Here is a 56,502-nt window from a genome sequence, read left to right as displayed (position 1 = left end):
GCGACGCCGACGATCTGGTACGCCGGGTCAACCAGATCCTGGTGGACTACCGCAAGGACACCACCGACGGCTGGCAGGCGTCGTACGACAGGTGGCTGTCGGCCACACTGGACGAGAGCTCGGCGAAGTCGGAGCCGCCCCCACCGAAGTACCTGCGCAAGAACTGACGGACCGCCGAAGACAGCCAACCACCCAGCAACCTTCAGCAGCGAGAGGTGATCGATGGGCGTCACGGGACCCCCCGAGCCGGTGATGGACCGGGACGAGGTGGACCGTGCGCTGGCGCGGCTCGGCGCGGAGCACGAGGCGATCGAGACCTCGCTCCTCGCTCTGCAGGACCACGCGGGCCGCAGGCTCCTCGAAGGCGCCGAGCTCACCGGGCTCACCAAGGAGCGCTGGGAGGCCGCCGACGCGTCGATCACCCTGCTGTGGGCGTACTTCGACGCGTACGCGGACGCGCTGCGCTCGGCCCGCGAGATCCGCTCCCGCCGCCGCTGGTCCAGCCGCGAGGACCTGGTGGAGCTGACCGAGCTGCTGCGCGGCGAGTCGGTCACGGTCGCGGGATCGGCCACCGCCACGGCCAACGCACCTACCCTGCACGGGAATTCGGGCAAGCTCAGCGAGCGGTTCTCGCTGGTGACGCTCGTGGAGCGGATGAACGAGCTGTACGCGACGAGCCTGGACATGGTCGTCGCCGCCGACTCCGTGTGGTCGGCACTGCCCGCGCGGATAGACCTCCTGTCCGCCGAGCTCCAGCGCACCCGCCGGCTCGCGCACTCCGTCGGCGTACGCCCCGGGGAGCACCCGGCCGGTGACGACCTGGAGCGCATCACCCGCACCCTCACCTCGCTGCGCGAGCAGGTGATCTCCGACCCGCTCGCCTTCTGGCAGCGCGCGCAGGGCAGTTCGGCACCCGGCGGCGGCAAGCCGGACACCACGGCGTACGACCGTGAGGCGCGCGCCCTGGAGGACGTGCGCCGGGAGATCGACGCCGTGCTCACCGTCCGGCAGGACGCGGAGGCCCGGCTGGTCAGGCTGCGGGACGTGCTCTCCCGCGCGGACCGCACGCTCGCCGAGGCGCGTCTCGCGCGCGGTGAGGTCCTCGCGAAGATCGCCGCCACGGAGGTGCCGGTCGTCAGCGGACCGCCGACCGCACTGCAGGAGCAGCTGGCGACGGCCGCCGAGTACCGCCGACACGCCCAGTGGCACCGGCTGTCCCCGCTCCTGGAGTCCCTGGAGGAGAAGGCGGAGGACGAACTGCTGCGCGCCCGCGAGTCCTTGACCGCGGTCACCGCGCCGCTGGCGGTCCGCGCGGAGCTGCGCGGCCGGCTCGACGCGTACAAGGCGAAGGTCGCCCAGCACGGCCTGGCCGAGGACCCGTTCCTGATCGAACGGTACGACGCGGCCCGGCGGATGCTGTGGAGCGCGCCCTGCGACCTGCGGGTCGCCGAACAGGCCGTGCTGCGCTACCAGCACGCGGCCGCCGAACTGCTGGGCGCCCCGCGGGTGCCGCAGGACCGTAGGGGGGAGTCGACGTCATGAGCCAGGAACAGCAGCCCTGCCAGCGGCCCGGCTGCGACGGCAGGTACGAGGACATGGGCGGCGGCGAGCTGTACTGCGACACCTGCGGCCTCGCGCCGGTCGTCCCGGCCGGGGCGGGCCGGGCCGGCTCGGTGCCCACCGGCGGGACGGGCGGCGGCAGCCACTCGCAGGGCAGCGCCGGTTCGCGCGCCACCGGCCGCGGTTCCTCACGTACGTCCACGCGTACGTCCTCGCACTCGTCGAAGTCACGGCGCTCGGTGTCCGGACGTCTCTCGCGCGCGGTCTCCGGGAAGTCCACGGGCCGTTCGGTGTCGGTGCGCGGCTCCGGCTCGACCGCCGGCTCGACCGGGCGCGGCCGGCTCGGCGCGGGGCTCGTCGAGGTGCCCGGGATCCCGCGGCCCGACCCGCGCGAGATGGTGCTGGAGAACCCGGAGGTGCCCGAGCGCAAGCGGTTCTGTTCGCGCTCCGACTGCGGTGCCCCGGTGGGGCGTTCGCGCGGGGAGCGGGCCGGGCGCACGGAGGGCTTCTGCACCAAGTGCGGCCACCCGTACTCGTTCGTGCCGAAGCTGAAGTCCGGTGACGTCGTGCACGGCCAGTACGAGGTCGCGGGCTGTCTGGCGCACGGCGGTCTGGGCTGGGTGTATCTCGCCGTGGACCGCGCAGTGTCCGACCGCTGGGTGGTCCTCAAGGGCCTGCTGGACACCGGCGACCAGGACGCGATGGCCGCCGCGATCTCCGAGCGGCGCTTCCTCGCGGAGATCGAGCACTCCAACATCGTGCGGATCTACAACTTCGTGGAGCACCTCGACCAGCGCACCGGCTCGCTCGACGGCTACATCGTCATGGAGTACGTCGGCGGCAAGTCGCTGAAGGAGATCGCCAACGGCCGCCGCTCGGCCGACGGCAAGCGGGACCCGCTCCCGGTGGAGCAGGCGTGCGCCTACGGCATCGAGGCCCTGGAGGCGCTCGGTCACCTCCACAGCCGCAACCTCCTGTACTGCGACTTCAAGGTCGACAACGCCATCCAGACCGAGGACCAGCTCAAGCTGATCGACATGGGCGCGGTGCGCAGGATGGACGACGAGGAGTCGGCCATCTACGGCACGGTGGGCTACCAGGCCCCCGAGGTCGCGGACGTGGGCCCGTCGGTCGCCTCCGACCTGTACACCGTCGGCCGCACCCTGGCGGTGCTGGCCTTCGACTTCCAGGGCTACACCAACGTCTTCGTCGACTCGCTCCCCGACCCCGACAACATCGAGGTCTTCCGCCGGTACGAGTCCTTCTACCGGCTGCTGGTCCGCGCGACCGACCCGGACCCGGCCCGCCGGTTCGCCTCCGCACAGGAGATGTCGGAACAGCTGACGGGCGTCCTGCGCGAGGTCGTCTCCCTGCAGACGGGCCGCGCCAGGCCCTCCCTGTCGACCCTCTTCGGCCCCGAAGTCCGCGTCACCGACGCGGAGTTGTTCCCGAAGCTGGACGGGGAGGTGTCGCGCCTGGGGGGACGGGTGATGCCTTCCCGCAAGACCTCCGCCGGTGCCGGCGGTGTGGGCGGTGCGATCGGTGCCGGCGGGGCGATCGTCAAGCCGGTCAACGCCCCCGTCGCCTCCCTCGCCCTTCCCGTCCCCCTCGTCGACCCCTCCGACCCCAACGCCGGTTTCCTCGCCGGGCTCATGACCACCGCGCCCGCCGAACTGCTCGGCGCCCTCGCGGCCGCGCCGGCCCCGTCGGCGGAGTCACGGCTCCGGCAGATCCGCGCCTGGCTGGAGAACGGCGACGCGCACACCGCGGACGAGGCGCTGCGGCGCCTCGAGGACGAACGGTCCGACGACTGGCGGGTGGTCTGGTACCGGGGCGTGGCCGCCCTGGTGACCGGCGACCACGAGGCCGCCGCGCTCGCCTTCGACGCGATCTACGACGCCTTCCCCGGCGAACCCGCCCCCAAGCTCGCCCTCGGCCTGTGCGCGGAGGTGCTCGGCCAGCTCGACAACGCCGCCGAGTACTACGGCCTGGTCTGGTCGACCGACCCCAGCTATGTGAGCGCCGCGTTCGGCCTCGCGCGCGTGCAGCTCGCGGCCGGGGACCGCCGCAGCGCGGTGAAGTCGCTGGAGTCGGTGCCGGAGTCCTCCATCCACTACACCGCCGCCCGGGTGGCCGCCGTCCGCGCGCGGCTGCGTGGACGCACCGCGACCGCGGGCGACGTACCCTTCCTGGACGACCTGACCGCCGCCGCCGGGCAGGTCGAGGCGCTGGACGCGTACGGTCTCGATCCGGCGCGCCGTGAGCAGTTGTCGGCCGAGGTGCTGGGCGCGGCCCTGGACTGGATACTCTCCGGTGGCCAGGACTCCGTCGCCCCCGCCGCCGGAGGACGGGCGCTGCTCGGCAGTGGACTGGACGAGCGAGGACTGCGCTTCGGCCTGGAGCGTTCGTACCGCGCGCTGGCCCGGCTCGCGCAGGGCGGCGAGGAGAGGATCTACCTGGTGGAACGAGCCAACCGTTACCGCCCCCGGACGTGGGTGTAGTTGATGTCGCAGATGCCCCAGCAGACCGCCCTTTCGAGGTGCCCGAGCTGCGAGGAACCCCTCGAGTCGGGCGACCGTTTCTGCGGTGCGTGCGGATACGACCTGTCCGCCGTCCCGGCACGGCCGGACGACAGCCCGACCATCGCCATGAACGGCGCGCCCCCCGGCGGCCCCTGGCCACCCGCCCCGCACCCCCCTGCGGAACTGCATCTGCCGATCGACCTGCGCGCCGCGGCGTCGGGCGAGCACGAACTGCCCCAGGTGCCGCCCCAGTCCGGGCCGGTACTCGGATCACCGGTCTCCCCCGCCTCCGGTGTCCGCTTCGACCGGCCCCCGGAGCCCGAGGAGTACCTTTTGCAGGCGCCCGACCCACGCGTGGCCGCCGGGCCGCCCACCCCCGCCGAAGGCACCACAGTGTGCGTGGCCTGCCGCGCGGGCCGGGTCGACGGCGACGGCTACTGCGAGAACTGCGGGCACGCCCAGCCGCGTGAGCGCGACCACATGGAGCAGGAGGCGGGCCCGATCGCCGCCGTCAGCGACCGCGGCCTGCGCCACCACCGCAACGAGGACGCCTTCACCCTCGGCACCAGCGTGCTGCCCGACGGCTCGCCGGCCACCTTCGCGGTCGTCTGCGACGGCGTGTCCTCCGCGACCCGCCCCGACGACGCCTCCCTGGCCGCCTCCCGGGCCGCGGCCGACGCGCTGCTGGCCGCGCTGCCGCAGGGCACGCACCCCCAGCAGGCCATGCACGAGGCGATCGTCGCCGCCTCCCGCGCGGTCAACTCGCTCGCCGGGGAACCCGCCACGGCCCGCGAGCACCAGCCCCACCAGAACGCCCCCGCGTGCACGATCGTCGGCTCGGTCGTCACCCCGAGCCTGCTGGTCGTCGGCTGGGTCGGCGACAGCCGCGTCTACTGGGTGCCCACCGACCGCAGTTCACCCCCGGCCCGGCTCACCGAGGACGACTCCTGGGCCGCCCAGATGGTCGCCGCGGGCCTGATGAACGAGGCAGAGGCGTACGCCGACGAGCGCGCCCACGCGATCACCGGCTGGCTCGGCGCGGACGCCTACGAACTCGACCCGCACACCGCTTCCTTCAAGCCGGACCGGCCTGGTGTGGTGGTGGTGTGCACCGACGGCCTGTGGAACTACGCGGAGTCGGCCGACGAGCTGGCGGAGGCCGTGCCGGCCGACGCCGCCGCGCGCCCGCTGCACACCGCCCGGGTGCTGGTCGGTCACGCCCTGGACGGCGGGGGCCACGACAACGTAACAGTGGCCGTCGTGCCGTTCCCGACCCCTTCGCAGGGGGCAGGATCGGCCTGAGGCCGTACGCGGGGAATGCGCCGCAGCAGGAGCGCCGGACCGGAGGGGACCGGTCCGCGATCAGTCATCGCCCCACGACTGTGGGGGTCCGCGAGGGGGATGTGAGCAGGCATGGCCAATTTCTCGAAGTCGCACGCGCCGCAGTTCGCGATGGACGTCTACCAGAACGAGTACCTGCCCGAGGGCGGCCGTGAGGTCAACGCGATCGTCACGGTGACCGCGACCGGCGGCGGCACGATCGGCAGCGCGGTCGCGGCCGCGCACCTGTGGTCGGCGGAACAGGGCCCCTCGGCGGCGGTCGCGGTCATGGTCGACTGCTCGGGCTCCATGGACTACCCGCCGACCAAGATGCGCAACGCCCGCGACGCCACGGCCGCCGCGATCGACACCCTGCGCGACGGGGTGCACTTCGCGGTGATCGGCGGCACCCACGTGGCCAAGGAGGTCTATCCGGGCAACGGCCGTCTCGCGGTCGCCGACGCCACCACCCGCGCCCAGGCCAAGCAGGCCCTGCGCAAGCTCAGCGCGGGCGGCGGTACGGCCATCGGGACCTGGCTGCGCCTCGCCGACCGCCTGCTGTCCTCGGCGGACGTCGCCATACGGCACGGCATCCTGCTCACCGACGGACGCAACGAACACGAGTCGCCGGAGGACCTCAAGGCCTCCCTCGACGCCTGCGCGGGGCGTTTCACCTGCGACGCCCGCGGGGTGGGCACCGACTGGGAAGTGAAAGAAGTCACAGGGATCGCCTCCGCCCTGCTCGGCACCGCCGACATCGTCGCCGACCCGGCCGCCCTCGCCGACGACTTCAGGCAGATGATGGAGACGGCCATGGGCAAGGAGGTCGCCGACGTCGCTCTGAGGGTGTGGACCCCGGTGGGCACCGTCATCAAGTTCGTCAAGCAGGTCGCGCCCACCGTCGAGGAGCTCACCGACCGCCGCAGCGAGGCCGGTCCGCGCGCCGGGGACTACCCCACCGGCTCCTGGGGAGACGAGTCCCGTGACTACCACGTCTGCGTCGAGGTCCCGGCCGCGAACATCGGCCAGGAGATGCTCGCCGCCCGGGTCTCCCTGGTCGTCCCGCAGCCCGACGGCACCACACAGAACCTGGGCGCCCAGGGTCTCGTCAGGGCCGTGTGGACGGACGACATGGTCGCCTCGACGTCGATCAACCCCCAAGTCGCCCACTACACCGGCCAGGCCGAACTGGCCCAGGCCATCCAACAAGGGCTCGATCTCCGCAAAGCGGGCGATATCGACGGAGCAACGGCCAAACTGGGCCGGGCTGTTCAACTCGCGAGCGACTCGGGGAACGCCGATACTGCGAAACTGCTTTCGAAGGTGGTCGACGTGGTCGACGCCGCGACAGGTACTGTGCGACTGAAGGCGAAGGTCGAGGAGGCCGACGAGATGACTCTCGAGACACGGTCGACAAAGACAGTTCGTGTAAAGAAGTAGACAGTTACCGACGTAGAAGTTCCCTGATCCGAGAGGGGGAAGCGCCGACATGCCGACCTGCCCGAACGGACACCAGTCGGGTTCCGACGACTGGTGCGAGGTCTGCGGTCACCGCATGGCCGGTGCCGTGCCTCCGCCCCCTCCGCCGCCGCCCGGTCCGGGTGGAGGCGGCTACGGCTTCCCGCCGCCCGGTGGCCCCGGCGGTCCCGGCGGTCCCGGGGGCCAGCCCGGTGGACGTCCGCATCTGTCCGCCGTACCGGACCCCGAGCCGGAGCTCTGCCCGCAGTGCCGTACGCCCCGTGAGGGCGGTGCGCCCTTCTGCGAGGAGTGCCGGTGGAACTTCCTGACGAACACGGCGACCTCGTACACCCCGGCCGCCCCGCGCCCGCCGGCCGGTTCCGGCGGTCCGCCCTCGCACTTCCAGCAGCAGCCGCCCGGGCCCGGTCCGTCCTTCGGTGGCGGCGGTGACTCGTACGAGTACCAGGGCTCGCGCCCGTCCCAGGTGAACCGCCCCGCGGAACCGATCCCCTTCGGCTCGGAGCCTTCGGGCCGCTCGGGTCCGGGTGGGCCGGGCCCCGGTGGTCGTGGCGGTCCTGGTGGTCCTGGTGGTCCGCAGGGCTTCCCCGGTGACCCGGCTCGGCCTGGTGGTCCCGGCGGACCCGGCGGTCCTGGCTCCTCCGGTCCTTCCGGTTTCCCGGGCGGACCCGGTGCACCCGGCGGTCCCGGCCCCTCCGGTTTCCCCGGCGACCCGTCCCGATCCGGTGGCCCGGGCCAGTCCGGTCCTGGTGGTCGGCAGGGTTTCCCGGGCGACCCCGGACGCGCCGGTGCACCCGGCCCCTCCGGTTACCCGAGCGGACCCGGCGGACCTGCCGCACCGGGCTCCTCCGGTTACCCGGGTGACCCCTCCCGTCCCGGAGGCCAAGGTGGTCCCGGTGGTCCCGGAAACAACCCCGGCCCCGGCGGCGGCTACGGCTACCCGCAGCCCGGCGCCACCCAGGCTCCGCCCGGATCCTCCGGTCCTGGTGGCCCCGGCGGCGGCTACGGCTACCCGCAGCCCGGCGGTCCGCAGGGCTTCGGCGGCACTCCCACTCAGCCCGGCCCCGGCGGTCCCGGTGGCCCGCAGGGCTTCCCCGGCGACCCGTCCCGCCTCGGCCCGGGTGGCCCCTCCGGTCCCGGCGGTGGCCCCGGTGGTCCGCCGAACTTCGGTGCGGACCCCTCCCGCCCGGTCCCGCCGCCCCCCGGCCCCGGTAACACGAGCGGTGCCCCGCAGGGCTTCCCGGCGCAGAACGCATCGGCCCCGCCCGCCTTCCCGCAGGAGACCAACCGGCCCCAGCCGGGCGGTCCGCCCTTCGGTGGCGGCGGCGCCGACGACTGGGTCATCTCCCCACCCTCCTCCACCGCCCCCGGAGGCCCGGGCGGCGGCCCCGGCGGTCCTGGTGGTCCTGGTGGCCCCGGCGGCGGCTACGGCTATCCGCAGCCCGGCGCCACCCAGGCCCCGCCCGGGCCCCCCGGGCCGTCCTTCCCGCAGCAGCCTGCGACCTGGACGGCGACGATCGGCCCGGACCGGGACTACTTCCTGGCGATGATGCAGCGCTCCGGCCCCGAGGCCGCGGGCCTCAACCTGCCCGCATACTCCCCCGAGCAGCAGCGCACGCTCACCGGCAACCAGGTCACCATCGGCCGCCGCCGGCACTCCACCGGTGACACCCCCGACGTCGACCTGTCGGTGCCGCCGGAGGACCCGGGCGTCTCGCACCAGCACGCGGTGCTGGTGCAGCAGCCGGACGGCTCCTGGGCGGTCGTCGACCAGAACTCGACGAACGGCACCACGGTCAACGGGGCCGAGGAGCCCATCACGCCGTTCGTGCCGGTGCCGCTCCAGGACGGCGACCGGGTGCACGTGGGCGCCTGGACGACGATCACGATCCGCCGCGGTTAGCCGGCGGCCACGTCACCGGAGGAGCTTCACCGGAGGGGCCACGTATGCGGTCCCTCCGGGTCGTCCAGCCACGCCCACTCCCGGTCTCCGCTGACCGTGATGCCGTACCGCTCACGGCTGGGCTGCCTCTCGCGCTCCCACAGCGCGTACGCCTCCCGCGGTGCGAGGCTGCCGCGGCTCAGAGCCAGCAGGAAGCGGAACAGCTCGCTCTCCCGGGCCCGGCGCGGTACCCCGCCCCACTCGACGGACCCCTCTTCCTGCCGGTCCGCGCCACGCAACGGCACGAAGTAGACGGGGGTGTGCAGGAAGCGCCCTTCGGCGTGTCCGGCGTCCCGGACCGCCAAGGCGATCAGGCCGGTGGCGAGCGGGCTCAGGATGCGGGCGCCGGGGCGGCACTGGCCGAGCCAGGCGGTCGGGACCGACGTCAGAGTGCAGGTGGCGATGATCCGGTCGAAGGGGGCGCGTTCGGGCACCCCGCGCGCGCCGTCGCCGGTGACGACGAAGGGGTGGTACCCGGCGGCGGCCAGATGTCTGCGCGCCGCCTCGGTTATCTCCGGTTCCAGGTCGACGGTGGTGACCGCGTCATCGCCGAGCCGGTGGGCGAGCAGGGCCGCGTTGTAGCCGGTGCCGGCGCCGATCTCCAGGACCCGGTCGCCGTCCCGGATCCGCAGCTCGGTCAGCATCATCGCCATCAGCGAGGGCTGGCTGCTGGAGGAGACCAGTTCGCCGTCGCGCAGCCGGGTCGCCAGCGGGGCGTCGGCGTAGGCTCCGCGAAGCCACTCCTGTCGGGTGCGCGGGTCCGGGCTCTCGCCCCAGCGCCGCTCGTAGCCCCCTACGACGCCGACGTAGTAGTAGGGCACGAACAGATGCCGGGGCACCGCCTCGAAGGCCTGCCGCCACACCGGGTCGGCGGCCCAGGCCCCGCTCGCGTCGATCTCCCGCACCAGCGCGGCCCGTACGGAGGCGGCGAGTTCGGCCAGGTCCCTGTCGAGAGCGTGCGCGCCCATGTCTCCACTCTGCACCCTGAGCACGGGAGGTCCTAAGCCTTGAGTCCTCGTCCGCCCCGTCTGAGACCATGGTTGACGTGAAAGAGATCCGGCGCGGCACGCTGCAGACGCAGACCTTCTACGAGCAGGTCGGCGGGGAGGAGACCTTCCGCCGCCTCGTCCACCGTTTCTACGAGGGGGTCGCCGAGGACCCGGTCCTGCGGCCCATGTATCCCGAGGAGGATCTCGGCCCGGCCGAGGAGCGCCTCACGCTGTTCCTGATCCAGTACTGGGGCGGCCCCACGACGTACAGCGACAACCGGGGCCACCCGCGGCTGCGCATGCGCCACGCGCCCTTCACCGTCAATCGTGAGGCGCACGACGCCTGGCTGCGGCACATGCGGGACGCCGTCGACGAACTCGGCCTGTCCGAGGAGCACGAGACCCAGCTGTGGAACTACCTGACGTACGCGGCCGCTTCGATGGTGAACACCGCCGACTGATCACTCTTTACTGAGCGTCGATTTCCGGTCACACTCCGGTCAAGCCCGCTTCCTCGGCCGGCCGTAGCGGCGGACAGCCGGCTGCTGGGGAGGTGGCGGTGGGCACGGCGGCACCCGCGTGGCCGGACGACAGCGACCGGGGAGGATGACCGCTCAGCGCACTCAGCGCACGCTGACGCCGAGCGCCCCCAGGCCCCCCTGCCGTACGGCGATCGAGCCGTAGGGCGTCCGCAGCCGCAGCCACGCCCCCGACGAGAAGAGCCCCACGTCCCCGCCGGGCCGCAGGAATCCGAGCGACTGCGCCGCATGCACGGCCCGCACGGGCAGTCGGGTGTCTGCCACGGTCCGGGACCAGATCTCCCGTCCGATCCTGTCGAGTTCGGCCCGCGTACGTGCCTCGGGGGCCAACTCCTCCGTACGGGCCCGGAATTCGGCGACCCCGGCGTGGACGAGCGCCCGCAGCGCCTCCGGTCCCGGCAGCCCGGTCACCGCTCGCCACCCACCGCGCGGCGGCAGCACTCCGGCCCACGGCGGCCCGGTCACCGGCCCCGGCACGACAGCCGTACTCGCGCTCTCGTCGACGGACTCCAGGAGTTCCCCGGCGGACACGGTCACATCGAGGGTGACGTCGAGCCCGTTCTCGTACGGCTTGGCGAGCCGCACCGCACGGATCGCCAGCACGTCGAAGGAGGGCGGGCGCCCGAAGACGGCGAGCGCGGTGCCGGTCCCCTGGAGGCGTACCGCGGCCGAGCGGTCGTAGCGCAGCAGCCGGGAGAGGAAGGCGGCGAGGTCCGCGGCCTCCCCCTCGTCGGCGAGGTGGAGGACCGTCATGCGGCGACGGCCTCCTCCTCGTCGTCGTCCCGGTACTCCTCGAGGAACTCCCGTTCCTCCGCGGTGATCCGGCGCGGCCGCTGTGCCTCGAAGTCGAACGGCACGATCACCGTGGAGGCCCGGACGTAGACGTCGTCGCCGTCCTTCACCTCGTAGGCGATGGTGAAGGACGCGGCCCGGATCTCGGTGACCCACAGCTCGATGTCCACCGGCGCGTGCCGGTGGACGAGCTGCCGCTTGTAGTCGATCTCATGGCGTGCCACCACGGACCCCTGCTTGAAGTCCTTCTCCGGGCGGAACAGGAAGTCGATACGGGCTTCCTCCAGGTAGCGGAGGAAGACCACGTTGTTGACGTGGCCGTACGCGTCCATGTCCGCCCAGCGCAGCGGGCAGCGGTAGATGTGCCGCAAGATCAGCCTCGGGTCAGCTTCTTGTAGGTGGCGCGGTGCGGGCGCGCGGCGTCCGGGCCGAGCCGCTCGACCTTGTTCTTCTCGTACGACTCGAAGTTGCCCTCGAACCAGTACCACTTGGAGTCACCCTCGTAGGCGAGGATGTGGGTCGCGACCCGGTCCAGGAACCAGCGGTCGTGGGAGATGACCACAGCCGCGCCCGGGAACTCGAGCAGGGCGTTCTCGAGCGAGGACAGGGTCTCGACGTCGAGGTCGTTGGTGGGCTCGTCGAGGAGCAGCAGGTTGCCGCCCTCCTTGAGCGTGAGCGCCAGGTTCAGGCGGTTGCGCTCACCACCGGACAGGACGCCGGCGGGCTTCTGCTGGTCAGGACCCTTGAAGCCGAAGGCGGAGACGTAGGCCCGCGACGGCATCTCGACCTGGCCCACGTTGATGTAGTCCAGCTCGTCCGACACCACGGCCCAGAGGGTCTTCTTGGGGTCGATGTTGGCGCGGCTCTGGTCGACGTAGCTGATCTTGACCGTGTCGCCGATCTTGACCGTGCCCGAGTCCGCGGGCTCGAGACCCTGGATCATCTTGAACAGCGTGGTCTTGCCCGCGCCGTTCGGGCCGATGATGCCCACGATGCCGTTGCGCGGCAGCGTGAACGAGAGGTCGTCGACCAGGACCTTGTCACCGAACGCCTTCGAGAGGTTGTTGACCTCGACGACGATGGAGCCCAGACGCGGGCCCGGCGGGATCTGGATCTCCTCGAAGTCCAGCTTCCGCATCTTGTCGGCCTCGGCCGCCATCTCCTCGTAACGAGCCAGGCGGGCCTTGGACTTGGTCTGGCGGCCCTTGGCGTTGGAGCGGACCCACTCCAGCTCTTCCTTGAGGCGCTTGGCGCGCTTCTCGTCCTTGCGGCCCTCGACCTTGAGGCGGGCGGCCTTCTTCTCCAGGTACGTGGAGTAGTTGCCCTCGTAGGGGATCGCGCGACCGCGGTCGAGCTCGAGGATCCACTGGGCGACGTTGTTCAGGAAGTACCGGTCGTGAGTGACGGCGACGACAGCGCCCGCGTACTTCGAGAGGTGCTGCTCCAGCCAGTTCACCGACTCGGCGTCCAGGTGGTTGGTGGGCTCGTCGAGGAGGAGCAGGTCCGGGGCCTCGATCAGCAGCTTGCAGAGCGCGACGCGGCGCTTCTCGCCACCGGAGAGGGTGGTGACGGGCCAGTCGCCGGGCGGGCAGCCCAGCGCCTCCATGGCCTGCTCCAGCTGCGCGTCCAGGTCCCAGGCGTTGGCGTGGTCCAGGTCCTCCTGGAGCTTGCCCATCTCGTCCAGCAGCGCGTCCGAGTAGTCCGTCGCCATGAGCTCGGCGACCTCGTTGAAGCGGTTGAGCTTGCCCATGATCTCGGCGGCGCCGTCCTGGACGTTCTCCAGGACCGTCTTGGACTCGTCGAGCTTCGGCTCCTGCATGAGGATGCCGACGCTGAAGCCGGGCGACAGGAACGCGTCGCCGTTCGACGGCTGCTCAAGGCCCGCCATGATCTTGAGAACGGTGGACTTACCGGCACCGTTAGGGCCGACCACACCGATCTTCGCGCCCGGCAGGAAGCTCAGCGTCACGTCGTCAAGGATGACCTTGTCTCCGTGCGCCTTACGCGTCTTGCGCATGGTGTAGATGTACTCAGCCAAGAGAAACCGTCCGGCAACTTGAGATCTGGGCAGTGGGCAGATACACCCCATCTTGCCTGAGGTCCACCCTCGGGTGGTAACCCGTTTGGTCGGGGGGCTGTGACCTGGGGGTTCGTGGTCGGCCACTGTCGGTCGTCGTTGGTCGGCCTCGGGCGCCCTCGCACGGCCCAGAGACGGCCCAGGACCGGGACTGCTCACTCAAGCGGCTGGGGCGCCACTCGCAGCTGCTCGCTGTAGAGCCAGGTGAAGGTGCGGTCGGGTTCGAGGTGGGCGTCTCCCCAGTGGATGACGTGGATGCCGTTCTCCGGGTCGGCTGTGAAGAACAGGCACACGAGCTTCGTGGAGGCACCCAGGGCCTCGAAGGTCTCGTGCAGTTCCTCGTACTCCTCTGTCGTGAGGTCGTCGTCAATGGGAAAGAGGCCGGCCTGCGGCTCCGGTCCGTGACTCAGGAGCATCCGGCGGCGCGTGGGGGAAGCGTTGGCTGCCAGCCGCGCGCGTTCGAGGGGCTTCGGGCGATCGGCGTACTTGAAGGGGAAGAGAGCGTGGTCGTTGATGACTGCGTACTCGTACCCGCGCACGTCACGCACGGCCTCGTCCAGCTCACGAGCCGTATCCGCGAGGTTCTCGCGCACGGCCTCGGCCAGGGTGACGCCGTAAGGGCTGCGCTTCTTCAGCCTCGCGGTGAGGTGAACGGCATGAGCCCGCGTGTGAGCCCTGGCCAGCTGTTCCGGAATGGCCTCGACCAGCCTGCCGGCATGCCGCCCGAACCGCTTCATGGCCCAGTCCGACGGCTCACCGCGATTGCCACCCAGCACGGACATACAGAGTCCCCCTCCCCCAGTCACCCCGCCTACCAACTGTGTGACACGTACATGAAGCGCCAACAAGGCCGCGGATCCAGCCACGCGGCGTGAAGGGACCTCCTGGGGCGCGTCGGGGGGCTTGGAGCGGGGGGCCTGGAAGGCGTTTGAGCGGACGACCGGGTGAGCGGGTCCGACCTGGCCCTTTCGGGCAAGCCGTCGAACACCGCCCGCCGAAGTCCAAGAAGCCCGCGCTGCGGACTGCGGCGACGAGTCACCTCGTGCAGCGGGGCCACACCCCAGCCCAGCCTCGGTCCACCGGCCAGGCGCCGCCCGCATGTCATCCCCGAACCGAAGCCGAGTTCCTGCGGGCAGATGCCCCAGCCGATCCCGGTATGCCGGCACGTACAGTGCGCCCGGGAAGACCGGCAGGACCCGATGCCGCTCGGGTCCCGCATGCCGAGCCCGTCGGCGAGAATGCTGTACCCGCAAACCCCTTGATCGACATGCAGCTGCCTCCCAACTGTGCTCCCCTGGACATAGGTACTGCCAGTACCGCAGGCGAACCCGCCATATGCCTGGCGGACCTCTCGCCCCGGCAGGCGACAGCTACCGCTCGAAGCGGTCAAGCACAGCACCAGCAGAGGCACCGAGCACCAATTCGGATCGCCCCGACTTACCGCCCTGCCGTGACGCCCGCACACGATGTATTTCCGCCCGCTTTGGAATGTGGTCACCATGACATCCGAAGGGCTTTGGCTGCGAGTAGCCCAGTGATGATGGTCGCAGCAGTCGGACTGAGTGCCGCCCCCGCAGAGCAGCCGTCCGTAGTCACAGCGGCCAGCTAATTCCCCGAGGCTGATGCATACGCAACCCAGGGCAAGAGCAATGTCATCTCGGACGACGAAGAGGTACAAGTCTCCTGGATAGCCAGCCAAGTTTCCCCCGGGGGGAAGGCATACCGATACGCTGGCAGGTGAACGTCATCTATAACAACACAAGGCGAGAGTATTGGGTACGTGAAGGCCGAGCACGACCTATGCAGCGATCACCCGGAGTGGAACGCCAACCCGAGGACCGGCGATCGCGTCTCACTGCAGTGGGAGGACTACGGGACCTCCCAGGCCCTTGACCCCTTTGGTCACTGAGCCTGCGCAACAGCAAGTGGAGACGACAATGACCGACAACCCCGATGAACATAGGGGAACGAGAGTGGAGCAGGAGGCTCGCGGCGAGCCCCGGCAATGGGACCAGCGACCCCAACACCCTCCGACGACCCCGCCGCCGTTCGCACCACAACCAACGCCGCCGACAGCATCGGCGGCATTGACACCGCTCACCGAATGCCCGGCCTGCGGGAAACCCGCCGGCGAGGAACTGTCCTGCCAATTCTGCAGTCAAGTGCTGTTCCTGCCGCAAGGAATACGGCTCTCCACTGCTGGACTTCGCTTCGGCGGGTACGTACTGGAGTTCGTACTCATGATCTGCACTTTGGTGATCGGCTGGGTCATCTGGGCGCTCATAGCGTTCCAATATGGCCAGACGCCCGCCAAACAGCTGCTTCACATGAGAGTCATCTGCATTCCGCAGGCTCGAACCGCCGGATGGCTCAGAATGTTCTTCCGGGAAGTCATCGCGAAGACGCTCATCGGATTCCTTGCCAGCTTCACCCTTCTGATTCCCTATTTCTGGCTCCTGTGGGACAAGAATCGCCAGGAGCTGTGGGACAAGATGGCCACTACGCTGGTCGTCAGCGACCCCCGAGATCTGCTTCAGCCACAGCCGCAGCCACAGCTTTCGGACAGTCGTGCCGGGACACCGCAGAGGTAAGTGGCAGTTCGCCGCCGCAAGGGTTGGTCAGTCGCCTGCCCCACGCACGGCCAGCACCACAGCCGCACCCACGACCACCGCGCCCGCTGCCCCCGCTGCCCCCGCCGCCCCCACGGACCGCATCCGCCCCCCGGACGTCCGCCACGACAGCACCGACCACTTCGACCGTGCCGACAGCAGTGACCCCGTGCTCAGCCACGAGCCCGCCGAGATCAGGGACAGGGCCGAACCGATCGAGCCGACGGACAGGGCGCTGCCGATCGAGCCGACCGAGAGGGCCGAGCCCACGGAACCGATGGACAGCACCGAACCCACCGAGCCGATCGACAGCACCGAGTCCTGCGACCACAGGGACAGCACCGAGTCCGAGGAGGTACGACGCGCCGGCGACGCGGATGGCTTGGTCATGACGCCATTCTGCCCGTCACCGACGCGGTACTGCCCTTCACCGACGCCATCCCGTCCGTCACCGACGCGCCGCGGTCAGTCCTGTGCCCGGTTCTGCTTCCTGCCGGTGAGGACCAGGGCCGCGCCCCCGATCACGACCAGCGCGATGGCGGTACCGGCGATCAGCGGGGTGGTGGCGGAGCCGCCGGTCTCGGCGAGGTTGACGTCGGTGGTGGGGAGGGCAACCGTGGCGGGGCTGGGATCGCTGAGGGTCTGGGTCGTGGCGCCCCGCTCACTGCTGCGGGTGCGGCAGTCGAGGACACCGGTGAAGCGCTCGGCGAGACCGTCGGGGCCGGTGATCGTGAAGTCGTACGCCTGGTCCTCCTGGAGCGGGACCGTCACCGTGCGGGACTCGCCCGCCGCGATGGCGTACTTGGTGCCCATCAGCTCGAATCCGAACTCCTCGTCGCCCTGGTTGACCGCCGTGATGTCCAGACCGCCCTTGGTGCAGTTCCGCGCCGCGGACAGAGCCGGCACGGCACCCTCCTTCGCCCAGGTCGCGCTCGCCGTGGCCGAGACCGTCGACTCGCTGGAGCCGGCGAGGATCTGGGTCTGGCTCCGGCTCTCGGAGGCGAAGGCACGGCCGACCGGCACGGTGGTCGAGGCCTGCACGGTGAGGTCGGCCGAGCCCGCCGCCGCGTCCTCGGGGACGTCGAAGTAGAGCTCGCCGCCGTCGCTCACCGAGGTCACCGGTCTGCCGTCCTTGCCGACGATCCGCACGCCGCTGGTGGCCGCGTCCGCCGGCGGGGTGACCGTGGCACCGGCCGCGTTGGTGTGCACCGTGACCGGGCCGAGCAGCTCGCCGGGGTGGCCGGAGACCGCGGGCGGGTCGAGCGTCAGGGACGCGGCCGGCTCCGCGATGTCACGGGCGCTCTTGTGCAGGTAGTCCGCGAGCTTCTCGGCCTGCGGGTCGACGGCGTCCACGTCCGCGTCGTCCGAGTAGCGCCAGATCGCCACCTGGGTGCCGGCCGCCGCGTCCTGCTCGGTCAGGCCCGAGGCGATACCGGCCTTGGCGGCGAGCGCCGCGAGATCGTTGACCTGGGGGTAGGAGTTCTCCAGGATCCAACGGATCCTGCCCGCACCCTTGTTGGCGCCCAGCGAGGTGCCGCTCCAGTCGGTCTCGTGGTACTTGGCGTCCTTCTGCGTGGGGTTGTAGAGATCGACGCAGTAGGTCTGGAGGGTTCCGCCGCCCTCAACGGACATCTCGAACAGCCCGGCCGACACCGGGAGATCGCCGTCGGTGTCGTGTATCACCGCGTCACCGTAGGTCTTCAGGCCCCCTATGGTGGCGGTCGCCCCTCTCTGGTTCTGCGCCGCCTCGTCCGCCGACGCCGGGCCGGCGACGGCCACCATCGCACCGGCGGCGAGCAGGCCGGAGACGAAGGTGACGGCCGCGAGGCGAGCCGCCCCCCGTCCGCGCACGGACAGCGCAGAGAACGCAGAAAACACGGAATTCCCCTTCGAGCAGGACCCGTTGTCGAGCGGGGTGGCGGTCCCACCAGCAGAATCAGTAGCCCCGGGAGCTGTGTTCGGCATCCTAGGGACGCGGCCGGCCCCCTCTTCCCGAGGATGCCGTCGGAAGATCGATCCGACTCGGAATCGTTATCGCCACGGCCTTTCACCCGCATGACTTATCGATATATCGACCAGAGACACCTAGAACGCATTCGCCGATAAGCCGCAGTTCGGTCGCAGTCGCCGCGCCCCCAGCTGATGTCACGTCACCGCGACGGCTTCCTGTCGTTCGGCTGCCTCGCCCTGCGGTGTCTCCCAGACGGGCTCGGGCTGCTGCCCGGACGAACCCGCCGTGGTGTTCTCCGGCCGCTGGGTGCGCCGGAAGGCCGAGGTGCCGCGCGCCAGGTCGTGGCCGATCGCCACCGCGTCGATGTCGGCCGAGGTCCAGGCCGGCTGCCCCTCGCGCACCTCCGAACGCACCTTCAACCGGCCCTGTACGACCACCGGATCACCCACGTTGATCGACCCCGCCACGTTCGTGGCGAGCTGACGGTTGGCCCACACCGTGAAGAAGTTGGTGTGCCCGTCCGTCCACTCGTTCTTCTCCCGGTCGAGATAGCGTGCGGTCGCCGCCAGCCGGAACCGCACCGACGCTCCCGTCGCCAACTCCCGGTACACCGGCTGTGTCGCCACGTTGCCCACTGCGCAGATCATGGTCTCGTTCATCGCTGGAACCCCTCCCGACATGCGTACGGGCCCGTCCCGTACGGCTGCTGCTGTCTGCGTGCCGACCGCATCAGCGCGATCGCCGCGAAGCCAGACTGCCTCCGCCGGGCCGAGCCCGCTGCGCCCTGTGGACCGTCCCCGGGTTGTGGAAAACTCCGCCACCCGAACGAGGGACCCCGTCCACAGAACCGCCGGTCACGGGACCGCCCGTCACCGCATCTCCGTCAGCCCCTCACCCCACCCCGACGACCCTGCCGTACTGCTCCCGGACCTCCCGGTAGCGCAGCAGCTCCGCCGCCACCGGATCCAGCACCCGTGCCCGCCCGCACCCGGACGCCGCCTCCCGCAGCCGCCGTTCCGCCTCCACGCCGTACCGTCGCGCCGGCCCCCGCGCCGCCATCCGGCAGCTCCACTCGACGAGCGGGCCGCCGACGATTCCGGCCACCATCAGCAGCACCGGGACTCCCAGGTTCGGCGCCATGACCCCGACGATCTGGCCCACCAGCCAGAGCCCGCCGACGACTTGGAGGAGCGTCATGGACGCCTGCGCCAGCACGGCCACCGGCCACCAGCCCGGGCGCGGCGGACGGCCCGGTGGGAGCCCGGCCCGGGCGGTCAGCTCGTCCAGCGCCTCGGGCAGCCCCTGGGAGCCGCGTACGGCCGCCTCGCGCACCGCCTGCGCCCACGCCGTGGGCAGCCCCCTCGAGGCCCGGTCGGCGAGCGTGCGTACGGCCTGCTCGACCTGCTGCCGCGCGGTAGCCTCCTCGTCCGGGTGGGCGCGCAGCGGCAGCCGGCCCGTGGGAGGTTCGCGCCGGTCCTCGAACCAGCGCCACAGCCGCAGCCAGGGCGTCCCGCACGCGCGGTTGGCGTTGCGCAGCCAGGCGCGTTCGGCCGCCTCGCCCGCCGCGGTGGCGCCGACCGCGTCCGCGAGCCGGGCGGCGAAGTCGTCGCGCGCCGCCTCGCTCAGCCCGGTGCGCCGGCCCGTCGCGTAGACGGGCCGCAGCCGCCACGCCGCCGCGTCCACGTCGGCCGCGATCCGCCGCGCGGGAGCCCCGCGCTCGGTCACGAACTGACCGAGCGCCTCGCGCAGTTCGCCGACGCCGTCCCCGGTGAGCGCCGACACCGCGAGCACGGTCGCGCCCGGTTCGCCGTACTCCCCGAGGGCTACCCCGTCCTCGTCCAGGAGCCGTCGCAGATCGTCGAGGACCTGCTCGGCGGCCTCCCCGGGCAGCCGGTCGATCTGGTTGAGGACGACGAACATGACCTCCGCGTGGCCCGCCATGGGCCGCAGATAGCGCTCGTGCAGCATCGCGTCGGCGTACTTCTCGGGGTCGACGACCCAGATGACGGCGTCGACGAGCGCCAGAACCCGGTCCACGTGCTCGCGGTGCTGCACGGCGGCCGAGTCGTGGTCGGGCAGGTCGACCAGGACGAGGCCGCGCAACTGTGCCTCCGAGTCGGCACTCTGCAACGGGCGCCGCCGCAACCGGGGCGGGATCCCGAGCCGTTCGATGAGACTGGCCGAACCGTCGCTCCAACTGCACGCGATCGGCGCTGCCGTGGTGGGCCGGCGTACGCCGGTCTCCGAGATGGCCACTCCGGCGAGCGAGTTGAACAGCTGCGACTTGCCGCTGCCCGTCGCGCCGGCGATGGCGACGACCGTGTGCTGCCCGGACAGCCTGCGCCGGGCGGCCGCCTCGTCCAGCACCTGGCCGGCCTCGGCGAGCGTCCGGCTGTCGAGCCGCGTCCGCGAGAGCCCGACCAGTTCCCGCAGCGCCTCCAGGCGGGAGCGCAGCGGGCCGTCGTACGTGAGGGGGGCCGGGGGCGGGGCGTTGGGCCCACGGACCTCCACGACGGCGGCCTGCTCGGTCTCGGCGGTGACCCGCCGCGCGATGAGCCCGTCGTCCCAGGAGCCGCCGGAGTCGGCGTCTGCCGTCCCCGCGGAGGTTTCCACGGCCTCCACGCGCACGCGTTCGGCCTCCTCGCGCGCGTGTCCCTGGCCCGCGTCCGCCCGCGTGGGACCGGAGCCCGCGCCTCTGCGCGCCCCCCCGGCGTCCGCACGCAAGTCCCGACCCTCAGCACCCTCCACGCGCGCCTGCCCGTCCTTCCCGCCCGAGTCCGCTTCGGCGCCCGCGGATTCCCCGACCGGCCCCTCCCCGTTCTCCGATGCGGTGTCCCCGGCCCGCCCCGCGTGGTCCTGCTCCGTGTGGTCCTGATCCGTGACGGCGGTCATCGGTCACCTCTCCTTCTGCAGTACGGACAGCGCGGCGATGAGTTCGGCCTGTGGTTCGGGGTGTACGTCGAGGGCGTCGAGCGGGGCGAGCCGGCGCTCGCGTTCGGTGTTCACGACCCGGTCGAGGTGCTCGGCGAGCAGCCGTCCGCCCCGGTCGCGCAGCCGCAGGGCCCCGTGGGCGCCGATCCGCTCGGCGAGTCCTTCGCCCGCGACCCGGGCCCGGCGTCCACCGAGCAGCGCGGTGGCGACGAGGGCGGCGACCGTCTCCGGGTCGGGCGGGGCCCCGCGGTCGAGGTCGCGGATCTCCTCCTCGGCGTACTCCTCCAGCTCCCGCCGCCAGCGTCGTACGGCCATCCCGATCCGGTGCTCGGCGCTCTCCAGGGTCGGATCCCGGTCCGTCAGTTCCGGCGCCGCCGCGGCCGGTTCGCGTCGCCAGGCCTCGTCGACACGCTCGTCGGCGGCGGTGACCGCGCACAGCAGGAGGGCGCCCAGGCTCTCCACCAGGGCGTCCAGGAGCTCCGCGGCGGTGCAGTCCAGGGGGAAGGCCCGCCAGCGCTTGAGGGCGTCACCGGCGAGCACGGCACCGGCCTGCAGCCGCCCCCGCACGCGCGCGTACTCGCTGTCGTACGCCCCCTCGACGGCGGCGGTGAGCCGCAGCGCGGCCGCGTACTGGGCGGCGGCGGCGCCGGCCAGCTCGGGCATGCGGGACTTGAGGGAGTTCAGGACGCCGTGGGCCGTACGGGCGACGGCGTACTGCCGGGCCGCGGGGTCCTGCACCTGGTGGACGAGCCAGGTCCGCAGCGAGGCCACGGCGGTGGCCGGCAGCAGCCCGCCGCCCCAGGCCGACTCGGGCAGCTCGGGCACCGTGAACCGGGGTACATGGCCGAGGCCCGCCTTGGTGAGCAGGGCGCCGTACTGCCGCGAGACCTCGGAGACGACCTGGTGCGGCACCCGGTCGAGGACGGTCACGAGCGTGGCGTCGTACTCCTTGGCGGTGCGCAGGAGATGCCAGGGGACCGCGTCGGCGTAGCGGGCGGCCGTGGTGACCATGATCCAGATGTCGGCGGCGCAGATCAGCTCGGCGGCGAGGACGCGGTTGTCGGCGACCAGGGAGTCGATGTCGGGTGCGTCGAGGAGCGCGATGCCCCGCGGGAGGGTCTCGGCGGTCTCGACGCGCAGCACGCGCGCGGGGTTCTCGCCGGGCAGCAGGAGTTCGTCCCCCGGCTCGTGGTGGGGCACCCACACGCGGGTGAGGTCCGGCAGTACGCGCATTCCGCTGAACCAGTGGTGGTCCTCCGGATGGCAGACCAGCACCGGTGTCCGCGTGGTCGGCCGCAGCACGCCCGCCTCGCTCACCCGGCGTCCCACAAGGGAGTTGACGAGGGTCGACTTGCCGGCCCCGGTGGACCCGCCCACCACGGCCAGCAGCGGCGCTTCGGGGTCTCTCAGCCGGGGCACCAGATAGTCGTCGAGCTGGGCGAGCAGTTCGTCGCGGTTGGCACGCGCGCGTGGGGCCCCCGCCAGGGGCAGCGGGAAGCGTGCGGCGGCGACACGGTCGCGCAGGGCGGAGAGTGCGTCGAGCAGCTGAGGCCGTACGTCCAAGGTCACCACATGTGAAGAATGCCCAATTTTGGGGGAATTCTGAAGCATATGGCCATGTCTGCGCGCCGACCGGACACAAGGGATGGAAGGGATGACTGGGACGCAGGCACAGTCCAGGCATAACGAGTGCACAACACCCGGTGCGCCAGGCCCCAAAAGCGATGCACTATTCGTACCTGCCTGCGATTATCAGGACCGCTTCACCGAACCTCCACATCGAGCCACGGAGGCGAAGCAACAGGGACAAGGTCGCAGGAGCCCTATCCTTGTCCCCGGCAACGTCACGGAACGGCCCACACCCGGGCACCCAAGACAGAGGCCACCACACCCGGCCCCCGTAGCTCAGTGGATAGAGCAGGCGCCTTCTAAGCGCTTGGCCGCAGGTTCGAGTCCTGCCGGGGGCGCACACACCCTCTCCCTGCGGAAACGCGTGAGGGGTTCTCTGATGTCCGGATGCACATCGCTGTGAGACCAAGCGCCTTGGCTGCCCACGATCGTGGATACATACCCCGACATCGGTGTGGCAGTTCGCGCCAAGGGACGCCTGGTTACCCCTCCTCATCCAGCACCTGGGCGGCCGCGCGTGCGTCCATGAGGTTGGACCACGCCTGTTCGGCCGGGAGCAGGTCCCGCTCGGGCAGGGCGTATTCCGGATACCAGCCCTCAGCCTCGCAGCCGGGGACGTTGCGCAGGATCAGCACGGTCAGGTTCGGCGGTACGGAGCCGGTGATCCGGACGGCGAGGTAGGTCTCGTGGCCGTCGTCCGCCCGCACCTGGAGACCAAGAGTGAAAGTGTCGAACTCGCGTGTGTGCTCACGGCCGTCGCGCAGCGTGGCGCGCGCCAGGTCCAGCAGAGTCGCCCGCAGACGGCGCACGAAGCGGACACCGGCCTCGGCGCGGTACCGGACGTGGTCCTCGCGCGCGGGCAGAAGGTGAGCGGTGTGCGTCGCGGTCTTCAGGCCGTCGGAATGGTCCGCGTTGTAGCGCGCCCGGGCGGCGCGGCCGTCGGCCTCAAGGGCTGCATAGAAGTCCTCGCCCGAGCCGTCCTCGCGCCGGCCCGCCGCGACCAGCCACGGCAGGTCGGCGTCCAGCCATACCGCGCCGCGCCACCGCTGCACCTTGACCTTGAACAGCACCTGGTCGTCCACGGACCGGATGCGTTCGTGCTTGCCGTCCTCGTCCGCGAACTGCTCGGACGCCTTGGCCAGCACCGGGTGGTCGATCTCGTCCAGCGGCGCCGTGACCGGCGGCACCGCGAGGCACAAATCCTCGCGCAAGCAGCGCAGCGTCGGGCGGGCGGGCGCAGCGGGCCGGGTCCGCTCATTCCTCGATTCCCCCGACCGCGTCGATCTCCTCCGCGGTCAGCCCGGTCAGCAGCATCACATCCGACTTCAGCGAGCCATCCAGCACGCGGAGCGCCTCCACCATGCCGGACCGCAGATCCTCACGGCGCTGCTCCAGATACGCCCGGACCGCCTCGGCCACCAGGTCCTTCTTCGTCAGTCCCAGGAAATGAGCGCCCTGGCTGATCAACTTGTCCGTCGCCGGGTCCACCTTCAGCGGGGACTGGCGCACCGGCTTCGCCGCCGTCGTCATCGTCAACACCTCCGTCGTCATAGTACCTAAATACCTCACGGTGTTGTTCCGGCGTCACCGCTCTCGAACGCCCTGACCCAGCAGGCGCCCGGAATCGACAGCAAGCGCTTTGACGATTTCCGTTCCCGGACGACCTGCGAACACGCAGGTGAGCACATCGCTCAGGTCCGCGCACCTTCTAAGCGCTTGGCCGCAGGTTCGAGTCCTGCCGGGGGCGCACATTCCTTCTGACCACGTGATGTGGGCAGAGGGTTTTTTCATGTCCGCCCGGCGCGGGGCGATGGACAGCCGAGGCGAGGAGACAGCCGTCCACGGCCGGACGCGGGCCGCTTCGGGCCGCAGGCGCTCGTCGGGCTGGACGGCGTCTCCCGCTGCCGGGGTCCGCGCACCGCGGTCCACGGCACCCCGGTCCTCGACGTCAAGTCCTGCACGGCCGAGTCACGCCCGACAGGGACCGACCCACCAGCCCGCCCAGGCGACCGGGATCATGCGCGACCGCCACTGACAGTGCCACGGCGTAGAGTCGATCACCTTGGCGGGATGAAGCAGGGGGAAAGGACCGACATGCGTCTGCGCTGTGCCGTGCTCGACGACTTCCAGCGGGTGGTGACCGAGTTCGCCGACTGGTCGCCGCTCGCGGACCGGGTCGACGTCGTCTCCCACGACACCCACTTCGCCGACGAGGACGCCCTGGCGGCCGCGCTCGCCGACGCCGACATCGTGGTCACCCTGCGCGAGCGCGTCCCCTTCCCTGCCTCCCTCATCGCCCGGCTGCCCCGGCTGAAGCTGCTCATCGCCTCCGGCATGCGCAACTCCGTCATCGACTACGCGGCCGCCGAGGCACACGGAGTCACCGTCTGCGGTACGGCGAGCTCCTCGACCCCGCCGGTCGAGCTGACCTGGGCGCTGCTGCTCGGTCTGGCCCGCGGGATCGTCGAGGAGAGCAACGCCCTGCGCGCGGGCGGCCCTTGGCAGAGCACCGTCGGCGCCGACCTGCACGGCCGCCGGCTCGGACTGCTCGGCCTCGGGAAGATCGGCGGCCGGGTGGCACAGGTCGGGCTCGCCTTCGGCATGGAGGTCAGCGCCTGGAGCCAGAACCTCACCGAGGAGCGCGCCGACGAGGTGGGCGTCGCACTCGCCCCCTCCCTGCCCGACCTCCTCCGCACCAGCGACTTCGTCTCCGTCCACCTCGCCCTCGGCGACCGCACCCGAGGTCTGCTCGGCCCCGCCGAACTCGCCCTCCTCAAGCCCGGCGCCTATCTGATCAACACCTCCCGCGCGGCGATCGTCGACCAGGACGCGCTCCTCACCGCCCTGCACGAGGGCCGGATCGCCGGAGCGGGCGTCGACGTCTTCGACACCGAGCCCCTCCCCGCCGACCACCCGATGCGCACGGCACCGCGCCTGCTCGCCACCCCGCACCTCGGCTATGTCTCGCGGGCCAACTACACGACGTACTACGGCCAGGCGGTCGAGAACATCCAGGCGTACCTGGCGGGTTCCCCCGTACGACGGCTGACCGGTCCGAGCTGATTTCCCTCGCACGCCAGAGCGGTACCCGGTCCCCCGCCGCAGAAAGGGTGATCCCGACATCAACGCCGTTACCAGGAGTGAGCCTCCGCGTTGAAGGGGGAGTGCGACGGCGCGTCCTGCCGCCGCACTCACCGAGTCAAAAGGAGAACGTGATGTCTCGCATCGCGAAGGCAGCAGGAGTCGCCCTCGGCGCCGGTGCCGTGGTCATCGGCGGCGCCGGCCTGGCCCTGGCGGACGCCAACGCCGACGCCGCCGCCATCGGCTCGCCCGGCGTCCTGTCCGGCAACGTCGTCCAGGTTCCGATCCACATCCCGGTCAACGTGTGCGGCAACACCATCAACGCGGTCGGTCTGCTGAACCCGGCCTTCGGCAACACCTGCGCCAACATCAGTGGCGGCGACAGCCACAAGGGCAACCCCGGCCCGGGTGGGCACGGCGGCTACGGCGGCTGATCGTCCGTACGCAACACAAGAGCCCCGGCACCTCGAGCGCCGGGGCTCTCCCCATGTCCGGGACCATGTCCGGGACCATGTCCGGAACAATGTGCGGGACCATGTGCGGGACCGCCTCCGCGGGCCCGCCCCGGGTCTCAGGCGTACCGGTAGATCCCGCTGACGTCCTCCAGCTGATCCGGCGTCACGTCCCACGGCGGCAGCTTCTCGTGCCGGGCCACGACCCGCTCGTACTGGTCGCTCGTCGGACCGGGCGGCCTCGCGGGCTGATAGCGGGCACCGCTGTGCCGCCGCTGCCAGCGGTACCAGCACAGGTCGATGAAGGCGTGGTGCAGCCAGAACACGGGATCGTTGACGGACGCGCCGCCGACCATGGCCCCGCCGACCCAGCGGTGCACCCGGTTGTGGTTGCGCCAGGCGGCACTGCCCCGCCCGCTCCCCCACCCCTCCAGCTTGTTGCGGAAGCCCTTGGTCACCGTCGAGTTCCACGGTGAGACGTCGTAGACGGGGTCGGCGAGCGCCCCCTCCAGCTCTGTTCTGGTCGGCAGCGCGAGGGGAGCGGCGGCGTGCCCGAGGTCGCGGGTGAGGAACTCCGCGTCGGTGACGCCCTCCGTGAGGGTCCAGTTGCCGCCCGCGTAGGCGAACGGACCCGTCATCACCTGGCGGTCCGAGCGCCGCCCGTTGCCGCCGAGGAGGTCCTTGGTCCAGGGCACGGACGTCGTCCCGCGGTCCCGGGTCCAGTCCCAGTACGGCACCGTCACCGACGGGTCCACCCGGCGCAGCGCCCGTTCCAGGTCCAGCAGGAAGCGGCGGTGCCAGGGCAGGAAGGAGGGCGCCATGTGGGCCGTCCGCAGACCGTCCTCGCCGTCGGAGACGTAGTACTGGATGTGGGTGCGCACGAACTGGTCGTACTCGCCACGCCGTTTCAGCTCCAGCAGCGCCTTCACGAACCGCCGCTTCTCCGTGGCGGTCAGTGTGCTGACGTCCTTACGCGTGTACGCCATGGTGTCCCCCCATGTGTGCGTCGCCCGCCATGGTCCCCAGGTCGCGCAGCCGCTGACCCGGCCCCAGCTCGTCGACGGCCGCGCGGGCCGCCTCCAGCGGGGTCGGGTACGAGCGGTAGTGGTCGACCATGCTCAGCCAGCTGCCGTCGGCGCGGCGCATGAGGTGCAGCGGTCGGCCGTCCACGGTGACCTGCCACGGGACGGCGTCGGCGGGATGCCCGGCGGCGATCACCCGCAGGCCGCGGATGCGCCGGCCACGATGGATCTCGTCGAAATAGAAGGCCGGGTCCGCGGGCGGCGCTGCCCGGCGCTCGGGCCGGGAGGCCGCGACAACGGGCGCCAGCGCGACGGCCACGGCCGCGGCGAGCAGCCCGCGCAACGCGTCCCGCCGCGCGGTACGCACCGGCCGGGGTCTCACCGCCCCCTTTTCGGCCCTCGCCACTCCCCCACCGACGCTGACGACCATCGTGTACTCCTCGCCCGGTTCCGATGTACACAGCCGTAACCGCCCGAGGGCCCCCGTGGTCACTCCTCCGGCCCGGGCAGGGTTGTCCCGGAAGGCCGACGGACCGGGTCGCCACGCCCGGGCCCCAGCCGCCGCACCGACTCGCCGCGCCGAGCCGCCGCGTCGGCGCGGTCCTACAATCCCGGTCCCATGCCCAGGTCCGCGCCGGGCGCCGTCTGCAGGACCGGGGCGAGGATGCCCGCCTGCGGGAGCTTCGTGTCCGGCAGGCCCATGTGGTCGGGGTTCGGCCGGGTCAGCGGGGCGTCCACGCTCAGTCCGGGCGCCAGAGTGCGCAGGTCGGAGGCGGGGACACCGACACCGGCGTGGTCGAAGTCGTCTCCGAGGACATGCGGCACGGGCGCGCGCAGGCCGGCGCCGGGCAGGCCGCCGTTCAGCGGCACCTGCGGAATGGTCCGCGCCGGGAGGAGCCGGCCCTCGACGAACTGCGGACCGTCAGGCTTTCCCGGCCGCAGCAGCGGGATCTCCCCGCTGAGGCTCGGCAGTTCCATGTGGAGGTTCTTCTCGGCGGCTTCCAGCGGCACCGGGACGGGGACCGTGCCGACCGCGGCGGCGGGCGCGGCGGCGGCACCCATGGCGGCCGCGACGCCGGCGACGACGGCGGCAAGGGTTCGGGTGGTCGACTTCATGGCAGGTGCGGTCCCTTTCAGGGTTCGGGGGCTCAACGTCCGTACCGCGTAACGATCCTGGGGCGGTCACCAGCGCAAGAATCCCCCGGGTGCCGCAGTAGTACGACGAACCGACAGCGGCCGGTCAGCTCGTCCAGAAGTCCCACCAGCGGGTCAGGACCAGCATCCCGACGATCCCGGTGTGCAGCACCGGCGGCACCCAGGCGAACTCGTCGAGGAACGTCCTGAGCGGGCCGGGCGCGGACAGGAACCGGTGGCGTACGGCGTGCGCGACGACGTACCAGAACAGCAGGATCGTGGCGACCCACGCCAGACAGCACCACAGGCACAGCGCGTTGATCCGGTACAGCGACTCGAACTGCAGCCACGACACGAACCCGACGCCGAACAGGCAGCTGGCCGCCAGGAGGAGCCAGTACCAGCGGGGGAAGCGGGCGCCCGCCAGCAGACTCACGCCGACGCAGATGACGACGCCGTAGGCGACCAGGCCCAGCATCGGGTTGGGGAACCCGAAGGCAGAGGCCTGGTCGCTCCGCATGACGCTGCCGCAGGACACCACCGGGTTGAGGCTGCACCCGGGGGTGAAGTCCGGGTCCTCGAGCAGCTTGAACTTGTCGAGCGTGATGACCCAGGAGGCCAGCAGCCCGGCCGTCCCCGTGATCACCAGCAGCAGGGCGAAGGCGCGGCCCGCGCCCGCCGGCTCCCGCGTGTGCTGCTCCGGGGCGGCCACGGCGTCAGGCGCGCAGGCTGCGGGCCGGCAGCACGATGTGCGCGGCGGCGTCCAGGGTCTCGTCGGCGTTGACGAAGTCGGCGAGCGTCGCCGGGTCGACGGACTTGCCCGGCTCGACCTCCGGCCAGGCGCGGGTGGTGAAGATCAGGTAGGCGAAGCCGCGTGCGTCGACCGCCGCCAGCCACGCCGGCGGCACGGTGCACTGGACGTTGAGCCGCGGCATGGTGAGGACGGCCTGGCCCGCGACGACAAGCAGACCGACCGGGAGACTGGGCCTGGCGATGCCGTCGACCAGCTCCCGGCCGACCGGCAGGCCGTTGTCCGTGAGCAGCCGCTCGACCGCCGCCGACGTCGTCTCCGGACCGCCCTCGGCGTTCCCGAGGGAGCAGACCAGGAGGTGGGGGATGTCGATGCCGTCGGCGTTCTCCCCGCTCCAGGGCAGTACGACGACGGTGCCGAGGTCGGCGGAGCGGAAGGGCCGGGTCTCGCTTGGGGTTGAGGTCACCGGGCGACCTTAACGACGCTCCGGACGGCCGCCGGACGCGTTCTCACCCGAGTGGGCGATGGGCCGCCGTCCGTCCACACGAACGAGGGACGGGCTCGAACAGCGCGAAGGGCCGATCCCGTGGCCCGGACGGCCACCACGGAATCGGCCCCTTTCCCGGATTTCCCGGATGCCTCCGGTGCGGGGAAAAGCGGAATCAGCCGCCCACGGGAAGAACGCCGACAATCCCGCCGTCGTTGTTCAGGTCCTTGGTCGCGCCCTTCACGGCGTTGAGCACGGAGTCCTTGTTCTCGGTGTCGAGCGCGTCCGACTGGTGCTGCAGCGGCATCACGTCGATGGGACCCCTGGTGAGCGCGTTCACGGCGCCGTTGAGGCTGGTGGGCGTGAGGTCGGCGCTGTTGTAGGCGAACGCGGGCGCTGCGGCACCGGCGAGGACCAGGGAACCGGCAACGACAGCAGCGGCCTTCAGGGACTTCATCGTGTTCCTTTCTTCGGCAACTCATGTCGCCAGAGAGAATTCTGACGCCGTGCCCAACGAGTTGCGTCCGGAGCGGAAACCCTTCCGGTGAGTCCTCATATGAGATCCCCGAGCTCCATGGAAGGCCGCGCGAAAGGGCCGCGGGGCTAGCTCGGCAGGCCGTTCGCCGGAAGGCCCGGCGGGCCCGGCAGGCTCGGTCTGGGCAGCTTGCCGCCCAGCAGCGTCGCGGCGACGGTGTTGACGAGACTCGTCACCGAGTCGGTGACCGCCGGGGGCACCTGAGCGGCGTCTCCTGAGGTCACCGCCTTGATCAGCTCGTCGATCGCCTTCTGCAGCGCGGCCAGCGCGTCGCCGATGACGTCGGCGGGGGCCACGCCGGCGGTGGCACCGCTCCTCGTGGGGGCGGGGAGCGTGCCGGCCGGAAGTGCGGGCGTCGTCGTGGTGGCCTTGGCGATGGCGTCCTTCACGGCGGTGCCGAGCTTGGTCGCCTCGACGGCGGAGAGCTGCCCGTTGTCGGCCTTGAGCACGGAGTTCAGCAGGTCGGTGACCGGGGTGAGTACGCCGCCGAGGTCACCGAGGCTCTTCACCTGCGCGAGGAGCGCGTCCGCGTCGGGCACGGGCGCACCGGACGCCGTACGGGCGCGCTCCCGGGCCGGGTCGGCGGCGACAGCGGCCGGACCGGCCGTGCCGACCAGCAGGGCGGCGCACAGTGCGGTGGACGCGATACGCCGTGCGGGCAGACCACGCATGGGTGTTCCTTTCGATGAGCATCGGATCTGTGCCCACCGTGAATTCACCCACCGAGCCCCGCAACCGGTGTCCCCCGTTCGGGGAAACGCAGACCGGCCGCTCTTCCGCGCGCGAAACACGGGAGGGCGGCCGGCCGACGAAGCGACGTGTGAACGTCAGTCGTTCACGCACTGGTTGCCGAACGCCGGGTTCAGCAGGCCGACGATGTCGACGGTGTTGCCGCAGAGGTTGATCGGAACGTGCACAGGAACCTGGACGACGTTGCCCGACAGCACACCCGGGGAGTGAGCGGCGACGGCCTGCGCGCCACTGTCGGCGACAGCGATGCCCGCACCACCGGCGACGGCCGCGGCGGCAACGGAGGTCAGGGCCAGGCCCTTCGCGATACGCGACATGGAGAGTTGCTCCTTGGGGGTTGACGCAAACACCTGGGCGGGGATGCCCGGCGCTGTGTCAACGCGCGGCGCCCTCGCGGGTTGTGCGGCCAAAGGGGTGATCCGCCGGGACCCCGGGTGTGCGATTCCGACACGCTTGACCGATTTGCCAGTAATCGTCCGGATCGCGGCTAGAGTTGCGGATCTCCCGACGCCCCCACAGACGGCACTTCGCACGCACGGGGCGCCGTATTTTCCGGAAAGGGCAACGCCGGTCATGCGTAATTCCCCGGGTCCACTGCTGCGCCGTGCGATGGCGGGCGTGCTCTGTCTGGCGGCCCTCGCCGCGCCGGTCTGCGCCGAAGCGGCGGTCCACGCCCCGTCGACCGCCCCGCCGGCCGCGGAGGCGCGGCGGCTCCCCTTCACCGAGCGCTACCGCGCGACTCAGCACGGCGGCATCGTCCGCGCGGCCAACATCTCCCTCACCTGCCGTGCCACCGGTACCCGGGCCGCGGCCTCCTGCCCGGCCGTACGCGCGGGCGGGAAAGGGATCAACGGCGACTTCGACATGTTCTACGTCGACGTGGACCGCGACCCCAACACCTACAACTCCTCCAGCGCCGCGGTCCGGCTGCCCGAGGGCTCACAGGTGACGTACGCGCGGCTGTACTGGGGCGGCAATCTGCGGGTGGGCGAGCAGAAGCCGCCGAAGGACAACGGGCGGGTGCTGGTCGCCGAGCCCGGCGGCACGTACAAGGCCCTCCTCGCGGACACCCTGGTGGGCCACCGGGTGACGCACGGCGCGGACGCCTACCAGGCCTCGGCGGACGTCACGAAGCTGGTCCGGGAGAGTGGTTCGGGCCTGTACACGGTGGCTCAGATCAACGCGGCGATGGGCAGGTCGACAGCCGGGGCGTGGGGCGGCTGGACGCTGGTGGTGGCGTACGAGAACCCGGACCGCCCCCTGCGGCACCTCTCCCTCTGGGACGGCTTCGACGCCCTGAACTCCCGTCCCCCCCAGGAGATCCGCCTGGGCGGGCTGCGCCTGCCGAGGAACGGCACCGGCCGGGCCGGGCTCGTCGCGTACGACGGCGACCGCGGCCGCACGGGTGATTCGTTCACCGTGTCGACCGGCCGCGATTCGAACACCGTGCTCGCCGGTCCCGCCGGCCCCCGGGACGACGTACTCAACTCGACGATCTCCGAGGCGGGGGCGCCCACGCCGGAGCGTGTGCCCTCGTACGCGAACACGCTCGGTTACGACTCGGACGTGTTCGAACTCGGAAACGCCCTGCGCGACGGCGGTGACCACCTGGCCTTCCGGCTCGTTTCCCAGCGGGACGCGGCATGGGCCGGCGCGCTCTTCGTCGACGTCGACGCCCGGCAGTAGGCCCGTTCCGGCCCGTCCCGAGCCCGTCCCTGAGCGAGGAAACCGCGCAATGCACCAGTCAGCAACCGACCCCAGGCCGCGGGTCCTGCACCTCACGCAACCCGTGGACGGCGGGGTCGCCCGGGTGGTGACGGACCTGGCGCGGGCCCAGGTGGCCGCCGGTCTGCACGTCACGGTCGCCTGCCCGGACGGCCCCCTCACCGCGGACCTGCGGGTCCTGGGCGCGGACGTACGGCGGTGGGAGGCGACGCGCTCGCCGGGTCCGGCACTCGTGGGAGAGGTACGGCGGCTCGCCCGGGTGATCGAGGAGGTGCGGCCGGATCTGGTGCACGCGCACAGCGCGAAGGCCGGACTGGCCGCGCGGCTCGCCGTGCGGGGGCGGATCCCGACCGTGTTCCAGCCGCACGCCTGGTCGTTCGAGGCCGTCGGCGGCGTCACCGCCGCCCTCGCGCTCGGCTGGGAGCGGGCCGGATCGCGCTGGTCCGCGCGGACCGTGTGCGTCAGCGAGGCGGAGCGCCGGACGGGCCTGCGGGCCGGGATCGCGGGGCGGTGGAGCGTGATCCCCAACGGGATCGACACCGAACGCTTCCGTCCCGCCGCCGCGGACACCGTACGGGCGCGACTGCTGCCCGAGGTCGATCCCGGGGCGCCGCTCGTGGTGTGCGTGGGGCGGCTGTGCCGGCAGAAGGGGCAGGACGTCCTGCTGCGGGCGTGGGACACGGTGCTGCGCCATGTGCCGGACGCCCGGCTGGTACTGGTCGGGGACGGGCCGGAGCGGGACCGGCTGCGCGAACGGGCCCCGCGGTCCGTGCTCTTCACCGGGGCCGTCGCCGATGCCGTGCCCTGGTACCGGGCCGCCGATCTGGTGGTGCTGCCCTCGCGCTGGGAGGGCATGGCGCTCGCCCCGCTGGAGGCGATGGCCTGCGGGCGGCCCGTGGTGGTGACGGACGTGGACGGCGCCCGGGAGAGCCTGCCGCCCGCCCTCGCACCGCACTGCCTGGCGCCCCCGGAGAACCCGGCGGCACTGGCCGGCACCGTCGCCGCGCTGTTGCCCGACCCGTCGCTGCGCGAGTCGCTCGGCCACCAGGGCCGCCGTCACGTCCTGTCCACCCACGACGTGCGGCGCACGTCCGAGGCGGTGGCGGGCCTGTACCGCGACCTGCTCGACGCCGAGTTCGCCGCGCGCGTCGCGCCCACCGAGCACAGGGAGCCCATCCACTCGTGACCGCGGAAAGCACCGTCCCCTCCCCCGGCGGACAGGCCCGGGACCTCGGATTCTCAGCCGTCTCGATCATGCCGCCGCGCGACCAGGGAGCCGGATTCCGGTTCCCCGCCCGCCGGCCCACGGCCCGCCCCGCCTCTCCGGTCCCGCTGCTCACCGCGGACCTTCTCGCCGGCCTGGTCGGGGCGTTCGCGCTCAGCGGTGACCGCTTCCGGCCGCTGCTCGTGGCCGTGTTGGTGGCCGCGTCGATACTGCTGCGCCCGCACCCACCCCGTCAGGTGGCCGGCGTGCTCGACGAACTGCCCGCCGTGTGCGCCAGGATCGCGGTCGCCTGGCTGGTCCTCGCCGCCGCGGTGGCCTCGTACGACACGGACCGGGCGCTCTCCCCGGCGACGCTGGCCGTCGGTTTCCTGCTCCAGTCGGTGGCGGCCTGCGTGGGTCGCGGCACCGTGCGCCGGTGGCAGCGCGTGGCCCGGCTCACCCGGCCGCGCGCCGCCCTCGTCATCGGCCCCGCGGCGACCGCGCAGCGCGTGGCCGCCGCCGTACTGCGCCATCCGGGCTGTGGGGTGCGGCCGGTGGGGATCGTGAGCGAACAGCCCGACGGCGGCGAGGGGCTGCCCGTGCTGACGACCGGCGAGGAGGTCGAGCGGGCGCTCATCCAGAACGGCGTACGGGACGTCCTGACCGTGCATCCCTCCGTACGGTCACGGCAGGGGCCGTTGCTGCGGGCGCTCGCCGAGTCGGGGTGCGCGGTGTGGGAGATCGACGCGGAGTCGCCGTCGTACGAGATGAGGGAGCAGCTCGCCGGGTTCGCCTGCCGGCGTCTGGTGATGGGGTCGCGGCGGCGGGGCAGCGCGGGGAAGCGGGCGCTGGACGTGGTCGTGTCCGGGACGCTTTTGCTGCTGGTCAGTCCGCTGCTGCTGGTGTGCGCGGTGGCGCTGCGGCTGAGCGGCGGGCCGGGGGTGGTGTTCCGGCAGGAGCGGATCGGCCTGGACGGGAAACCGTTCACGCTGCTGAAGTTCCGCACCCACCGGCCGGTCGACGCGCACGAGGCGGCGACGCGCTGGAGCGTGGCGAACGAGCACCACATGCCGTGGCTGTGCCGCTTCCTGCGGCGTACCTCGCTGGACGAGCTGCTCCAGCTGTGGAACGTCCTGCGGGGCGACATGAGCCTGGTCGGCCCCCGGCCCGAACGCCCGTACTTCGTCACGAAGTTCAGCCAGACCTACCCCGGTTACGCGGCCCGGCACCGGATGCGGACCGGCATCACCGGGCTCGCCCAGATCCACGGGCTGCGCGGTGACACCTCGATCGAGGACCGCTGCCGGTTCGACAACGCGTACATCGACAACTGGTCGCTGTGGCAGGACATCTGCATCCTGCTGCGCACCGCGGCCGCGCTCGTGCGTCCGACAGGGAGCTGAGCGCGCATGAGTCTCGCACTGAGCCTGCCACGGGTACGGGAGCTCTCTCCCGTCCTGCCGGTGGTGGCCGTGGTCGCCCTGCTGGCGCTGCCGGTGTCGCCGACCGCCGAGAGCGGTGCGGGACCGGCCGACGCGGTCTCCGGCCTGGTGGTGCTGTACTGCGTGATCCGGCTGCTGCGGGAGCGGCGGCGCCCCCTGTCGCGAACGGCCGCCGTCGTCCTCGGTCTGCCGGTGGCCGGACTGGCCGTCGCCGCGGTGGGCGCGTCCTCGCCGGTGGCCGGGCTCACCGGGATGGGCCGCTATCTCCAGGTCTTCGTGCTGGTCCCGGTGGCCGTGCTGCTGCTGGTCCGGGACCGGCGCGACTTCCGGCTGCTGGCCTGGTCGCTGGTGGCGCTCGCCGGGTGGCAGGGCGCGATCGGAGTGCACCAGTACGCGACCGGGACCGGCGCCTCCTACCAGGGGGCGGACATCCGGGCCGTCGGCACCTTCGGGCCGGCGGACGTCATGGGGATGGCGACCGTCGTCTCCTTCGGGCTGGTCTGCGCGCTCGGGCTGGCGCTCGGGCGGACGTCCCTGCGGCAACGGGTGGTCGCCGCCGGGTGCGCGCTCGCACTGCTCATGCCGCTCGCGCTGTCCTTCAGCCGGGGTGCGTGGATCGCCACGGCCGTGACGTGCTCGGTGCAGCTGGTGCTGGCCGGGGTGCGGCGGGCGCTGGTGGTGGGGGCCGTGGCGGTTGCCGTCGGTGTGGTCCTGGTGGGCGGGTTCGGGCTGGGTTCGGCGCAGTTGCAGGAGCGGATCGACAGCATCACGCAGGTCACGGACGCTCCCGACCAGTCCGTGACCGACCGGTACACCATGTGGGCGGCGGCCGTCGGCATGTGGCGCGAACAGCCGCTGACCGGCGTGGGGTTGAAGGGCTTTCCCGAGCAGCGGGACGGGCACGCCTCGCTGGCCCTGTCCGCCGGCAGTGACACGGAGGGCGCGGGCGCGGCCTTCCGCCGGCAACCGCTGCTGTCCCCGCACAACATGTACCTCCTCGTCCTCGCCGAACAGGGCCTGATCGGCCTGCTCGCCCTCGGGGGCAGCTGGCTGGCCCTGCTGGTGTGCGGCCTGCGGGGGCTGGTGCGGGCGCGCGGCTCGGGGCGCGGGCTGGACTGCGCGCTCGTCGGCTGCGGGCTGCTGGTGTGGCAGCTGACGGACTTCGCGTACGCGGACATCGGCGGGCCCTCGACGGTACTGACGGCGGTGTGCTTCGGGGTGGTGGCGTGGTGGGGACTGGTCGGGAGCGGGGCGGTGGCGGCGGACGGGAACGGTCCCGTGACGGCACGGGACGGGGCCGGCGAGACCGAGGAGGCCGGAACGCGATGACGGTGACACCTCCGGATGCGTCCGGGTCGGCCGGGTCTGCCTCCGACACCGACCCCGAGTCCGGCTCCAGCTCTGCCTCCGACACCGACCCCGAGTCCGGCTCCGGTTCTCCCCCCGCCCCCCGCCTCGCCGACTCCCCCCTTCCCGTCCCCCCGGCCCGTGGCACCGCCGACCCGCCGCCCGCTGGAGTGCCCGAACTCCCCCCCGTCTCCCGGCGGTTCCTCGCCAAGGCCACTGCCGTCACCGCCGCCCTGTCCGTCGCCGGGGCGTTGCTCGGGCTGGTGCGGGACCAGTCGCTGGCCCGGTTGTTCGGGGCCGGGAGCGCGACGGACGCCTTCCTGGTGGCGTGGACCGTGCCGGAGTTCGCGTCGACGCTGCTCATCGAGGACGGGCTGGCCTTCGTCCTGATCCCGGCGTTCAGCCTGGCGCTGGCCCGGCGGGCCCAGGGTGCCCCCGGTGACCCGGTCCGCGCCCTGGTCGCCGCCACCCTGCCCCGCCTGACCCTGGTCTTCGTCGCCGCGTCCGCGCTGATCGTCGCCACCGCCCCCTACCTGGTCGAGGCCCTGGCGCCGGGCCTGCCCGATCCCGCCCTGGCCGTGGACTGCACCCGGCTCACCGCGACCTGTGTGCTGAGCTTCGGACTCGCCGGGTACTGCAGCGCGGTGCTGCGGGCGCACCGGCGGTTCCTGATGCCGGGCGCGATCTACGTGGCGTACAACGCCGGAATCATCGCGGCGATGTTCGTGCTGGGCGGTGACTGGGGAGTGCGTTCGGCCGCCGTGGGTGTCGCGGCCGGCGGCGCCCTGATGGTCGCGGTCCAACTCCCCGCCATGTGGCGGCAGTTGCGTCGCTCCCCGGTGCGTCGGGAGGAGCCCGCCGAGACCCCGGACCGGGCGGTGACCCTGGCGCTCGTCGCCCCCGTCCTGCTCTTCGCGCTGTGCCGGCAGTCCCAGGTCCTCGTCGAGCGCTTCCTCGCCTCCGCCCTGCCCGCCGGGGCCATCTCGCACCTGAACTACGCGCAGAAGGTGGCCCAGATCCCGATGACCCTGTCGCTGATGCTGTGCACGGTCACCTTCCCGGTGGTCGCGCGGGCCCTGGCCGACGGGGACACCGAGCGGGCCCGCAGCCGCGTGGAGCGCGACCTGGCGCTGGCCGCCTGCATGGTGCTGCTCGGCGCGGCCACGGTGATCGCGTGCGCGCCGCAGATCGTCGAAGTCCTCTTCCAGCGGGGCGCGTTCACCGCCCGGGACACGGCCGCCACGGCGGGCGTGATGCGCGTGTACGCCCTCGGTCTGCTCGGTCAGACCCTGGTCGGCGCACTGGTCCGCTCGTACTTCTCGGCGGGCCGTCCCACCTGGTACCCGGTCTGCGCGATGGCCGGGGGCATCCTCGTCACCGCGTGGTCCGGCTCCTGGGCGGTGGGCCCCTGGGGCGTGTCCGGGATCGCCGCCGCCAACGCCGCCGGGATCACCGTGACGGCGGTGCTGTTGCTCGCCGGCATGGGGACGACGTACCGGGGCGTCGGACGCGGCATCCCCGTCCGCACCCGGCAGGTGCTCGCGGAGCTGGGCCGGCCGGTCTGCGCGGCCGCGGTCGCGACACCGGCGGGCGCGCTCGTCGCGAGCCGCGCCGGGGGACCACTGCCGGGACTCCTGGCGGGGACGGTGACCGTGGCCGCCGTGTTCGTCCTGCTCGGCCTGGCCCTGGGCGCCCAGGGCTTCGCACCCGCCCTCCGCTCCGTACGGGCCGCCGCCCGCACCCTCACCCGAAGGCTCACACATGGCCGTTGACTCCTCCGCCGGCACCCGCACGGCGCCCCGCCGCGGTCCCGCCCCCTGGGTGGCGATGTACCACTCGGTGTCGGACTGCCCGGACGACCCGTACCGCATCACCGTCACTCCCGACCGGCTGGAACAGCAGCTGAGATGGCTCGCCCTGCGGGGGGTGCGGGGCGTGTCCATGGCCGAGCTGCTGGCCGCACGCGCGCGCGGCGAGGGCCGGCGCCTGGCGGGACTCACCTTCGACGACGGCTACGCCGACTTCGTCGACCACGCCCTGCCCGTGCTGCGCCGGCTGGACTTCGGCGCCACCCTCTTCGTGCTGCCCGGCCGGCTCGGCGGCGACAACGCCTGGGATCCGCTGGGCCCGCGCAAGCCGCTGCTGACGGCGGACGGCATCCGGCAGGCGGCACGGGCGGGGATCGAGATCGGCTCGCACGGGCTGACCCACATCGACCTGACCACGGCGGACGACCTCCGGCTGAAGGCCGAGGTCGTCGAGAGCCGGGCCGCGCTGGAGGAACTGCTCGACGCACCGGTGAACGGCTTCTGCTACCCCTACGGCACGCTCGACCAGCGGGCCGTCGAGGCCGTACGGAGCGCCGGATACCGCTACGCCTGCGGCATCGACCCCGGCCCGCTCACCGGCCCGCTGGCCCTCCCCCGGCTCCACGTCGGACAGAACGACGACGCCGTACGCCTGTTCCTGAAGTTCCGGCTGCACCGGCTGCGGCGCCGCCCTGTGGAGGGTCTGTGACATGAGGGCCCTGCACATCATCACCGGCCTCGGCGTCGGCGGCGCCGAGCAGCAACTGCGGCTGCTGCTGCGGCACCTGCCCGTCGACTGCGAGGTCGTGACGCTCACCAACCCGGGTGCGGTCGCCGACGGGCTCACCGCGGACGGGGTGCGGGTCACGCACCTCGGCATGGCCGGCAACCGCGACCTGGCCGCGCTGCCCCGTCTGGTCCGGCTCATCCGCCGGGGCCGCTACGACCTCGTGCACACCCACCTCTACCGTGCCTGCGTCTACGGCCGGCTCGCCGCGCGCCTCGCGGGCGTCCGGGCGGTCGTCGCCACCGAACACTCCCTCGGCGACTCGCAGATGGAGGGGCGCAGGCTCACCTCGGGCGTACGGGCGCTGTATCTCGCCAGCGAGCGGCTCGGCCGTTCCACGGTCGCCGTCTCCCCCACGGTCGCCGACCGGCTCAGGCGCTGGGGGGTGCCCGCGCCGCGGATCGAGGTCATCCCGAACGGCATCGACCTGGCCCGCTTCCGCTTCGACCCGGCGCGGCGGCTGCACACCCGCCAACGGCTCGGACTGCCGGAGACCGCGTACGTCGTCGGCGGCATCGGCCGGCTCACGGCGGCCAAGCGGTTCGACGTACTCATCCACGCGCTCGCCCAGCTCCCCGACAACTGCTGGCTGTTGCTGGTCGGCGGTGGGCCCGAGGAGCACGTCCTGCGGCGCACCGCGCGGGCGGCCGGGGTGGCGGACCGCGTCCTGTTCACCGGCGAACGCCCCTGCGTGCCCGACGGCTCACCCGGCCCCGACCTCCCCTCGCTCACCTCCGCGATGGATCTGCTCGCCTCGCCGTGCCCCGAGGAGGCGTTCGGCCTGGCCGTCGTGGAGGGCCTCGCCGCGGGGCTGCCCGTGCGCTACGCCGCCTGCCCCGCGGTGGAGGACCTGCCCCCGCACTCCGCGCCGGCCGCGCACCGCGTGACCTGCGACCCCGACGCGTTCGCCCGGGCTCTGGCGGCGGCCCGCGTCGAAGGCCCCCTCCCACGCACCGCGCCCGACGCCGCCCACCACTACAGCATCGCCCGCAGCGCCGCGCGCCTCATGGACGTCTACGCGGCGGCCCACTCCTCCTCGCCCTCGTCACCTCACGGAGTCAGTTCCTCATGACCGAGAATCCCACCGGCCCCCACCGCCCGTCCCTCGCCCTCACCCGCGCGAGGTCGCTGCCGGCCTGGTCCCTGCTCGCGGCCGGTGTCCTCGCCGGCGGTCTGCTCGGCGGCACGTACGGCCTGGTCAGGACGCCGACGTACACGGCCACCAGCTATGTCGTCGCGGTGCCGACCGAGAAGTCCGACTCCGCGACCGCACTGGGCTTCGCGCAGGCCTACGGCCGGGTCGCCACCCAGCTCGCCGTGCTCGGGGACGCGCAGGTGTGGGCGGGCGTGCCGGTCAAGACGCTGCAGTCGAGCGTGCAGACGGCGACCTCGCCGGACGCTCCGATGGTCTCGATCACGGCGACCTCCTCGAGCCCCGAGCTCGCCGCCGACATGGCCAACGCCGTCTCGCGCGCGCTGACCCGGCACGCGGACGACGCCCAGGCCGACACCCGTGTCGAACTCCGGCAGTTCGCCCGCGCCACCCGCCCCGGCGGGCCGTCCTCGGCGTCGCCGGCGGTGACGGGTCTGGTGGGGGCGAGCGCGGGCGGTCTGCTCGGCGGGCTCGTCCTGCTGGTCCGGCCCCGGCGGGCCACGGGCGAACCCGCGCGGCCGCCGTCCGTGCCCAGCCCGGCCACCGCCGCCGATGTCCACGGGCAGCTGTGACGTACAGCGTGGAACTCGTCACCGACGACACCACCTTCGCCGAACTCGCCTCGGACTGGCGCGAGTTGTACGGGAGGTGCGCGGCGGCGACCCCGTTCCAGAGCCACGCCTGGCTGCACTCGTGGTGGCTCTCCTACGGCAGACCGGGCCGGCTGCGCCTCCTGCTGGTCCGCGACGGCCGCGAACTCGTCGCCGCCGCCCCGCTGATGCGGGTACGGCGTCCGGTGCCGACGCTCGTGCCGCTCGGCGGGGCGATCTCCGACTACGGGGACGTACTGCTGGACGACGAGCGCGGCGAGGAGGCGGTGACCGCCCTCACCGAGGGACTCGCCTCCGCGGCCCGCACCGCACTGATCGACTTCCGCGAGGTACGGCCCGGGGGCGCGGCCGAGCGGATCTACGACCACTGGCGCGGCCCGCGTCGCCGGGTGAGCGACTCGCTGTGCCTGGAGCTGCCCGCCGTACCGATGGACGAGCTGGTCGCCCGGCTGCCCTCGGCGAAGGCCCAGCGGGTGCGGGCCAAGCTGCGCAAGCTGACCGCGCTCGGCGTCGAGCGTCAGGTGGTGCGCCCTGAGGAGGTCGACACGGCGCTGCGACGACTGCTGGAGCTGCACCGGCTCCAGTGGCAGGGGCGGAAGGTGACGTCCGAGCATCTGCGGCCGCGGTTCTGTGACCACCTGGTGCGGTCGGTGGAGCCGATGGTGCGCTCGGGGGACGCCGTGGTCACCGAGTTCCGCCTCGGCGAGGACGTGGTGGCCGTGGACCTGACGCTGCTGTCGCGACGGCTGGCGGGCGGGTATCTCTACGGCGCCCATCCGCGGTTGCGGGAGAGCAAGGCGGACGTGGCGGTGATGCTGCTCGACGCGTGCGCCGAGCACACCCGTAGCGGCGGGCGCGGCACGCTGAGCCTGCTGCGCGGCAACGAGCCGTACAAGCATCACTGGCGTCCCGAACCGGTCGTCAACCAGCGGCTGTTGCTGGCCCGGCGGCGCACCGCCCCGCTGCTGTCGGCGACGCTGTGCGACGTGGCCGCCCGGCGGCGGGGCAAGGAACTGGTGCGACGGTGGAGGGAGCGCGGTGGCGACGGGCCGTGACCGACCCGCCGCCTGGGGTTCACCGGCTGCGCGACCACCAGTCGAGGCGCAGACACAGCTTCCCGCCGAGCCAGTACTCGACCCAGTCGCCCAGCTGCACCGGGGAACAGTTGGCCGGAGGCACGGCAGTGGCCGGTGCGGTCGGAGTGACGGGTACCGAGGGAGTGGCGGGAGTCGTCGGTGTAGTGCTTCCGCCGGGCTCGGTCGGCTGCGGGGCCGGGCCGTCCGTGCGGCCGAAGAGCACGGACCGGTAGACCTGCGAGGACCTGGGGTTGTCTGCGCACTGCCAGACACCGTGCGGACAGTAGTCCGTCAGCGTGTTGTAGAGCGGCTGGTGCGCGTCCATCCACGCGAGCATGCTCCGCATGTACGCGGAGTTGTCACCGTTGCGGAAGAGTCCCCACTCCGGGTAGGAGATGGGCTTTCCGTGCGCCTTCGCGAAGTCCACCTGGGCCTGGAGGCCGTACGGCTCCTTCACCTGCTCCTCGAACGACAGCCCGGTCGGCTGGTCGTACGAATCCATTCCGATGATGTCGACCGTGTCGTCCCCGGGGTAGCACTCCGTCCAGGGAACGGCGTCCCGGCCGCGGTTCGGGGCGAAGTCGAAACGGAACTTCTGGCCCGGCACCGCGCGCATCGTGGTGACGATCCGCTTCCAGTACGTCTTCCACGCCTGCGGGTCGGGTCCGCAGCGGTGGGTGTACGTGGTGCCGTTCATCTCCCAGCCGAGGACGACGACCGTGTCCGGCGCCTTCAGCTCGACCAGCCGCTCGGCGAGCGCGCGGAAGTGGCGGTCGAACGCCCCGTCGGCGGCCCGGCGCAGCAGCAGCCGTACCTCGGCGTCGGAGACGTTCTCCTCGTTGCGCTCCATCATCGGCACGTTGAGGACGAGCATCCGGTCGGCCTGCCGGGTACGCCAGTCCGCCCAGACGTCGAGGAAGCCGTGCCGGCCCTCGATGTTGGTCCAGCGGTCACCGGGCAGATAGGTGTGCCCGACGCGCAACTCGGCACCGCCCAGCCAGTGGCTGAGCTCGGCGATCCGGGCCACGCCTCGGGGGCCGTAGTCGAGGTAGGCGCCGAAGGCGGGGCTGATCTTCACCGGTGGGACCGGCGTGACCGGGACCGGCGGAACCGGCGAAACCGACGGAACCGGCGAAACCGACGGGACCGACGGAATCGGTGGGACTGGCGAGACCGAGGAAATCGGTGGGACCGGCGGGGTGCCCGTGGGTGTCGGAGCGGGAGGATCGGCGACCCGCGCCGTCCCCGCGGCGAAACCCGGACCCGACGCCAGGACGACCGACGCGGCGGCCGCCGCCATGGTGACCGCCAGCCGTCGGGAACGGGCCCCTCGCTGCTGTGAGGACATGCCTGCTCCTTTCTCTCCGATAACTGACACTCAGTCACATCAATATGACCAACGCCACCGCGGTTGCGGCTTTCGAGTGCACCGATCGCCCACCCGAGTGAAACCACCCGAAGGAAATGCCCGTGTCGCTGCTCGACACCCGCGTCCCCGCCGTCCTGCTGCGGATCGACCGGAACCCCTTTCACCACGGAACACTGGGAGCCGTGCGCTCACTCGGCAGGGCCGGGGTCCACGTCCATCTCGTCGCGGAGTCCACCGGAAGTCCGGTCCGCAGTTCCCGGTTCGTACGCCAGATCCACCCCCCGCCGCCGCCCGGCGCCTCCCTCGCCGACATCGCCGCCGCACTGCGCCGGATCGCGAACGGCGTCGTGCGTCCGGCCGTACTGATCCCGTTGGACGACGCGAGCGCCATCGCGGTGGGTCGGCTGCGTGAGGAACTGGCCCCCGCCTACCTGCTGCCGCAGCAGCCGGGCACGCTGCCCGAACGCGTGGCCGACAAGGCGGAACTGGCCGAGGTGTGCGCGGCGGCGGGGGTGCCCCATCCGGAGACGGTCGTCCCGGAGAGCGCGAAGCACGCCGCGAGCGCCGCCCGGGGACTGGGGCTCCCGTTGATCGCCAAGTGGAGCCGGCCCTGGCTGCTGCCCCCGGGGTCCGGGCTGCGCAGCACGGTCGTGATCCGCTCGGCGCAGGAGGCGCGGGACCTGTATCTGCGGACCGGGGAGGCCGGCAGCCGGCTGCTGCTGCAGGCCTTCCTGCCCCCGGGCCCCGACCGGGACTGGTTCTTCCACGGGTACGCCGACCGGTCGGGGGCGGTGTGCGGCGGCGGCCCCGGCGTCAAGTCACGGGCCTGGCCGCCCGGCGCGGGACTGACGGCGGTCGGCCGCTGGACACCCAACCCGCAGGTGCAGCTGCTCGCCGAGCGGCTGGCGGGCGAACTGGGCTACCGCGGCATCTTCGACCTCGACTTCCGCCGCTGCGGCACGACCGGGCGCTATCACCTGCTCGACTTCAACCCGCGCCCCGGGGCGCAGTTCCGGCTCTTCACCGACACCGCCGGGCTGGACGTCGTACGCGCACTGCACCTGGACCTGACCCACCGTCCGCTGCCGGACGGGTCGCCGCTGCCGGGGCGGGAGTTCGTGGTGGAGAACTACGCCCCGTTGAACGCGCTGCGGCCCGCCCCTCCCGCCGGCCGCGAACTGGCCTGGAACGCGCGCGACGACCGCGGGCCCGGGCGGGCGTTGTGGAGCCTGTGGGCACGCCATGTGTCGGGGCGGCTGCTGGATCGCGTGCGGGGAGCGGCGGGCGCGACCGCCTCCGCCGGCGAGTCGCCCACCGCCCTGTCCCCCGACCTGTCCGACCACGTCCCCGAGGACGTCCCAAATGACGTCCGCGATGACGTCTGCGACGAGAAAGCGAGCAGTTGCTGATGTACGACCTACTGGTGGTGGGCGCCGGGCCCTACGGCCTGTCCATCGCCTCCCACGCCGCGGCCGCCGGGCTCAGGCTGCGTGTCTTCGGCCGTCCCATGGCGTCCTGGCGTGACCACATGCCCCGCGGCATGTTCCTCAAGTCCGAGCCGTGGGCCTCCAACCTCTCGGACCCGGACGGCCGTTGGCAGCTGGACCGGTACTGCGCGGGCCAGGGGGTGGCGGCCCGGCACGGGGAGCCGATCCCGGTGGAGACGTTCGCCGAGTACGGCCTGTGGTTCGCGCGCCACACCGCGCCCGAGGTCGACGAACGCACGGTGATCCGCGTGACCCCCTGCCCCGGCGGCTTCGAGGCGCTCACCGAGGACGGGCAGGTCTTCCACGCCCGTACCGTCGCCCTGGCGGTCGGCGTGATCCCCTTCGTCGAGATCCCGCCGGCCCTGCGCGGCCTGCCCTCGTCCCTCGTCTCGCACAGCAGCCACCACGACGACCTCTCCCGCTTCCGCGGACGGGACGTGACGGTCGTCGGGGGCGGCCAGGCGGCACTGGAGACCGCGGCCCTGCTCGCCGAACAGGGCACCCGGGTACGGGTGTTGGTGCGCGCCGACCGCCTGTCCTGGAACGACGTGCCACCGCCGTGGGAACGCCCCTGGTGGCAGTCGGCCCGCGCCCCGCACAGCGGCCTGGGCTGCGGCTGGCGCAACTGGTTCTACGCCGAACGCCCCGGCCTCTTCCACCGCCTCCCGGAAGCGACCCGCACCCGCGTCTCCTCGACGGCACTCGGCCCGGCGGGCGCCTGGTGGGTGAGGGACCGGGTTGAGGGGGCGGTGGAGGTCCTGCCCGGTCACGAGGTCGCGGCGGCGGGCTCGGTGCGGGACGGGGCCGGAGTACGGCTGGAGGTGGTGCACCGGACCCGCGGCGAGGGGACCGGACTCCTGGGGACCCTGGAAACCGACCACGTCATCGCGGCCACCGGGTTCACGGCCACGTGTGACCGCCTGACTCTTCTCTCCCCCGACCTGCGCGCCGACCTCATGAGCAGCACGGCCGGTTCACCCCGGGTGACCTCCGTATTCGAGTCCTCGCACCGCGGCCTGTTCCTCGCCGGCCTGATCACCGCACCGGGCTTCGGCCCGGCGATGCGGTTCGTCCAGGGGGCGGCCTACACGGCGGGGACGCTGGTACGGGGGGTGCGGCGCCGACTGCGGGCCGGGGACGTGGGCGCGGTGGTTCCGGCGCCGGGGAGGCGGGGGCGCAGCGGGACACCGGCGGGTGCGCGCGGCTGACGACCGTCGAGCCCAGGGCCCGGTGGCCGCGGGTGCCGGACGTTCAGTATCCGGCACCCGGCGCACTACCGTCGGGAGGCGGCTCGGCCCCGGCGGTACAGGACGACCCCACCCACGATCATCGCGGCGCTGGCACCGGAAGCGGCCAGCATGGCCTCGGCACCGGTGTGGGGCAGCTGGGGCGGAGGCATGTGATGCCCACCGGGAGGCGGGGTGTTCTCGCCGCCTGGCGGTGGGGTGTGGTCACCACTCGGAGGTGGCGTGTGGTCCCCGGGGGGTGGCGTGTGGTCGCCCGGAGGCGGGGTGTGATCCCCACCGGGAGGCGGCGTGTGGTCACCGCCTGGAGGTGGGGTGTGATCACCGCCAGGGGGTGGCGTGTGGTCACCCGGAGGCGGGGTGTGACCCCCACCGGGAGGCGGCGTGTGATCGCCGGGCGGTGGCGTGTGGTCACCGCCCGGAGGTGGGCTGTGGTCACCGGGCGGAGGCGTGTGATGGTCGCCGGGCGGAGGTGTGTGGTGATCACCAGGCGGAGGTGTGTGATCGCCGGGCGGCGGGGTGTGATGGTCACCCGGAGGCGGCGTCTGATGGTCACCCGGAGGCGGCGTGTGGTCCCCGTACCCGCCCCCCTCCTCCTGCCCGGAGTCGCCGCCGTACCCGCCGTCCCCTTCCTGCCCGGAGTCGCCGCCGTAACCGGAGTCGTCGTCACCGTGCGGTGCGCTGCGTGAGCCGTGTCTGCCTGGACTCTGTTCACTGGCACAGGAGTTGGCGAACGCCGGATTGAGCGCGGCGACCACGTCGACGGAGTCTCCGCAGGCGTTGACCGGCACCTCGACGGGCGCCGCCACACTGTCGCCGGACAGGACGCCGGACGAATCCGTGGCGACCCCGCTCGCCTGTGTGTCGGCGAGGACGGGGCTGCTGCACAGGGACAGAATGCTTGTCGCGGCGGCGGCCGCGACCATTCCCCTACTCAGGGTCTGTCGCAATCTCGTTGTCTTCCTGCTTGTAGAAGTGGGAAAAGCCGGCCCCGGACGGAATGAGCGGTCCAAGGCCGGCCAGGTCAGCCGGTACGGCTGAGGTGTTACGTGGTCAGTGGTTCACGCACACGTTGCCGAACGCCGGGTTCAGCAGACCGACCGCGTTGATGGAGTTGCCGCACACGTTGATCGGGATGTGGATCGGAACCTGCACCACGTTGCCGGAGAGGACACCCGGGGAACCGATGGCGGCGCCCTGAGCGTCGGCGTCCGCGAAGGCCGGGGCGGCCACGCCGAAGGCCATGATCACGCCCGCGGCGACTGCGGCGGTCTTCTTCATGAGATTTCCCTTCTCTGCGGTCATGCCCCTTTGTCGGCATGTGACCGAGCGAGCACAGACGGAACGGCTCGCGTCATGACCTGCAGGCTGTAGAACGAGGGATAGCCGACGGAGAAACTACCGAACGCGTGGCGCGGGAGAATTCACTCGATTGCACTCCGCGGTCACTCTTTTCACCTTCGAGCGCGTGGCAAAAAGGTGCACGCAAAAAAGCGGAACGGCCCGCAGACAGTGCTGCGAGCCGCCCGGTCAGTCGGATTCGACTTACTTCTTGTCGTTGCTCTCGGAGTTGGCCGACAGAACCGACAGGTCCTCCAGGACGTGCGACAGCGCACCGTCCCGCTTGGCCTGGGTGGAGTTGTCGGAGCACTGCTGGGTCAGCTGGTCCGACAGGAGCTGAACGTCCTGAATGTTGACAGGGTTCAGGACGCCGACGTTGGTGTCGCTCAGGCCGAGGCACGGCTTGTTGAGCGTGCCCTGGACCAGCGAGAGCTGGGGGCTCATGTCACCCTTGGTCGCCGAATTGCCGAACGACGACGTGGCGCCGTTACCGTTGTGCACGGTCGGCCCGTTGTCGTTGCCGATGGCAAGCGCCGTCGGAGCTGCCGCCACCGACATTCCAACGACAGAAGCGGCGGCCGCCGCGGCGGCCATTGCCTTCTTAAGCACTTCGCGTTCCTTTCCTCGTAGCGACACAATGCCCTACTGCCACATCAACCCGGCAGGTGAGGAATGGTTGCGGGCGTTCACTCCATTGGCCCTATGGCTCTCCAGGGATACCCGGCGGGCATCGCGTTCCGGGGGGGGCTCCGGTCCGCTCTCCGCTATCCGCCGTAGGAGTGAACGGGAGAAACCTCGACGGGGGCACACAGTTAGCCAGAACGCTCCGGTCCACGGGGCTTCCTCAGAAAGGACTGGCCAGTGATCAAGAAGATTGTTGCCACCGCGGCGATGGCCGCGTCCGCCATGGGTGCCTCCGCCGCCGCGGCTCCGCAGGCACTGGCGATCGGCAACGACCAGGGGCCGACCGTGGCGAACGGCAACGGTGCCTGGCAGAGCTTCGGCAACTCGAGCACCTACGGGAACATGAGCCCGCAGATGGCGCTGATCCAGGGTTCCTTCAACAAGCCCTGCCTCGCTGTCAGCGACCTGGCCGTCGGCGCTGCCCAGCTCCTCAACGTCCAGGACGTGTCGATCCTGTCGGACCAGCAGACCCAGCAGTGTGCCGAGAACTCGACGCAGGCCAAGCGGGACGGTGCGCTGGCCCACCTGCTGGAGGACGTGTCGATCCTGTCCACCGCCCAGGAGTCCAACGGCAAGAAGTCCGACGACAAGAAGTCCGACCACTGATTCCGGGCCTCACTGGTCGAGGCCGAAGGGGTCGCCGAGCGTCTCGGCGGCCCCTTCGGCGCGTCAGCGCCGGTACAACGCCTCGATCTCCTGCGCGTAGGCCGCCGTCACCACGTGCCGCTTGACCTTGAGGGACGGGGTGAGCATGTCGTTGTCCTCGGTGAACTCCCCCTCGACCAGCCGGAACGCGCGGATCGACTCGGCGCGGGAGACGGCTGCGTTGGCGTGGTCGACGGCCTTCTGGATGTCGGCGCGCAGTCGTTCGTCCTTGACGAGTTCGGCGTGCGGGGTGTCGGCGGGCAGTCCCCGGACCGACAGCCAGTGGGCCATCGCCTCGGGGTCGAGGGTGATGAGGGCGGCGACGAAGGGGCGGTTGTCGCCGACGACGAGGCACTGGCCGACGGGGGCCTGGCTGCGCAGGCGGTCCTCCAGGACGGCCGGGGAGACGTTCTTGCCGCCGGAGGTGACGAGGAGGTCCTTCTTGCGGCCGGTGATGGTGAGATAGCCGTCCTCGTCGAGGGCGCCGAGGTCGCCGGTGGCGAACCACTCGTCCTTCAGGACCGCGTCGGTGGCCTCGGGGTTGTTCCAGTAGGCGCCGAAGACGACCCCGCCCTTGATGAGGACCTCGCCGTCGTCGGCGATGCGGATCGAGGTGCCGGGAATCGGCTGTCCGACCGTGCCGGGGCGGGGATGCAGGGGCGGGACGATGGTGGCGGCGGCGCTGGTCTCGGTGAGGCCGTAGCCCTCGTAGATGATGATCCCGGCCGCCGAGAAGAACAGGTTGAGCTCGCGGTCCAGGGGTGAGCCGCCGCTGATGGCGTAGCGCGTGCGGCCGCCGAGTTCCTTGCGGATACGGCGGTAGACCAGCAGGTCGTACAGGCCCCAGGCGGCGTAGAGACCGGGGCCCGGTCCCTTGCCCCGGCCCAGGAACCCGTTCAGGTACGCCTCGCCGAAGCGGACGCCGATGCGGTGGGCGCGGTCGAAGGAGGCGGCGCGGCCCATCTTCTCGGCGGTGGCGCGGCCGGTGGCGTGGATCTTCTCGAAGAGGTACGGCACGCCGACCAGGAAGGTGGGCCGGAACTCCTTGAGTGCCGGGCGCAGTTCGTCGGGCTTGATGCTCGGGCAGTGCCCGATCTCGATGCGGCCCATCAGACAGGCGATCTGCAGGGTGCGGCCCATGATGTGGGCGAGCGGGAGGAAGAGGAGGGTGGAGGCGGTCTGGTCGGTGACCTCCTTGAAGATGGGGTGGAGCAGCTCGACGGTGTTGGCGGCCTCGGCGTGCAGGTTGGCGTGGGTGAGGACGCAGCCCTTGGGGCGGCCGGTGGTGCCGGAGGTGTAGCAGACGGTGGCGATGGTGTCGGGGGTCAGGGCGGCGCGGCGCTTGGTGACCTCCTCGTCGGGGAGGTCGTGGCCGAGGGCGGTGAGGTCGTCGAGGGCTTCCGAGTCCAACTGCCAGACGCGGGGCCTGACCTGGTGCCCCGCGGTGCCGGCGGTGACCGTCGCCGCGTTCTCGTCGTTCTCGGCCACGATGTGGCGGGCACCGGAGTCGCGGACGATCCAGTCCACCTGCTCGGCGGAGGAGGTGGCGTAGACGGGGACGGTCTGGCCGCCGGCCGCCCAGATCGCGAAGTCCAGGACCGTCCACTCGTAGCGGGTGCGGGACATCACGGCGACGCGGCCGCCGGGTTCGACCCCGGCGGCGATCAACCCCTTGGCCACCGCGGTCACTTCGCGGGCGAAGGCGGCGGCCGTGACGGGCTTCCAGGTCCCCTTCTCCTTGCGGTGCAGCACCACCGCGTCGGGCGCCTCGGCCGCGTTGGTGAACGGCAGGTCGGCGATGCTCCCGGTGGTCGGACGCGGGGCGAGGGCCGGCGTCCGGGCCTCCCGTACGACACCGTCCTCGTCCCTGATGACCTCGACCTCGGTGCGACTCGCCAGGTCGGTGCGGCGTTTCGCCCTCTTGAGGTCTTTGCGTACGCCCATGGTGGCTCCCCGGTCGGCTCCGACTGGGTGGCTAACTTACTCACAAGTAAGAAAAGGTCAATGGGTCCGGCGTCAGTCCGAGAGCTGCCGGGCCTGGCGGATGGTGTCGGCGAGCTGACGGACCGCGCTGTCCTCGGTCCGGTCCGCCAACTTCTCTGCCCAGTCGGCGAGTTCACTCAGGGAGGGCCTGCCCGGCAGGTGGTTGTCGGCGTCGTCCCGGAGGGCGTCGGCGAAGTAGGCGGCCACCGCGTCGACCTGGAAGCGGGGGTTCGCCTCCCGCAGCGAACCGTCGAAGGTCTCCAGTGCGGCCGAGTTCTCGTGCGGGGCCCGGGTCTTGGGGTCCTGCCAGCGCACGGTGGCCGTGGCGAGGTGGCCGTCGGCGCCGGGGCGGGTATGGACGGCGTAGAGGGCGGTGACCGTGTGGCCGGGGCCGACCTCGCCACCGTCCACGCGGTCGTCGCGGAAGTCGTCGTCGGCGACGCGTCGGTCGTCGTAGCCGATGAGGCGGAAGGAGGCCACGGTCGCGGGGTCGAAGGCGACCTGGGCCTTGGCGTCGCGGGCGGTCAGGTCGATGTTCTGCGGGAGCTGTTCGCAGAAGACCTTCTCGGCGTCGTCGCCGGAGACGTAGACGGTGTGGCCGTCGCCCTTGTCGGCGAGGCGTTCCATGAGGGCGTCGCCGTAGTCGCTGCCGACGCCGATGCCGAAGAGGGTGATGCCGTGCTCGCGGCGGGCGGTGTCGATGCGGTGGAGGATGGCGTCGGCGTCGGTCTCGCCGTCGTTGGCGAGGGCGTCGGAGATGAGGACGACCCGGTTGGTGGCTCCCTTGCGCAGGCCCTCGACGGCCGTCTTGTAGCCGGTCTCGACGCCCGCGCCGAGGTTGGTGGAGTACGTCGGCTCCAGGCTGTCGATCGCCTCGCGGATCCGGTCGCGGTGGCCGCCGAGGCGGGTCATCGGCAGGACCTTCCTGGCCTTGTCGCTGAAGGTGACGAGGGCGACCGAGTCGTCGTCGCGCAGCCGTTTCGTCATGGTGTCCAGGGACCGCTGGGCGAGGTCGAGGCGGCCGGGCTCGGACATGGAGCCGGAGATGTCGATGACGAAGGTGAGGGCGGCGGGCGCGCGGTCGTCCGCGTTGTCCGGTGCGCTCCTCGTGGCCAGGCCCACGCGGACCAGGGACCAGTCGTCGCGGTCGGTGCGGGCGCCGTCGACGGTGACCGTGAAGCCGTTGCCGTCGGGGCGCTTGTAGTCCTGGCGGAAGCTGTTGACGAACTCCTCGGGGCGGATCGTCGAGGGGGCGGGGTGCTGTCCGTCGGCGAGGGTGCGGCGGGCGTAGCCGTAGGAGGCGGTGTCCACGTCGAGGGCGAAGGTGGAGAGGTAGTCGGGGGACGGGGTGACCTCGCGGGACCCGTCGGAGTGCTGTTCGCCCTGTGGCTGGTCCGGGGCCGGGAAGGCCGGGGCGTTCGAGCCGCCCCTCGCCTTGTTCGCGCTGCTGTCTCCGCTGTCGCCGGCACCGCAACCGGTGAGCAGCAGGCCGCCCGCCAGTGTGAGGGCGAGCATCACCTGTCGTGTCCGCTGTCGCTCCATCGTCCGTACCCCCTGGGCCTGTTGACGTCGGCTTCTGTCGACTGTGACGGGCCGGGGGGCCGGAACGTGCGCTACGGAGCGTTGCGGATGGGTCTCAAAGGGGGCACGGAGAACGGCCGTCGAGACCGGTGGGAGATCTTCCGTTGACCTAGGAGACCACGTCCTTGCGGGCAAAACCCCTGAAGGCCAGGGCGAACAGCACCAGGGCGAGCGTTATCGAGAGCGAGGTGCCCTGGATCATGTCGGACCACTGCAGTTTCGGCTGTACGGCGTCCAGCCAGGCGTACTGCCAGTGCGAGGGCAGGAAGTCGCGCCAGTCACCGAGGGCTGTCACCTGGTCCAGCACATTGCCGACGATGGTCAGGCCGACCGCGCCGCCGACCGCGCCGAGGGGGGCGTCGGTGCGGGTGGAGAGCCAGAACGCCAGGGCCGCGGTGACGAGTTGGGAGACGAAGATGTACGCCACCGTGACCAGCAGGCGCTGGGCCGCCGCGCCCGGTTCCAGTGAGCCGCCGGTGGGGAGCTGGAGCGGGCCCCAGCCGTAGGCGGCGGTGCCGACCGCGAGGGCGACCAGCGGGAGCAGGACCATCGCGGCCAGGCTGAGACCGAGGCCGACGACGAGCTTGGACCACAGCAGGCGGGCCCTCGGCACGGGTGCGGCGAGCAGATAGCGCAGCGAGGACCAGCCGGCCTCGGAGGCGACCGTGTCCCCGCAGAACAGCGCGACCGGGACGACCAGCAGGAAGCCCGCGGAGGCGAAGAGGTTCACCGCGGCGAAGTTCGCCCCGGACACCGTCGCCGTGTCCATCAGGTTGACCCGGTTGTTGCCCGAGCCCGGGCCGCCGCCCAGCTGGAAGGCGATCAGCAGGACGAGGGGCAGGGCGACGAGGATGCCGAACATGACGAGGGTGCGGCGGCGCTTCAACTGCCGTACCAGCTCGACCCGGACCGGCAGCGTGCGGCCCGCGCGGTAACCGTCGGCGACCTCCGCGCGCTCGGTCAGCGTGCTGCTCATGCGGAGTCTCCGATCAGGGTGAGGAAGGCGTCTTCGAGGCGGCGGTGGGGGCCCACCGACTCCACGGGGACTTCCAGCCGGACGAGTTCGGCGACCAGGCGGGCCGCGCTGCCGTCCGCGTCGAGCCGTACGAGCAGGCCGTCGTCGGTGGTGACCGCGGACGCCACGCCCGGCAGGGCGGCCACCTTCTCGGCCACCGGCTCCTCGACCGGTACGGCCGTGCCGACCAGGAGGGTGTCGCCGGAGCCGATGATCTCGCCGACCGGGCCCGCCTGCACCAGCTTGCCGTGGTCCATGACGACGAGGTGGGTGCAGGACTGCTCGACCTCCGAGAGGAGGTGGCTGGAGACGATGACCGTGCGGCCCGCCGCCGCGTAGCGGATCATCACCTCCCGCATCTCGCGGATCTGCGGCGGGTCGAGACCGTTGGTCGGTTCGTCGAGGATGAGCAGGTCCGGCATGCCGAGCATGGCCTGGGCGATGGCCAGGCGCTGGCGCATGCCCTGCGAGTAGGTGCGCACCGCGCGGGACAGCGCGTCGCCGAGACCGGCGATCTCCAGCGCCTCGTCCAGGTGGGCGTCCTCGGCCGGGCGGCCGGTGGCCCGCCAGTACAGCTCCAGGTTCTCCCGGCCCGACAGGTGCGGGAGGAAGCCCGCCCCTTCGACGAACGCGCCGACACGGGAGAGCACGGGGGCGCCGGGCGCGATCGCGTGCCCGAAGACGCGGACCTCGCCGCCGTCCGGCCTGATCAGGCCCATCAGCATGCGCAGGGTGGTCGTCTTGCCCGCGCCGTTCGGGCCGAGCAGGCCGAGGACCTGGCCCTTCTCCACGCGGAAGGAGAGGTCGCGGACCGCGTAACGGTCGGCGGACCTGGCGTACCGCTTGCTCAAGTCGGTTATCTGAAGGGGGACTTCGGTCAGCTCCGGCTCGGGGGCCGCGGGGGCCGTCGTACGGCGGCGGCCCGTCACCACCAGGATCAGGGCGAGCACCGCGCCGGCCAGCGGCAGCCACCACACCCAGGCGGGCAGGGGGGCCTGGGTGTTCTTCGCGCTGAGGGCCGCGGGGACGTCCAGGTGGCTCTTGAGGGAGACGGTGTACGTCGCCGGGGCCGTCGGGGAGGCGTAGCCGAGGTCCGTGGAGGCGAGGACCAGGCGCAGGCGGTGGCCGTCGTCGATGTGGTGGTCGATCGCCGGGAGGGTGATCGTGACGTCCTTGCCCGCCTTGGCGCCCGTCACCCGGAGGGGCTCGACGAGCTGGGAGGGCAGGATCTGCTGCCCGTTCGGGCCGACGTCGTACAGCTTGGCGAAGAGGACGGCGTCGTCGGTCGTCGACTTCACGTGGACGGTGACCGTGGGCGAGCCGGTGATCCGGAGGTCGTCCTTGACCGGGGCCGACTCGAAGGCGGCGTACTGGCCCGGGAAGTCGAGGGAGACGCCGACACCGAGGGAGGAGAGCTGGGAGAGGCCGCCGCCGCCGAGGCCGGGGAGGGCCGAGACGGCGGGCGGGCTGGCGCCGGCCGGGTTGGCGAAGTCCTGTTCGCGGCCGGTCAGGGTGATCCCGTGCTCGTGGCTCTCCAGGCCCGGGTAGGTGTCGGCGGTGACGCCGGTGAGGCGGCTCTCGCCGTCGCCGGTGTCGGTGCCGAGGGTGCGGGTGACACGGAAGGCGGGGCCGGTGTCGGCGGACTTGTCGTCCTTGAGGTAGCGGTCGAACCAGTGGGCCACGCGGGACTGGACCCGGCTCGTCTCCAGGTCGCCGCCGTCATGGCCGCCCGCGATCCAGTCGACGTACACGGGGGCGCCGTTGGCGCGGATCGCCTTCGCGGCGGCGTCGGCCTGGTTCAGGGGGAAGAGGGAGTCCGTCTGGCCCTGCACGAGGAGGGTGGGGACCTTGATGTCCTTGGCGACGGCCGACGGGGAGCGCTCCTCCAGCATCTTCTCGGCCTGCGCGTCCGGGACGCCGGACTGGGCCACCCGCTGGTACATCGCGCAGATCTGCGGCTCGAACTCGGCGCAGCCGCCCGCGGAGTTGACGAAGATACCGGCCCAGAGCTTCTTGAAGACGCCGTTCGGGAACAGGGCGTCCGAGAGGTTCCAGTACGTGATCGACGGGGCGATGGCGTCCACGCGGTGGTCGTGGCCGGCGGCGAGGAGGGAGATCGCGCCGCCGTAGCTCGCGCCCGCCACGCCGACCCGGGGGTCGCCTGGCTTGTCGAGCTGGACCTGGGGCTGCTTCGCCAGCCAGTCGATCAGCTTGCTGACGTCCTTGACCTCGGTGTCGGGGTCGTTGAGGCCCACTTTTCCGGTGGACCTGCCGAAGCCGCGGGCGGACCAGGTGAGGACCGCGTAGCCGTCTCTCGCGAGGTCTTCGGCTTGCTCGCGCACGTCGTTCTTGCTGCCGCCGAAGCCGTGGCCCAGGAGGACCGCGGGGCGCCTCTCGGTGCCGTTCGCCGTGAAGTACGAGGTGTCGATGCGGACGCCGTCGAGCGCCATGATCTGGTCGGTGCGGTGCACGGGGGGCGGGTCGTCAGAGGCGGCGGCCGTCCATGTCCCGGCAGCGGCGAGCACGACGACGGAGGCCGCGGCGGCGATCCACCGTGGCCTCCGGAGGCGTCGAAGATCCATGTGTCAACGGTACGGGGTGAAACTGTCGGTTACGTGTCCACCGAAGACTGAACTCCGGGCCATCCTGGGGGTGGATGGGAGCTCGTGGCGTACAGCGGGTGCGGTACGGCTACGAGCTCGGGCTGTCCTTCTTTTGGCCGTCTGCTGCGCCGTCGTGGCTGGTCGCGCCCACGCGGCGGAGCCGCACATCGATACAGCCCCGCGCCCCTGGTGGGTTCACGCATCCGGAATCGAGACGAGCCACCGTGTTTCCCTGCGCGGGCGGAGGTACAGGGCCCAGTAGACGGTCGCCGCCGCCGTGATGCCGCCCGTCCACAGCAGGTACTCCGTCTCCTGCTGGGTCAGGATGTAGGCGAGGACCGCTATCAGGAGGACCGGCATCGCGGGCCACAACGGCATGCGCCAGGCCGGGGTGTGCCGGTGGCCGCCCCGGCGGGACAGCAGCGCGGCGATCGCGACGAGCAGGTACATGCCCGTCACCGAGACGCCTGTGACGCCGTAGAGCGTGTCCAGGTTCACGAAGCACAGGGCCGCTCCCGGGATGCCCACCGCGAGGGTGGCGACCCACGGGGAGCCGAAGCGGCCGAGCCTGGAGAAGACGTGGTTGACCGGGGCGGGCCAGGCCTTGTCCCGTGCCGAGGCGAACAGGACGCGGGAGTTCTGGATGACCATGACGATGCCGGCGTTGATGATCGCCAGGGCGACGCACAGGCTGACGAAGGTGCCGACCGCGGAGTCGGACCAGGCCGTGACCATGCTGGAGATGTCACCGCCGGTCAGTTCGGTCAGGTCGGAGGCGCCCAGGGTGATCGCGGCCACCGGGACCAGGATGATCACGGTGGAGATGGCGAGGGTGGCCAGGACCGTGC

Annotated in this window: 51 protein-coding genes and 1 tRNA gene (1 of these 52 only partly in view); 23 read left to right on the top strand and 29 right to left on the bottom strand. The window is 72.0% G+C overall.

What is annotated here, in order from left to right; genetic code table 11:
* The 6 genes from ACFVYN_RS02170 to ACFVYN_RS02145 all read left to right on the top strand — a co-directional run.
* Positions 1-167, top strand: partial view of a glutamate ABC transporter substrate-binding protein gene (locus tag ACFVYN_RS02170; protein ID WP_389991184.1) — the 3' end only. The gene continues 889 nt to the left of window position 1, outside the view; only the last 167 of its 1,056 coding nucleotides appear in the window; its start codon lies beyond the left edge, outside the window; the stop codon is at positions 165-167.
* Between the two features lie 55 nt (positions 168-222).
* A complete protein-coding gene (locus tag ACFVYN_RS02165) occupies positions 223-1,542 on the top strand; it encodes a hypothetical protein (RefSeq protein WP_389991182.1) in 1,320 nt (439 codons plus the stop codon).
* Positions 1,539-4,061 (top strand): tetratricopeptide repeat protein, encoded by a 2,523-nt coding sequence (locus ACFVYN_RS02160; RefSeq protein WP_389991179.1) that lies wholly within the window; start codon positions 1,539-1,541, stop codon positions 4,059-4,061. Before ACFVYN_RS02165 ends, ACFVYN_RS02160 begins: the two co-directional genes overlap by 4 nt.
* Positions 4,062-5,384 (top strand): PP2C family serine/threonine-protein phosphatase, encoded by a 1,323-nt coding sequence (locus tag ACFVYN_RS02155; protein ID WP_389991177.1) that lies wholly within the window; start codon positions 4,062-4,064, stop codon positions 5,382-5,384.
* Positions 5,385-5,495: 111 nt separating this feature from the next.
* Complete coding sequence (locus tag ACFVYN_RS02150; protein WP_389991174.1) at positions 5,496-6,842, top strand: VWA domain-containing protein; 1,347 nt, start codon at positions 5,496-5,498, stop codon at positions 6,840-6,842.
* 49 nt (positions 6,843-6,891) lie between these two features.
* The gene (locus tag ACFVYN_RS02145; RefSeq protein WP_389991171.1) at positions 6,892-8,781 is read left to right on the top strand and encodes an FHA domain-containing protein; all 1,890 of its coding nucleotides are present in this window, start codon (positions 6,892-6,894) and stop codon (positions 8,779-8,781) included.
* A 26-nt stretch (positions 8,782-8,807) separates the two neighbouring features.
* Here the strand turns inward: ACFVYN_RS02145 and ACFVYN_RS02140 are convergent, their stop codons facing one another.
* The gene (locus tag ACFVYN_RS02140; protein ID WP_389991169.1) at positions 8,808-9,788 is read right to left on the bottom strand and encodes a methyltransferase domain-containing protein; all 981 of its coding nucleotides are present in this window, start codon (positions 9,786-9,788) and stop codon (positions 8,808-8,810) included.
* A 68-nt stretch (positions 9,789-9,856) separates the two neighbouring features.
* On the opposite strand from ACFVYN_RS02140, the gene ACFVYN_RS02135 reads away from it, so the two are divergent.
* Positions 9,857-10,270 (top strand): globin, encoded by a 414-nt coding sequence (locus ACFVYN_RS02135; protein WP_389991167.1) that lies wholly within the window; start codon positions 9,857-9,859, stop codon positions 10,268-10,270.
* A gap of 162 nt (positions 10,271-10,432) precedes the next feature.
* Here the strand turns inward: ACFVYN_RS02135 and ACFVYN_RS02130 are convergent, their stop codons facing one another.
* The 4 genes from ACFVYN_RS02130 to ACFVYN_RS02115 form a co-directional block, all read right to left on the bottom strand.
* The gene (locus tag ACFVYN_RS02130) at positions 10,433-11,101 is read right to left on the bottom strand and encodes a hypothetical protein (RefSeq protein ID WP_389991165.1); all 669 of its coding nucleotides are present in this window, start codon (positions 11,099-11,101) and stop codon (positions 10,433-10,435) included.
* Positions 11,098-11,511, bottom strand: coding sequence for a thioesterase family protein (locus tag ACFVYN_RS02125; RefSeq protein ID WP_123760786.1), 414 nt, complete (start codon positions 11,509-11,511; stop codon positions 11,098-11,100). The genes ACFVYN_RS02130 and ACFVYN_RS02125 overlap by 4 nt, the downstream gene beginning before the upstream one ends.
* 2 nt (positions 11,512-11,513) lie before the next feature.
* Positions 11,514-13,178: an energy-dependent translational throttle protein EttA gene (gene ettA, locus ACFVYN_RS02120; protein WP_352384069.1), complete on the bottom strand. Its 1,665-nt coding sequence runs from the start codon at positions 13,176-13,178 to the stop codon at positions 11,514-11,516.
* A gap of 194 nt (positions 13,179-13,372) precedes the next feature.
* Positions 13,373-13,999: a hypothetical protein gene (locus ACFVYN_RS02115; protein ID WP_389991162.1), complete on the bottom strand. Its 627-nt coding sequence runs from the start codon at positions 13,997-13,999 to the stop codon at positions 13,373-13,375.
* 1,155 nt (positions 14,000-15,154) lie between these two features.
* On the opposite strand from ACFVYN_RS02115, the gene ACFVYN_RS02110 reads away from it, so the two are divergent.
* Complete coding sequence (locus ACFVYN_RS02110; protein ID WP_389991159.1) at positions 15,155-15,808, top strand: RDD family protein; 654 nt, start codon at positions 15,155-15,157, stop codon at positions 15,806-15,808.
* A 27-nt stretch (positions 15,809-15,835) separates the two neighbouring features.
* Here the strand turns inward: ACFVYN_RS02110 and ACFVYN_RS02105 are convergent, their stop codons facing one another.
* The 5 genes from ACFVYN_RS02105 to ACFVYN_RS02085 all read right to left on the bottom strand — a co-directional run bounded on the left by ACFVYN_RS02105 (position 15,836) and on the right by ACFVYN_RS02085 (position 22,280).
* On the bottom strand, positions 15,836-16,216 hold the full coding sequence (locus tag ACFVYN_RS02105) for a hypothetical protein (protein ID WP_389991156.1): 381 nt from the start codon (positions 16,214-16,216) through the stop codon (positions 15,836-15,838).
* A 75-nt stretch (positions 16,217-16,291) separates the two neighbouring features.
* Positions 16,292-17,704 carry a TQXA domain-containing protein gene (locus ACFVYN_RS02100; RefSeq protein WP_389991153.1) on the bottom strand — a complete coding sequence of 471 codons (1,413 nt, stop codon included), beginning with the start codon at positions 17,702-17,704 and terminating at the stop codon, positions 16,292-16,294.
* A 267-nt stretch (positions 17,705-17,971) separates the two neighbouring features.
* Positions 17,972-18,436: a single-stranded DNA-binding protein gene (locus ACFVYN_RS02095; RefSeq protein ID WP_389991150.1), complete on the bottom strand. Its 465-nt coding sequence runs from the start codon at positions 18,434-18,436 to the stop codon at positions 17,972-17,974.
* Between the two features lie 232 nt (positions 18,437-18,668).
* Positions 18,669-20,669: a GTP-binding protein gene (locus ACFVYN_RS02090; protein ID WP_389991147.1), complete on the bottom strand. Its 2,001-nt coding sequence runs from the start codon at positions 20,667-20,669 to the stop codon at positions 18,669-18,671.
* Between the two features lie 3 nt (positions 20,670-20,672).
* Positions 20,673-22,280 (bottom strand): dynamin family protein, encoded by a 1,608-nt coding sequence (locus ACFVYN_RS02085; protein ID WP_389991144.1) that lies wholly within the window; start codon positions 22,278-22,280, stop codon positions 20,673-20,675.
* Between the two features lie 322 nt (positions 22,281-22,602).
* Here ACFVYN_RS02085 and ACFVYN_RS02080 point away from each other — a divergent pair.
* Positions 22,603-22,675 (top strand) — tRNA-Arg (locus ACFVYN_RS02080).
* A gap of 144 nt (positions 22,676-22,819) precedes the next feature.
* On the opposite strand, the gene ACFVYN_RS02075 is transcribed toward ACFVYN_RS02080, so the two are convergent.
* Together ACFVYN_RS02075 and ACFVYN_RS02070 are read right to left on the bottom strand one after the other, a co-directional pair.
* Entirely contained in the window at positions 22,820-23,548 is a 729-nt protein-coding gene (locus ACFVYN_RS02075) for a hypothetical protein (protein WP_389991142.1), read from the bottom strand.
* 43 nt (positions 23,549-23,591) lie between these two features.
* Positions 23,592-23,867, bottom strand: coding sequence for a hypothetical protein (locus tag ACFVYN_RS02070; RefSeq protein ID WP_389991139.1), 276 nt, complete (start codon positions 23,865-23,867; stop codon positions 23,592-23,594).
* Positions 23,868-24,431: 564 nt separating this feature from the next.
* Here ACFVYN_RS02070 and ACFVYN_RS02065 point away from each other — a divergent pair.
* Both ACFVYN_RS02065 and ACFVYN_RS02060 read left to right on the top strand, forming a co-directional pair.
* Entirely contained in the window at positions 24,432-25,400 is a 969-nt protein-coding gene (locus ACFVYN_RS02065) for a D-2-hydroxyacid dehydrogenase family protein (protein ID WP_389991617.1), read from the top strand.
* A 152-nt stretch (positions 25,401-25,552) separates the two neighbouring features.
* Positions 25,553-25,852 (top strand): chaplin, encoded by a 300-nt coding sequence (locus ACFVYN_RS02060; protein ID WP_389991136.1) that lies wholly within the window; start codon positions 25,553-25,555, stop codon positions 25,850-25,852.
* A gap of 137 nt (positions 25,853-25,989) precedes the next feature.
* Here the strand turns inward: ACFVYN_RS02060 and ACFVYN_RS02055 are convergent, their stop codons facing one another.
* The 8 genes from ACFVYN_RS02055 to ACFVYN_RS02020 all read right to left on the bottom strand — a co-directional run bounded on the left by ACFVYN_RS02055 (position 25,990) and on the right by ACFVYN_RS02020 (position 30,866).
* A complete protein-coding gene (locus ACFVYN_RS02055) occupies positions 25,990-26,856 on the bottom strand; it encodes a tyrosinase family protein (RefSeq protein WP_389991133.1) in 867 nt (288 codons plus the stop codon).
* Entirely contained in the window at positions 26,840-27,322 is a 483-nt protein-coding gene (locus ACFVYN_RS02050; protein ID WP_389991131.1) for a tyrosinase family oxidase copper chaperone, read from the bottom strand. The genes ACFVYN_RS02055 and ACFVYN_RS02050 overlap by 17 nt, the downstream gene beginning before the upstream one ends.
* Before the next feature lie 173 nt (positions 27,323-27,495).
* Positions 27,496-28,008 (bottom strand): hypothetical protein, encoded by a 513-nt coding sequence (locus ACFVYN_RS02045; RefSeq protein ID WP_389991128.1) that lies wholly within the window; start codon positions 28,006-28,008, stop codon positions 27,496-27,498.
* Positions 28,009-28,132: 124 nt separating this feature from the next.
* Positions 28,133-28,738, bottom strand: a complete 606-nt coding sequence (locus tag ACFVYN_RS02040) for a vitamin K epoxide reductase family protein (protein ID WP_389991125.1) — start codon at positions 28,736-28,738, stop codon at positions 28,133-28,135.
* Positions 28,739-28,742: 4 nt separating this feature from the next.
* On the bottom strand, positions 28,743-29,243 hold the full coding sequence (locus tag ACFVYN_RS02035; protein ID WP_389991123.1) for a DUF5949 family protein: 501 nt from the start codon (positions 29,241-29,243) through the stop codon (positions 28,743-28,745).
* Positions 29,244-29,439: 196 nt separating this feature from the next.
* On the bottom strand, positions 29,440-29,721 hold the full coding sequence (locus tag ACFVYN_RS02030) for a hypothetical protein (protein WP_389991120.1): 282 nt from the start codon (positions 29,719-29,721) through the stop codon (positions 29,440-29,442).
* Positions 29,722-29,867: 146 nt separating this feature from the next.
* Positions 29,868-30,470: a hypothetical protein gene (locus tag ACFVYN_RS02025; protein WP_389991117.1), complete on the bottom strand. Its 603-nt coding sequence runs from the start codon at positions 30,468-30,470 to the stop codon at positions 29,868-29,870.
* 156 nt (positions 30,471-30,626) lie between these two features.
* Positions 30,627-30,866 (bottom strand): chaplin, encoded by a 240-nt coding sequence (locus tag ACFVYN_RS02020; RefSeq protein ID WP_389991114.1) that lies wholly within the window; start codon positions 30,864-30,866, stop codon positions 30,627-30,629.
* A gap of 256 nt (positions 30,867-31,122) precedes the next feature.
* Between ACFVYN_RS02020 and ACFVYN_RS02015 the strand changes: the two genes are divergently transcribed.
* The 9 genes from ACFVYN_RS02015 to ACFVYN_RS01975 are packed head-to-tail and all read left to right on the top strand — an operon-like array spanning position 31,123 to position 41,681.
* Complete coding sequence (locus ACFVYN_RS02015; protein ID WP_389991112.1) at positions 31,123-32,235, top strand: DUF3344 domain-containing protein; 1,113 nt, start codon at positions 31,123-31,125, stop codon at positions 32,233-32,235.
* Between the two features lie 49 nt (positions 32,236-32,284).
* Positions 32,285-33,460 (top strand): glycosyltransferase, encoded by a 1,176-nt coding sequence (locus ACFVYN_RS02010; protein ID WP_389991110.1) that lies wholly within the window; start codon positions 32,285-32,287, stop codon positions 33,458-33,460.
* Entirely contained in the window at positions 33,457-34,881 is a 1,425-nt protein-coding gene (locus ACFVYN_RS02005) for an exopolysaccharide biosynthesis polyprenyl glycosylphosphotransferase (protein ID WP_389991107.1), read from the top strand. Before ACFVYN_RS02010 ends, ACFVYN_RS02005 begins: the two co-directional genes overlap by 4 nt.
* Before the next feature lie 6 nt (positions 34,882-34,887).
* A complete protein-coding gene (locus ACFVYN_RS02000; RefSeq protein WP_389991105.1) occupies positions 34,888-36,249 on the top strand; it encodes an O-antigen ligase family protein in 1,362 nt (453 codons plus the stop codon).
* A complete protein-coding gene (locus ACFVYN_RS01995; protein ID WP_389991102.1) occupies positions 36,246-38,039 on the top strand; it encodes a lipid II flippase MurJ in 1,794 nt (597 codons plus the stop codon). Before ACFVYN_RS02000 ends, ACFVYN_RS01995 begins: the two co-directional genes overlap by 4 nt.
* Entirely contained in the window at positions 38,029-38,784 is a 756-nt protein-coding gene (locus ACFVYN_RS01990; protein WP_389991099.1) for a polysaccharide deacetylase family protein, read from the top strand. The genes ACFVYN_RS01995 and ACFVYN_RS01990 overlap by 11 nt, the downstream gene beginning before the upstream one ends.
* Position 38,785: 1 nt before the next feature.
* Positions 38,786-39,934 (top strand): glycosyltransferase, encoded by a 1,149-nt coding sequence (locus ACFVYN_RS01985; protein WP_389991096.1) that lies wholly within the window; start codon positions 38,786-38,788, stop codon positions 39,932-39,934.
* A complete protein-coding gene (locus tag ACFVYN_RS01980; protein WP_389991094.1) occupies positions 39,931-40,587 on the top strand; it encodes a lipopolysaccharide biosynthesis protein in 657 nt (218 codons plus the stop codon). Before ACFVYN_RS01985 ends, ACFVYN_RS01980 begins: the two co-directional genes overlap by 4 nt.
* Entirely contained in the window at positions 40,584-41,681 is a 1,098-nt protein-coding gene (locus ACFVYN_RS01975) for a GNAT family N-acetyltransferase (protein WP_389991091.1), read from the top strand. The genes ACFVYN_RS01980 and ACFVYN_RS01975 overlap by 4 nt, the downstream gene beginning before the upstream one ends.
* Positions 41,682-41,700: 19 nt before the next feature.
* On the opposite strand, the gene ACFVYN_RS01970 is transcribed toward ACFVYN_RS01975, so the two are convergent.
* Positions 41,701-43,050, bottom strand: coding sequence for a glycoside hydrolase family 26 protein (locus ACFVYN_RS01970; RefSeq protein WP_389991088.1), 1,350 nt, complete (start codon positions 43,048-43,050; stop codon positions 41,701-41,703).
* A 116-nt stretch (positions 43,051-43,166) separates the two neighbouring features.
* Here ACFVYN_RS01970 and ACFVYN_RS01965 point away from each other — a divergent pair, with 116 nt between their 5' ends.
* Both ACFVYN_RS01965 and ACFVYN_RS01960 read left to right on the top strand, forming a co-directional pair.
* Positions 43,167-44,480 (top strand): ATP-grasp domain-containing protein, encoded by a 1,314-nt coding sequence (locus ACFVYN_RS01965; RefSeq protein WP_389991085.1) that lies wholly within the window; start codon positions 43,167-43,169, stop codon positions 44,478-44,480.
* The gene (locus ACFVYN_RS01960; protein ID WP_389991082.1) at positions 44,480-45,766 is read left to right on the top strand and encodes an NAD(P)-binding domain-containing protein; all 1,287 of its coding nucleotides are present in this window, start codon (positions 44,480-44,482) and stop codon (positions 45,764-45,766) included. Before ACFVYN_RS01965 ends, ACFVYN_RS01960 begins: the two co-directional genes overlap by 1 nt.
* 65 nt (positions 45,767-45,831) lie before the next feature.
* On the opposite strand, the gene ACFVYN_RS01955 is transcribed toward ACFVYN_RS01960, so the two are convergent.
* From ACFVYN_RS01955 to ACFVYN_RS01945, 3 genes are all read right to left on the bottom strand, one after another.
* Positions 45,832-46,728: a chaplin gene (locus ACFVYN_RS01955; protein WP_389991079.1), complete on the bottom strand. Its 897-nt coding sequence runs from the start codon at positions 46,726-46,728 to the stop codon at positions 45,832-45,834.
* Between the two features lie 127 nt (positions 46,729-46,855).
* A complete protein-coding gene (locus tag ACFVYN_RS01950; protein ID WP_389991076.1) occupies positions 46,856-47,083 on the bottom strand; it encodes a chaplin in 228 nt (75 codons plus the stop codon).
* Between the two features lie 264 nt (positions 47,084-47,347).
* Positions 47,348-47,752: a rodlin gene (locus ACFVYN_RS01945; RefSeq protein WP_389991073.1), complete on the bottom strand. Its 405-nt coding sequence runs from the start codon at positions 47,750-47,752 to the stop codon at positions 47,348-47,350.
* 252 nt (positions 47,753-48,004) lie between these two features.
* Here ACFVYN_RS01945 and ACFVYN_RS01940 point away from each other — a divergent pair, with 252 nt between their 5' ends.
* Entirely contained in the window at positions 48,005-48,433 is a 429-nt protein-coding gene (locus tag ACFVYN_RS01940) for a rodlin (RefSeq protein ID WP_389991070.1), read from the top strand.
* Positions 48,434-48,496: 63 nt separating this feature from the next.
* On the opposite strand, the gene ACFVYN_RS01935 is transcribed toward ACFVYN_RS01940, so the two are convergent.
* The 5 genes from ACFVYN_RS01935 to ACFVYN_RS01915 all read right to left on the bottom strand — a co-directional run.
* Positions 48,497-50,416, bottom strand: coding sequence for an AMP-dependent synthetase/ligase (locus ACFVYN_RS01935; RefSeq protein WP_389991067.1), 1,920 nt, complete (start codon positions 50,414-50,416; stop codon positions 48,497-48,499).
* A 72-nt stretch (positions 50,417-50,488) separates the two neighbouring features.
* Entirely contained in the window at positions 50,489-51,997 is a 1,509-nt protein-coding gene (locus ACFVYN_RS01930; RefSeq protein WP_389991064.1) for a von Willebrand factor type A domain-containing protein, read from the bottom strand.
* A 148-nt stretch (positions 51,998-52,145) separates the two neighbouring features.
* Positions 52,146-53,012 (bottom strand): ABC transporter permease, encoded by an 867-nt coding sequence (locus ACFVYN_RS01925; RefSeq protein ID WP_389991061.1) that lies wholly within the window; start codon positions 53,010-53,012, stop codon positions 52,146-52,148.
* Positions 53,009-55,633, bottom strand: a complete 2,625-nt coding sequence (locus tag ACFVYN_RS01920) for a CocE/NonD family hydrolase (protein ID WP_389991058.1) — start codon at positions 55,631-55,633, stop codon at positions 53,009-53,011. The genes ACFVYN_RS01925 and ACFVYN_RS01920 overlap by 4 nt, the downstream gene beginning before the upstream one ends.
* A gap of 216 nt (positions 55,634-55,849) precedes the next feature.
* Positions 55,850-56,502: amino acid permease (locus ACFVYN_RS01915; RefSeq protein WP_389991055.1), on the bottom strand; the 653-nt coding region annotated here is incomplete at its 5' end.

It is taken from the genome of Streptomyces sp. NPDC058307 (assembly GCF_042880295.1).
Taxonomy (GTDB): domain Bacteria; phylum Actinomycetota; class Actinomycetes; order Streptomycetales; family Streptomycetaceae; genus Streptomyces.
Note: the sequence above shows the minus strand (reverse complement) of the source record. Positions and strands in the feature narration are given on the sequence as shown.

Bases quoted from the DNA above. Each gene is read 5' to 3' on its own strand.
- ACFVYN_RS02165 (WP_389991182.1), top strand. From the start codon at position 223: ATGGGCGTCACGGGACCCCCCGAGCCGGTGATGGACCGGGACGAGGTG.
- ACFVYN_RS02160 (WP_389991179.1), top strand. From the start codon at position 1,539: ATGAGCCAGGAACAGCAGCCCTGCCAGCGGCCCGGCTGCGACGGCAGG.
- ACFVYN_RS02150 (WP_389991174.1), top strand. From the start codon at position 5,496: ATGGCCAATTTCTCGAAGTCGCACGCGCCGCAGTTCGCGATGGACGTC.
- ACFVYN_RS02145 (WP_389991171.1), top strand. From the start codon at position 6,892: ATGCCGACCTGCCCGAACGGACACCAGTCGGGTTCCGACGACTGGTGC.
- ACFVYN_RS02140 (WP_389991169.1), bottom strand. From the start codon at position 9,788: ATGGGCGCGCACGCTCTCGACAGGGACCTGGCCGAACTCGCCGCCTCC.
- ACFVYN_RS02135 (WP_389991167.1), top strand. From the start codon at position 9,857: ATGGTTGACGTGAAAGAGATCCGGCGCGGCACGCTGCAGACGCAGACC.
- ACFVYN_RS02130 (WP_389991165.1), bottom strand. From the start codon at position 11,101: ATGACGGTCCTCCACCTCGCCGACGAGGGGGAGGCCGCGGACCTCGCC.
- ACFVYN_RS02115 (WP_389991162.1), bottom strand. From the start codon at position 13,999: ATGTCCGTGCTGGGTGGCAATCGCGGTGAGCCGTCGGACTGGGCCATG.
- ACFVYN_RS02110 (WP_389991159.1), top strand. From the start codon at position 15,155: ATGACCGACAACCCCGATGAACATAGGGGAACGAGAGTGGAGCAGGAG.
- ACFVYN_RS02105 (WP_389991156.1), bottom strand. From the start codon at position 16,216: ATGACCAAGCCATCCGCGTCGCCGGCGCGTCGTACCTCCTCGGACTCG.
- ACFVYN_RS02095 (WP_389991150.1), bottom strand. From the start codon at position 18,436: ATGAACGAGACCATGATCTGCGCAGTGGGCAACGTGGCGACACAGCCG.
- ACFVYN_RS02090 (WP_389991147.1), bottom strand. From the start codon at position 20,669: ATGACCGCCGTCACGGATCAGGACCACACGGAGCAGGACCACGCGGGG.
- ACFVYN_RS02070 (WP_389991139.1), bottom strand. From the start codon at position 23,867: ATGACGACGGCGGCGAAGCCGGTGCGCCAGTCCCCGCTGAAGGTGGAC.
- ACFVYN_RS02065 (WP_389991617.1), top strand. From the start codon at position 24,432: ATGCGTCTGCGCTGTGCCGTGCTCGACGACTTCCAGCGGGTGGTGACC.
- ACFVYN_RS02060 (WP_389991136.1), top strand. From the start codon at position 25,553: ATGTCTCGCATCGCGAAGGCAGCAGGAGTCGCCCTCGGCGCCGGTGCC.
- ACFVYN_RS02055 (WP_389991133.1), bottom strand. From the start codon at position 26,856: ATGGCGTACACGCGTAAGGACGTCAGCACACTGACCGCCACGGAGAAG.
- ACFVYN_RS02050 (WP_389991131.1), bottom strand. From the start codon at position 27,322: ATGGTCGTCAGCGTCGGTGGGGGAGTGGCGAGGGCCGAAAAGGGGGCG.
- ACFVYN_RS02045 (WP_389991128.1), bottom strand. From the start codon at position 28,008: ATGAAGTCGACCACCCGAACCCTTGCCGCCGTCGTCGCCGGCGTCGCG.
- ACFVYN_RS02030 (WP_389991120.1), bottom strand. From the start codon at position 29,721: ATGAAGTCCCTGAAGGCCGCTGCTGTCGTTGCCGGTTCCCTGGTCCTC.
- ACFVYN_RS02025 (WP_389991117.1), bottom strand. From the start codon at position 30,470: ATGCGTGGTCTGCCCGCACGGCGTATCGCGTCCACCGCACTGTGCGCC.
- ACFVYN_RS02020 (WP_389991114.1), bottom strand. From the start codon at position 30,866: ATGTCGCGTATCGCGAAGGGCCTGGCCCTGACCTCCGTTGCCGCCGCG.
- ACFVYN_RS02015 (WP_389991112.1), top strand. From the start codon at position 31,123: ATGCGTAATTCCCCGGGTCCACTGCTGCGCCGTGCGATGGCGGGCGTG.
- ACFVYN_RS02010 (WP_389991110.1), top strand. From the start codon at position 32,285: ATGCACCAGTCAGCAACCGACCCCAGGCCGCGGGTCCTGCACCTCACG.
- ACFVYN_RS02000 (WP_389991105.1), top strand. From the start codon at position 34,888: ATGAGTCTCGCACTGAGCCTGCCACGGGTACGGGAGCTCTCTCCCGTC.
- ACFVYN_RS01995 (WP_389991102.1), top strand. From the start codon at position 36,246: ATGACGGTGACACCTCCGGATGCGTCCGGGTCGGCCGGGTCTGCCTCC.
- ACFVYN_RS01990 (WP_389991099.1), top strand. From the start codon at position 38,029: ATGGCCGTTGACTCCTCCGCCGGCACCCGCACGGCGCCCCGCCGCGGT.
- ACFVYN_RS01985 (WP_389991096.1), top strand. From the start codon at position 38,786: ATGAGGGCCCTGCACATCATCACCGGCCTCGGCGTCGGCGGCGCCGAG.
- ACFVYN_RS01980 (WP_389991094.1), top strand. From the start codon at position 39,931: ATGACCGAGAATCCCACCGGCCCCCACCGCCCGTCCCTCGCCCTCACC.
- ACFVYN_RS01970 (WP_389991088.1), bottom strand. From the start codon at position 43,050: ATGTCCTCACAGCAGCGAGGGGCCCGTTCCCGACGGCTGGCGGTCACC.
- ACFVYN_RS01965 (WP_389991085.1), top strand. From the start codon at position 43,167: ATGCCCGTGTCGCTGCTCGACACCCGCGTCCCCGCCGTCCTGCTGCGG.
- ACFVYN_RS01960 (WP_389991082.1), top strand. From the start codon at position 44,480: ATGTACGACCTACTGGTGGTGGGCGCCGGGCCCTACGGCCTGTCCATC.
- ACFVYN_RS01955 (WP_389991079.1), bottom strand. From the start codon at position 46,728: ATGGTCGCGGCCGCCGCCGCGACAAGCATTCTGTCCCTGTGCAGCAGC.
- ACFVYN_RS01950 (WP_389991076.1), bottom strand. From the start codon at position 47,083: ATGAAGAAGACCGCCGCAGTCGCCGCGGGCGTGATCATGGCCTTCGGC.
- ACFVYN_RS01935 (WP_389991067.1), bottom strand. From the start codon at position 50,416: ATGGGCGTACGCAAAGACCTCAAGAGGGCGAAACGCCGCACCGACCTG.
- ACFVYN_RS01930 (WP_389991064.1), bottom strand. From the start codon at position 51,997: ATGGAGCGACAGCGGACACGACAGGTGATGCTCGCCCTCACACTGGCG.
- ACFVYN_RS01925 (WP_389991061.1), bottom strand. From the start codon at position 53,012: ATGAGCAGCACGCTGACCGAGCGCGCGGAGGTCGCCGACGGTTACCGC.
- ACFVYN_RS01920 (WP_389991058.1), bottom strand. From the start codon at position 55,633: ATGGATCTTCGACGCCTCCGGAGGCCACGGTGGATCGCCGCCGCGGCC.